Annotated in this window: 44 protein-coding genes and 3 pseudogenes; 22 read left to right on the top strand and 25 right to left on the bottom strand. The window is 70.5% G+C overall.

The features are described 5' to 3' along the window. Positions 1–105: 105 nt before the first annotated feature. From AB0P03_RS37425 to AB0P03_RS37410, 4 genes and pseudogenes are all read left to right on the top strand, one after another. Positions 106–357: pseudogene (locus AB0P03_RS37425) on the top strand (HAD-IA family hydrolase); the annotation flags it as partial. A gap of 217 nt (positions 358–574) precedes the next feature. Further along, a complete protein-coding gene (locus AB0P03_RS37420) occupies positions 575–1,282 on the top strand; it encodes an ABC transporter substrate-binding protein (RefSeq protein WP_363633157.1) in 708 nt (235 codons plus the stop codon). Then, positions 1,279–1,479, top strand: a complete 201-nt coding sequence (locus tag AB0P03_RS37415) for an ABC transporter substrate-binding protein (RefSeq protein WP_363633159.1) — start codon at positions 1,279–1,281, stop codon at positions 1,477–1,479. Before AB0P03_RS37420 ends, AB0P03_RS37415 begins: the two co-directional genes overlap by 4 nt. Positions 1,480–1,693: 214 nt before the next feature. Continuing rightward, positions 1,694–2,347 carry an SGNH/GDSL hydrolase family protein gene (locus tag AB0P03_RS37410; RefSeq protein ID WP_363633156.1) on the top strand — a complete coding sequence of 218 codons (654 nt, stop codon included), beginning with the start codon at positions 1,694–1,696 and terminating at the stop codon, positions 2,345–2,347. A gap of 952 nt (positions 2,348–3,299) precedes the next feature. On the opposite strand, the gene AB0P03_RS37405 is transcribed toward AB0P03_RS37410, so the two are convergent. Further along, positions 3,300–3,548 carry a DUF5302 domain-containing protein gene (locus tag AB0P03_RS37405; RefSeq protein ID WP_363586091.1) on the bottom strand — a complete coding sequence of 83 codons (249 nt, stop codon included), beginning with the start codon at positions 3,546–3,548 and terminating at the stop codon, positions 3,300–3,302. Then, positions 3,545–3,865, bottom strand: a complete 321-nt coding sequence (locus tag AB0P03_RS37400; RefSeq protein WP_363633155.1) for a hypothetical protein — start codon at positions 3,863–3,865, stop codon at positions 3,545–3,547. Before AB0P03_RS37400 ends, AB0P03_RS37405 begins: the two co-directional genes overlap by 4 nt. Before the next feature lie 278 nt (positions 3,866–4,143). Here AB0P03_RS37400 and AB0P03_RS37395 point away from each other — a divergent pair. Beyond that, positions 4,144–4,332: pseudogene (locus AB0P03_RS37395) on the top strand (IS30 family transposase); the annotation flags it as partial. A 105-nt stretch (positions 4,333–4,437) separates the two neighbouring features. On the opposite strand, the gene AB0P03_RS37390 reads toward AB0P03_RS37395, so the two are convergent. From AB0P03_RS37390 to AB0P03_RS37360, 7 genes are all read right to left on the bottom strand, one after another. After that, positions 4,438–8,616 carry an RICIN domain-containing protein gene (locus AB0P03_RS37390; RefSeq protein ID WP_363633153.1) on the bottom strand — a complete coding sequence of 1,393 codons (4,179 nt, stop codon included), beginning with the start codon at positions 8,614–8,616 and terminating at the stop codon, positions 4,438–4,440. Between the two features lie 66 nt (positions 8,617–8,682). Next, positions 8,683–9,381: a hypothetical protein gene (locus tag AB0P03_RS37385; protein WP_363633151.1), complete on the bottom strand. Its 699-nt coding sequence runs from the start codon at positions 9,379–9,381 to the stop codon at positions 8,683–8,685. A gap of 686 nt (positions 9,382–10,067) precedes the next feature. Beyond that, positions 10,068–10,451 (bottom strand): hypothetical protein, encoded by a 384-nt coding sequence (locus AB0P03_RS37380; RefSeq protein WP_363633149.1) that lies wholly within the window; start codon positions 10,449–10,451, stop codon positions 10,068–10,070. 282 nt (positions 10,452–10,733) lie between these two features. Continuing rightward, positions 10,734–11,405 (bottom strand): nucleotidyl transferase AbiEii/AbiGii toxin family protein, encoded by a 672-nt coding sequence (locus AB0P03_RS37375; protein ID WP_363633147.1) that lies wholly within the window; start codon positions 11,403–11,405, stop codon positions 10,734–10,736. Continuing rightward, positions 11,402–11,653: a transcriptional regulator gene (locus tag AB0P03_RS37370; RefSeq protein ID WP_363633145.1), complete on the bottom strand. Its 252-nt coding sequence runs from the start codon at positions 11,651–11,653 to the stop codon at positions 11,402–11,404. Before AB0P03_RS37370 ends, AB0P03_RS37375 begins: the two co-directional genes overlap by 4 nt. A 150-nt stretch (positions 11,654–11,803) precedes the next feature. Beyond that, on the bottom strand, positions 11,804–12,238 hold the full coding sequence (locus AB0P03_RS37365; protein WP_363633143.1) for an SMI1/KNR4 family protein: 435 nt from the start codon (positions 12,236–12,238) through the stop codon (positions 11,804–11,806). Between the two features lie 201 nt (positions 12,239–12,439). Continuing rightward, the gene (locus tag AB0P03_RS37360; RefSeq protein ID WP_363586085.1) at positions 12,440–12,655 is read right to left on the bottom strand and encodes a hypothetical protein; all 216 of its coding nucleotides are present in this window, start codon (positions 12,653–12,655) and stop codon (positions 12,440–12,442) included. 134 nt (positions 12,656–12,789) lie between these two features. On the opposite strand from AB0P03_RS37360, the gene AB0P03_RS37355 reads away from it, so the two are divergent. Beyond that, positions 12,790–13,092 carry a hypothetical protein gene (locus AB0P03_RS37355; protein ID WP_363633141.1) on the top strand — a complete coding sequence of 101 codons (303 nt, stop codon included), beginning with the start codon at positions 12,790–12,792 and terminating at the stop codon, positions 13,090–13,092. Further along, the gene (locus tag AB0P03_RS37350) at positions 13,085–13,348 is read left to right on the top strand and encodes a hypothetical protein (RefSeq protein ID WP_363633140.1); all 264 of its coding nucleotides are present in this window, start codon (positions 13,085–13,087) and stop codon (positions 13,346–13,348) included. The genes AB0P03_RS37355 and AB0P03_RS37350 overlap by 8 nt, the downstream gene beginning before the upstream one ends. A gap of 392 nt (positions 13,349–13,740) precedes the next feature. Here the strand turns inward: AB0P03_RS37350 and AB0P03_RS37345 are convergent, their stop codons facing one another. Further along, positions 13,741–14,580 (bottom strand): IS5 family transposase, encoded by an 840-nt coding sequence (locus tag AB0P03_RS37345; protein WP_363633138.1) that lies wholly within the window; start codon positions 14,578–14,580, stop codon positions 13,741–13,743. Positions 14,581–14,640: 60 nt separating this feature from the next. On the opposite strand from AB0P03_RS37345, the gene AB0P03_RS37340 reads away from it, so the two are divergent. Then, positions 14,641–14,967 carry a hypothetical protein gene (locus tag AB0P03_RS37340; protein ID WP_363633136.1) on the top strand — a complete coding sequence of 109 codons (327 nt, stop codon included), beginning with the start codon at positions 14,641–14,643 and terminating at the stop codon, positions 14,965–14,967. Positions 14,968–16,699: 1,732 nt separating this feature from the next. On the opposite strand, the gene AB0P03_RS37335 is transcribed toward AB0P03_RS37340, so the two are convergent. Then, positions 16,700–17,035, bottom strand: a complete 336-nt coding sequence (locus AB0P03_RS37335) for a hypothetical protein (RefSeq protein ID WP_363586080.1) — start codon at positions 17,033–17,035, stop codon at positions 16,700–16,702. Positions 17,036–17,145: 110 nt separating this feature from the next. On the opposite strand from AB0P03_RS37335, the gene AB0P03_RS37330 reads away from it, so the two are divergent. After that, positions 17,146–17,361, top strand: a complete 216-nt coding sequence (locus AB0P03_RS37330) for a hypothetical protein (protein WP_363633135.1) — start codon at positions 17,146–17,148, stop codon at positions 17,359–17,361. A 242-nt stretch (positions 17,362–17,603) separates the two neighbouring features. Here AB0P03_RS37330 and AB0P03_RS37325 read toward each other — a convergent pair whose 3' ends face one another. Beyond that, on the bottom strand, positions 17,604–17,876 hold the full coding sequence (locus tag AB0P03_RS37325; RefSeq protein WP_363633133.1) for a hypothetical protein: 273 nt from the start codon (positions 17,874–17,876) through the stop codon (positions 17,604–17,606). Positions 17,877–17,885: 9 nt separating this feature from the next. Here AB0P03_RS37325 and AB0P03_RS37320 point away from each other — a divergent pair, with 9 nt between their 5' ends. Then, positions 17,886–18,029 carry a hypothetical protein gene (locus tag AB0P03_RS37320; protein WP_363633131.1) on the top strand — a complete coding sequence of 48 codons (144 nt, stop codon included), beginning with the start codon at positions 17,886–17,888 and terminating at the stop codon, positions 18,027–18,029. A gap of 143 nt (positions 18,030–18,172) precedes the next feature. After that, positions 18,173–18,376, top strand: coding sequence for a cold-shock protein (locus AB0P03_RS37315; protein ID WP_363586077.1), 204 nt, complete (start codon positions 18,173–18,175; stop codon positions 18,374–18,376). Positions 18,377–18,421: 45 nt separating this feature from the next. On the opposite strand, the gene AB0P03_RS37310 is transcribed toward AB0P03_RS37315, so the two are convergent. Continuing rightward, positions 18,422–18,619 carry a hypothetical protein gene (locus AB0P03_RS37310; RefSeq protein WP_363633129.1) on the bottom strand — a complete coding sequence of 66 codons (198 nt, stop codon included), beginning with the start codon at positions 18,617–18,619 and terminating at the stop codon, positions 18,422–18,424. A gap of 593 nt (positions 18,620–19,212) precedes the next feature. On the opposite strand from AB0P03_RS37310, the gene AB0P03_RS37305 reads away from it, so the two are divergent. Continuing rightward, positions 19,213–19,725: a hypothetical protein gene (locus AB0P03_RS37305; RefSeq protein ID WP_363586076.1), complete on the top strand. Its 513-nt coding sequence runs from the start codon at positions 19,213–19,215 to the stop codon at positions 19,723–19,725. A 679-nt stretch (positions 19,726–20,404) separates the two neighbouring features. On the opposite strand, the gene AB0P03_RS37300 is transcribed toward AB0P03_RS37305, so the two are convergent. Continuing rightward, positions 20,405–21,148, bottom strand: a complete 744-nt coding sequence (locus AB0P03_RS37300) for a hypothetical protein (protein ID WP_363633127.1) — start codon at positions 21,146–21,148, stop codon at positions 20,405–20,407. Between the two features lie 210 nt (positions 21,149–21,358). Beyond that, the gene (locus tag AB0P03_RS37295) at positions 21,359–22,621 is read right to left on the bottom strand and encodes a beta-ketoacyl-[acyl-carrier-protein] synthase family protein (RefSeq protein WP_363633125.1); all 1,263 of its coding nucleotides are present in this window, start codon (positions 22,619–22,621) and stop codon (positions 21,359–21,361) included. 66 nt (positions 22,622–22,687) lie between these two features. Here AB0P03_RS37295 and AB0P03_RS37290 point away from each other — a divergent pair, with 66 nt between their 5' ends. Beyond that, the gene (locus AB0P03_RS37290; protein ID WP_363633123.1) at positions 22,688–23,305 is read left to right on the top strand and encodes a TetR/AcrR family transcriptional regulator C-terminal domain-containing protein; all 618 of its coding nucleotides are present in this window, start codon (positions 22,688–22,690) and stop codon (positions 23,303–23,305) included. 184 nt (positions 23,306–23,489) lie between these two features. Here AB0P03_RS37290 and AB0P03_RS37285 read toward each other — a convergent pair whose 3' ends face one another. Together AB0P03_RS37285 and AB0P03_RS37280 are read right to left on the bottom strand one after the other, a co-directional pair. Beyond that, complete coding sequence (locus AB0P03_RS37285) at positions 23,490–23,705, bottom strand: hypothetical protein (protein WP_363586072.1); 216 nt, start codon at positions 23,703–23,705, stop codon at positions 23,490–23,492. A gap of 306 nt (positions 23,706–24,011) precedes the next feature. Beyond that, complete coding sequence (locus AB0P03_RS37280; RefSeq protein WP_363633121.1) at positions 24,012–24,923, bottom strand: aminoglycoside phosphotransferase family protein; 912 nt, start codon at positions 24,921–24,923, stop codon at positions 24,012–24,014. Positions 24,924–25,430: 507 nt separating this feature from the next. On the opposite strand from AB0P03_RS37280, the gene AB0P03_RS37275 reads away from it, so the two are divergent. Next, positions 25,431–25,859: a hypothetical protein gene (locus tag AB0P03_RS37275; RefSeq protein WP_363633119.1), complete on the top strand. Its 429-nt coding sequence runs from the start codon at positions 25,431–25,433 to the stop codon at positions 25,857–25,859. Positions 25,860–26,776: 917 nt separating this feature from the next. Here the strand turns inward: AB0P03_RS37275 and AB0P03_RS37270 are convergent. From AB0P03_RS37270 to AB0P03_RS37250, 5 genes are all read right to left on the bottom strand, one after another. Then, positions 26,777–27,229 (bottom strand): hypothetical protein, encoded by a 453-nt coding sequence (locus tag AB0P03_RS37270; protein ID WP_363586069.1) that lies wholly within the window; start codon positions 27,227–27,229, stop codon positions 26,777–26,779. A 1,245-nt stretch (positions 27,230–28,474) separates the two neighbouring features. Next, entirely contained in the window at positions 28,475–28,690 is a 216-nt protein-coding gene (locus AB0P03_RS37265) for a hypothetical protein (protein ID WP_363633117.1), read from the bottom strand. Between the two features lie 241 nt (positions 28,691–28,931). After that, the gene (locus AB0P03_RS37260; RefSeq protein WP_363633115.1) at positions 28,932–29,090 is read right to left on the bottom strand and encodes a hypothetical protein; all 159 of its coding nucleotides are present in this window, start codon (positions 29,088–29,090) and stop codon (positions 28,932–28,934) included. A gap of 309 nt (positions 29,091–29,399) precedes the next feature. Next, on the bottom strand, positions 29,400–29,645 hold the full coding sequence (locus AB0P03_RS37255) for a hypothetical protein (protein WP_363633113.1): 246 nt from the start codon (positions 29,643–29,645) through the stop codon (positions 29,400–29,402). 145 nt (positions 29,646–29,790) lie between these two features. Further along, entirely contained in the window at positions 29,791–30,279 is a 489-nt protein-coding gene (locus AB0P03_RS37250) for an Imm21 family immunity protein (RefSeq protein WP_363633111.1), read from the bottom strand. Positions 30,280–31,202: 923 nt separating this feature from the next. Here AB0P03_RS37250 and AB0P03_RS37245 point away from each other — a divergent pair. Then, entirely contained in the window at positions 31,203–31,553 is a 351-nt protein-coding gene (locus tag AB0P03_RS37245) for a beta/gamma crystallin domain-containing protein (protein WP_363586064.1), read from the top strand. Here AB0P03_RS37245 and AB0P03_RS37240 read toward each other — a convergent pair. After that, positions 31,520–32,548 (bottom strand): DUF4389 domain-containing protein, encoded by a 1,029-nt coding sequence (locus AB0P03_RS37240; protein ID WP_363633109.1) that lies wholly within the window; start codon positions 32,546–32,548, stop codon positions 31,520–31,522. The two genes, AB0P03_RS37245 and AB0P03_RS37240, sit on opposite strands and share 34 nt — an antisense overlap. On the opposite strand from AB0P03_RS37240, the gene AB0P03_RS37235 reads away from it, so the two are divergent. Continuing rightward, on the top strand, positions 32,511–33,266 hold the full coding sequence (locus AB0P03_RS37235) for an alpha/beta hydrolase (RefSeq protein WP_363586062.1): 756 nt from the start codon (positions 32,511–32,513) through the stop codon (positions 33,264–33,266). The genes AB0P03_RS37240 and AB0P03_RS37235 overlap by 38 nt on opposite strands. Further along, entirely contained in the window at positions 33,259–33,717 is a 459-nt protein-coding gene (locus tag AB0P03_RS37230) for a winged helix DNA-binding protein (protein WP_363633107.1), read from the top strand. The genes AB0P03_RS37235 and AB0P03_RS37230 overlap by 8 nt, the downstream gene beginning before the upstream one ends. A gap of 348 nt (positions 33,718–34,065) precedes the next feature. Here AB0P03_RS37230 and AB0P03_RS37225 read toward each other — a convergent pair whose 3' ends face one another. Next, positions 34,066–34,737 (bottom strand): TetR/AcrR family transcriptional regulator, encoded by a 672-nt coding sequence (locus AB0P03_RS37225; RefSeq protein WP_363633105.1) that lies wholly within the window; start codon positions 34,735–34,737, stop codon positions 34,066–34,068. Between the two features lie 381 nt (positions 34,738–35,118). On the opposite strand from AB0P03_RS37225, the gene AB0P03_RS37220 reads away from it, so the two are divergent. The 4 genes from AB0P03_RS37220 (at position 35,119) to AB0P03_RS37205 (ending at position 38,248) form a co-directional block, all read left to right on the top strand. Next, positions 35,119–36,102, top strand: coding sequence for a hypothetical protein (locus tag AB0P03_RS37220; RefSeq protein WP_363633103.1), 984 nt, complete (start codon positions 35,119–35,121; stop codon positions 36,100–36,102). A 115-nt stretch (positions 36,103–36,217) separates the two neighbouring features. After that, a complete protein-coding gene (locus AB0P03_RS37215; RefSeq protein ID WP_363586058.1) occupies positions 36,218–36,472 on the top strand; it encodes a hypothetical protein in 255 nt (84 codons plus the stop codon). A gap of 16 nt (positions 36,473–36,488) precedes the next feature. Continuing rightward, entirely contained in the window at positions 36,489–37,346 is an 858-nt protein-coding gene (locus tag AB0P03_RS37210; RefSeq protein ID WP_363633101.1) for a thaumatin family protein, read from the top strand. Positions 37,347–37,429: 83 nt separating this feature from the next. After that, positions 37,430–38,248 (top strand): glycoside hydrolase family protein, encoded by an 819-nt coding sequence (locus tag AB0P03_RS37205; RefSeq protein WP_363633099.1) that lies wholly within the window; start codon positions 37,430–37,432, stop codon positions 38,246–38,248. A 183-nt stretch (positions 38,249–38,431) separates the two neighbouring features. Here AB0P03_RS37205 and AB0P03_RS37200 read toward each other — a convergent pair whose 3' ends face one another. Then, complete coding sequence (locus AB0P03_RS37200; RefSeq protein WP_363633098.1) at positions 38,432–38,755, bottom strand: hypothetical protein; 324 nt, start codon at positions 38,753–38,755, stop codon at positions 38,432–38,434. A gap of 290 nt (positions 38,756–39,045) precedes the next feature. On the opposite strand from AB0P03_RS37200, the pseudogene AB0P03_RS37195 reads away from it, so the two are divergent. After that, positions 39,046–40,487, top strand: a pseudogene (locus tag AB0P03_RS37195) (NF041680 family putative transposase). The last annotated feature ends 136 nt before the right edge of the window (positions 40,488–40,623 follow it).

Below are 40,623 nucleotides of genomic sequence, written 5' to 3'. Positions count from 1 at the left end.
GGTTCTCAAGGATCCGCCGCATTCCGCGGCGGACCATCTCCTGGTCGTCTGCGAGCAGTAATCGAATGGTCACAGCCAGGAATTCTGTCATAGCGTCGGACCGGGGTGCTCCGGTCCGCCGGGTGGCAGCACATCGTCGTGTCGAACCACGTCCCCGAGCTGCCCGCCATCCTCCACGCCCTCGGCGTCACCCCAAGGCTGACGGCCACCATCAACTCGGCCGCCACCGGCCACGAGAAGCCCCACCCGGAGACATTCCGCCTCGCCCGGCTGGCGGCCGGCCCCGGCCCGCTGTGGATGGTCGGCGACAACCCCCACGCGGACATCGCCGGAGCCCAAGCCGCCGGCATCAACGCCATCTGGGTCCAGCGCCCCAGCCCCCGCGCCATACCGGACCTGCCCGCCGCGGCTCGCCTCGTCCTCGAACACCATGGCGAAGACCGGGGACTGCGCTGGGAAATCCCGCCCGCCCCAGCCGAACGTCCCCGCGTCACCCGCCCGATCGGCTGGTCTCCCACCGTCTGCAACGCAGACGCCCGGCCAGCGCCCCGGACCAGGCGCGCGAAAGCCGGGCATGCACCAGACCAACCCCGCACCGGCCCAGGCCGAGTGCCTCACCGCGTTCGCCCGCCTGCGCGCCGGATCCCCCCAGGACGCGTTCGAGATCGGCGAAGGCTGCAACTTCTACCCGCCCTCGCCCGATCTCGGACGCCACCTCGGCGTGCTGCTGCACAACCTCGCCGCCCGCAGCAGCCTGTCCCGCTACTCCGATCCCTTCAACGGAGGAGCCAAGGCGGCCTTCGCCGAACTCACCTCGGCCCGGCTCGGAATTCCTCTGACCCGCCAGGACATCACCTTCGTCCAGGGCGGCACCGAAGCCGTCAGCCTGACCATCGGTCACCTCGCGGCCACCGGCCACAGCCTCACCCTGCCGATCCCGAACTACTACGGCTTCGACCAGTCCGCGGCCCGCCGGGGCGCACCCGTCGCGGCCTACTACCGCCACGACGGCGCCGTCCACCTCAACGGCGCCCAGCCCGACCGCCCGTTCGCCAAGCTCGACCCGGCCGACGGCACGCTGACCTCGCTCCCCGTGCTGGTCCTCGCCAACGCGCTGTACGACCCGCTGATGGTCAACGGCGACAACGGCGCCGTCAAGCCGTATCTGGCCAAGGCCTTCACCTCCAACGCGGACGCCACTGCCTGGACCCTGGAGCTGCGCGAAGGCGTGAAGTTCAGCGACGGCAAGCCGCTGGACGCCCCGCCACCATCGGCGGCATGACGGTGAACAGCCCGACCAGTGTCGTCTTCGCCCTCAAGACTCCGAACGCGGCCTTCCCCAACCTGTTCACCCGCTCCCTCGGCTACGTCTCCCAGGCCCCAGCCGGCGACGCACCCGCAGTCGGCTCCGGCCCGTACACCGTGGAGAGCGTCCAGCCGGGCGTCTCGGTGACCGTCACCCGCAACCCCTCCTACTAGGGCGACAAGGGCCACGCCGACAAGATCGTCTACCGGGTGCTGCCCGACGCCGACAGCCGCTACCAGTCGCTGCGCTCCGGCGACACCGACCTGATCTGAGCCGAGACGCCCGCCCAGCTCAAGCAGGCCCCCGCAGACGGACTGCGCGTCGCCACCGGCCCCAGCTCCACCTCCACCATCCTGGCGACTCCTACGCCGCGGGCACCGGTTCGTCGTGGACAGCTATCTCGACGACACCTGCCACCGCAGCGCGGCCGCCTACCCCTCCCTGTTCGCCCAGCAGACGGCACCGGCCTCATTCAGCTTCCAGGCGTGCGGCGGAGCCGTCACCACCGACGTCCCGGCCACCCAGCTCGCCCCGCTCAGCCCGACCACCACCCTGGTCAGCTTGACCGTCGGCGGCAACGACGTCGACTTCAAGGACGTCATGCGGAGCTGCCAGTTCGGCGGCGACAACACCTGCGTCGGCGCCGTCGACACGGCCGAACAGACCGCCCGCACTCAGCTGCCGGCCCGCCTCGACGCCGTGTACAGCGCGGTACGGGAGCGTGCGTCCGGTGCCCGTGTCGTGGTCACCGGCTACCCGCGGTTCTTCAACCCGGCCAGCCCCAGCCTCTGCGCCGGTATGGGCGCCACCAAGCGTGCCGCGCTCAACCGAGGGGCCGACACGCTCAACAGCGTCATCGAGGGCGAGGTCGCCAAGTGCGCCGGATTCGTCTACCAGGACGTGGCCACCCCGTTCGCCGGCCACGAGCTCTGCGACGCGGCTCCGTTCCTCAACGGCCTCATTCTCAATTCCGGCTCGTACCACCCCAACGCCGCCGGCCAGGCAAACGGCTATCTTCCCGCTCTGCGCGCCGACCTCTGAACACCCACACCTGCCGGCGCCACCCGCCCCTCCCTCTGGCCCGCCCCACGAACCCCGCCTGACTAGCAACGACGCTTCCGGCCTCTCGCATGCTCGGAGGGCTGGAAGCGTTCCCAAGCAGCAATACGGCTGGTCAACCACATAGTGTCGCGTTGACCAGCCGTATTGGGTCGGTTGACCGTGATCGGCACCGGAGTAGTCACTTCCATGAACCCCGCCAAGCGAGTCTGCTCTCGTGCGTCCATCCCCGCCGCTGAAGGCCTTCCGCCCGCGGCGGGGAGCGGCCGATGCCTCGCGGAATCGCCTACGGCTTGGTCAACCGCCGGTGCCACCAGGGGCAGCTCGGCGAGTCCCACCAAGGGCTGGTCAACCATCGGGACGCATACGGATCCGGCAAGGTGCGACGCTCGAACTCTGCGTCGAGCCTGGCCACGATCTGGCTCAGTTCACGGCGTGCAGCCGACGGCAGTGCATCGAGCATGGCTTGCACATTGTCCCGGCCCCCAAGCACATCGTGGCACGGGCAATCCGCCAACGGCACGTAGAGCCAGCGGCCGGGCTGGCGCAGGAACCGCTCGTACTGGCCGAGCGCCGAGCAGGAACAGCACGGTCACGCTGTCCAGACGCTCGAGTGCGTCGTGCCCGGGCCCCAGGTGTCGGGCGGCGCGGAGCAGCAGGGCGAGGGCGGCGGGTGCGGTGGCCGGGACCAGGGCGGCGAGGCACAGGGACGTGCCCGTCACCAGGATGGCGGCGCTGTAGAGGAGGGCGGCGGTGCTCGGCGGGACGGCCTCCGGGGCCGGCACCCGGCGCCGCCTTCTCCACGTGCCCTGCCGATCCCCGGCAGGCAAGGCCCCGCACCCGGCGCACTCGAACGAAGACCTTGCCTGTCGCGTACAGCTACGGCCGCCCGGTCAGGACCAGGCCTGGCGGCCACCGGCGTGAACCGGACTCATCAACCACCGCTCTTGCGGCGGAAGTTGCGCTTGCCGCCCACCGCGCCGTGAGCGCCGTGGATCTTCGAGTCGCCACTCGGGCCGCCGGCCGCGCTATCGGACTTGGCGCCGTGCTTGCGCTCCAGAGCGGCGAGGAACCGGGCCTTGACGTCGTCCTGGGTGGCTGGCGCGGGGGCCTCGGCAGCCTCCGTGGCCTCCGGGCTCTCGGTGTTCTCCGGGTTCTCAGATGACTTCACGTCGCTGCTCATGTAGAACCTCTTCCTTGAGGGATGGTGGCGGTTGTTGACTTCACGCACACCATGTCATGCCCAAGCGCCCCATCTGCGGGTGGGTACCGATCCTGTACGGACAGAACCTGCGGTCGAGTGACGGTCGGGATGGCGGGGACCTCACCGGCCAGGGCGTCGAGATCGCCGAGTTGCTCGGGTCGGATGACGGCGCCGTCCAGCAGCTCGGTGGTCAGCCGCTCCTGGCCGCGGGCCATCGCCTCGGTGCAGCCGTCCTCGATCAGTCGCCGTAGCAGGCCGATGACGCCGCCGGTGCGGCGGAACAGGTACTCGGGCATGGCTCCGCAGGTGAGCATCCCCGGCTGGGCGCGAAGGAGGCACAGCTGATCCTCGATCCCGGCCAGGTGGTCGACGAGCGCGCGGATCTTGGCGGGGGTCGTGTACGCGAACGGATCGAGGTCGACGAGGTCGAAGCGGCGCTCGGTCTGGGTGGCGGCCGCAGGGTTGTGGCTTCGGCCGCGCCGGATGTCGGGGACGATCAGCTGACTCGTGGCGGGGTCGATGGGCGACCGGGGCGAACGCGTCGCGGGTGCCGGGCATGGGCTCGGTGTGCGGGGCGAGCTGGCGGTGGACCTCGCGTCACAGGAACGGCCTGCTGCGGCAGTACTTCCCGAAGGGCACCGACCTGTCGGTCCACACCCCCGAACGGCTGGCCGCCGTCGCCGACCAGCTCAACCGGCGCCCACGCAAAACGCTCGGCTGGGAAACCCCAGCCGAGCGTCTGGCTAAACTCATCGCGGCCTAGACAACCGACCACGTGTTGCAACGACCGTTAGGAACCGCCAGGTATGGGGGCGGGCCTTCGATTTCGCCGGACGCCGTCAGCGGCGCGATCGGTCAGGATCCGGCGTCAGGAGCACTTGATCCTGCCGCAGTTGGGAACGGAGATCTTGTGCTGGGTGCCGGCCCTCCACTCCAGGTGCGGGATCAAGCCGATCCAGGTGAGCAGCCCGCCCAGTCCGATCTGGGCCAGGTTCTGGTCGGTCCACCAGATCGAGAGCGTTCCCGACTGGTTGATCTCCAGCCAGGCGTTGGTGTAGCCGGCGGTGCCGGAGGACCAGCAGGCCTGGTTGCCGACGCCGTAGACGACGAAGTTGCCGTCCGTCTGCATGGTCGCCCGGGTGCCGCAGCCGGCGCTGCCCGGAGCGCTCCACTCCTTCACCCGGCGCTCCTGCCCGAGTTCGTTGACCTCCGTGTACCAGAGCGCCAGTTCACCGTTGTCCTCCATCTTCAGGACGGTCCACTGGTCCGGGTTCCCGGTGGCCTCGAAGGTCTGGCCGCGGCAGATGGTGAAGTTCCTCCACATCCAGGAGCCCTGGCGCTCCGCGCCGGGGGACTGGAGGGCGCAGTCGGAGGACGGCTGGCCACCACCACCGGTGTTGCCGCCTCCGCCACCGCCTCCGGTGTTGCCGCCTCCGGAGCCGCCGCCACCACCGGGGGTCGGGCCATTCTGGACGTTGTCCAGGCGCCAGCGCTGCTTGTCGGAGCCGTCGCACCGCCACACCCCGAGCTGCTCACCGGCGTTGTTGGCGGTGAGGCAGCCACCGTCGGTGGCGCTGACGATCCAGTACCAGCCGTTGCCCGCGTCGCGGAAGGACCAGCGCTGGTTGGCGTTCCCCTGCTGGTTCTGCGTCAGGTGGGTGCGGTGGACGCCGGGGTTGTGGTCCATCACCATGCCCTGGCCCGGCGCGGCCTTGCCGTCCGTGAGGAGGGTCTCGACGATCCACTGGCCGTTGCCCGCGTCCCAGAACGCCCACCGCTGGGCGGCGTTGCCGTTGCCGCCCAGTGCCTTGATGGAGGTGCCGGAGGCGGTGTTGGCGCCGTCGAGGTCGGCGACCAGCCCGTTGTTGTTCGACCGGAGCGTGGCGACCTGGCTGCTGCCGATGTTCGGACCGACCACCGGACCGCCGGGCGACCCGCCGGAGGATCCGCCGCCGGGCTGCGGCTGCGGCTGCGGCTGCGGCTGCGGCTGCGGCTGCGGCTGCGGCTGCGGCTGGGGAGCGAACGGCCCCTGGGCCACGTTGTCCAGGCGCCACTTCTGGCGGTCGCTGCCGTCGCAGGGGCTGATGGCGAGGGCTTCGCCGGGGTTGTTGGCGGTGAGGCAGTTGTTGTCGGTGTCGCTGGTGATCCAGAACCAGCCGTTGCTCGCGTCCCGGAACGCCCAGTGCTGGTTGGCGTTGCCGTCCATGGTCCGGATCAGGTGAGTGCGGTGGTTGCCCGGGTCGTGGTCCATGACCATGCCCTGGCCCGCCGCCGTCTTCCCGTCGGTGAGCAGGGTCTCGATGATCCACCGCCCGTTCGCGGTGGCCCAGAACACCCAGCGTTGCGCGTCGTTGCCGTTCGCGCCGAGCGCCTTGATCGACGTACCGGAGTTGGTGGTGCCGCCGTCCAGGTCCGCCACCATCCCGTTGTTCCCGGAGACGAGGGTGGAGACCTGCCCGGCTCCGACGCCGGGGTTGACCACCGGGCCGGTGCCCGGCTTCGGCGCCGGCTGCTGGGGCGCGCGGGGCGGTACGCTGCCCAGGCCCCAGCGCTGCGAGTCGGTCGCGTTGCAGTCCCAGATCTGCAGGGCGGTGCCGTTCGCGGAGTTGCCGTCGGTGACGTCCAGGCACCTGCCCGAGGCGGGGTTGACGAGTGAACTGTTGTCGCCCTGCTGCCAGTTCTGGGCAGGGGTGCCGTTGCAGGTGTACAGGCCGACCCGGGTGCCGCGGTTGGTGAGGCCCCCGGCCACGTCCAGGCACTTGTCGAACGCCTTCAGGGTGAAGACGCCGCTGCTCGCGGACGGCGTCCAGCGCTGGGAGCGGGTGTTGTTGCAGTCGTACAGGTCGATCGGGGTCTTGTCGGCCGTGTTGCCTCCGGTGACGTCCAGGCACTTGCCCGGGAACGCCGAGTAGACGGGCACCGAGCCGGCGTCACCGCCGCCGTCACTGCCGGTGGGGCCGGTCAGGCGGAACTTCTGGCGGTCGGAGCCGTCGCAGGTGCCGACCGTCAGCGGCTGGCCGGACGCGGACAGGGTCAGGCAGCCGCCGCCGTCACCGTTGGTGATCGTCGACCAGCCGTTCCCGGCGTCGGCGAACTTCCAGAGCTGGTTCGTCCGGTCCGCCGCCACCGCCTGGAGCTCGGTGCGGTGGGAGGCGGTGTCCTGCCCGAGGACCAGCCGCTCCTCCGGGCGGTTGCCGCCGTAGGTGAGCCGGGACTCGATCAGCCAGTTGCCGTTGCCCCGGTCCCAGAACGCCCAGCGCTGGGAGTCGGTCGAGTTGGGTTGCCACGCCTGGACGGGCGTGCCCACGGCGGGCACGCCGCCGCGTACGTCCGGCACCAGTTGGGCGTCGGCGGCGGAGACGATGCTGATCCCCTGGGTCGGCTCCGGCCGCGTACCGCCGCCGGGTCCGCTGGGCCAGCTCGGCCCGCCGGGGGTGCCTCCCCAGGAGGGCAGGCTGGGCAGCGGCGGGAAGCCGGGCAGGCCGATGGCGGGGAGGGCGGGCACGGACGGGCCGCCGCCGGGTGTGCCACCGCCACCGGGGTTGGGATCGCCGGGGCCGGGCGGGGCGTCGTCGTCGGCGGCCGGTTGGTTGGTGTCCGCCGGCTCGCACTTGTTCGGCTGTTCCGGGGCCTTGGGCGGATTGGCGGACGCGGCGGGGTCGTTCGGGAAGCCCGAGGTGGTCGGCCACGGCACGTTCGGCAGACCGGGCAGCGACGGCCACGGGATCGTCGGGAAGCCCGGGATCGACGGCCAGCTCCAGGAGGGCTGGTCCGGCAGCTGGGGCCACGGGACGGACGGGAACGACGGCGCGCCCGGCCACGTGACGGTGGGCATGGCGGGGTGGCCGGGGAACGGAACGGTCGGATTGCCGGGGACGGAGGGCCACTTGACCTGCGGGAACCCGGGGACGGTCGGCCAGGCGAGGCCCGGGTGGTCCGGGATCGCCGGGTCGGTGACCGCCGGGAGGCCGGGGACCAGGGCGGTGCCGTCGTCGTTCCCGTTGCCGGGCAGTGGCAGCACCGGCCACGGGACGTCGGCGTGTCCGGGCATCGTGGGCCAGGGGACGGTCGGGAAACCCGGCACGGAAGGCCAGGTGGCCTCGGGGTGGCCGCCGATCGTCGGCCACGGCAGGCTCGGCACGGTCGGGAACCCGGGCCAGCGGATCTCCGGCAGATCGGGGTGGCCGGGCATGGGGATGTTCGGGTAGCCGGGGACGGACGGCCAGGCGATGGCCGGATGCGCGGGCAGGGACGGCCAGGTCAGCTCGGGGTGGTCCGCCACGGTCGGCCACGGAGTGTCCGGGAATCCCGGAACGGCGTGACCGGGCCCGTAGCAGGGCATGGACAGCCGCCACCGCTGCCGGTCGGACCCGTCGCAGTCCTTCGTGGCCAGGCCGGCCCCGTCCGTCGAGGCGGTGAGGCAGGCCCCGGTGGACGCGGCGGTGATCTGGTACCAGCCGTCCACGTCGGCCGGGGCGAACCGCCAGCGCTGGCCCGGACTGCCGTCGGGCTTTCCGGTGGCGTCGTTCTCGATCGGGCGGATCGCCACCTGGTCGCCGTACGTGGGGAGGCCGAGCACGCTGCCCTGCCCTGCGGCGGTGGTGCCGTTGGTCAGTCCGGTCTCGATCACCCAGGTGTCGTCGGACTTCTGCCAGGTCGCCCAGTTCTGCTGCGGGGCACAGGCGGGTGCGGCCGCGCGCACCCCCGTGCCGGCGGCCGGTGAACCGCCCGTCACGTCGGCGACCAGGTTGCCGGAGGCCGAGGTGAGGAGCGAGGTCCTGCCGTGCTGTGGTGCCGACGGGTCGGCGCTCGCGGGTGTCTGCGCGGTGGTGGTGTCGGCCGCGGTGGTGGCGGCGGCCGGTACGGCCGCGACGCGGGGGAGCGGCGGAAGGCCCTGCGGACAGTGGTCCCGCCCGTTCTGACGGTCCTGGGGATTCGGTTCCAGCCGGAACCCGACGGGCAGGTGGTCGGACTGGGTGTCGTTGAAGTATCCCTGGACGAAGCCGGTGTACTCCTGGGCTATGCCCGTCGGGTCACTCGCGACCATGTAGTCCAGTTCGCGTTCCCGTACCGGGCTTGTCGGCCGGGTGTCCTGACGGCTCCTTATCGCGCGCTACCCGGGGTGCGCCGCGAGCGCCCCGGCCAGAGTCGCCGGCTTGCGGTTGAAATCGCCCATGACCGCCCACTTCTGCCCCGGCCTCGCCGCGTCGACCGCCGTGAGCTGGTCGACGGCATCGTCGCCACCGTCCGTGAGCATGTGCGCGCTGTAGAACCAGGTGTCACCGAGCTTGAGCCCCAGCATGGGCTTCGGATACTTGCCGGGAACGTCGAAGTCGTCCCGCCAGCCGATGACGTCGACCTGCCCCTGCCCGTCGCGGACGTCCAGGTTCGCGTGGGTCATGAACGCGATGTTCGTGCCGGTGCTGTTGGTGTTGAGGTAGTAGATGTAGACGGTGTCCGCGTCCGGGGCGGGACGGCCCGTGACCGTCCACTCGTGCTTGTACACGGAGTACGTGTTGTTCTTCGCCCCTCCGGATCGCCTGAAGGTCCCGATGTCGACCGGGTCGTTGGGCACCGGCGAGTAGAGGTCGTAGCCCCTCGGTGCGGTGACGGTGTCCGGCACCTCCTGGAGGGCCACCGCCTCGCGCCCCGGGAGGAGGTAGGTCAGCGCGGTCTGCCAGTTCTTCTTCTTCCGCTGCATGTTCCAGGTCGCCACCGAGTGGTCGGCCACTGCGGCGGACGCCGACGAGGTGAGCACCGGGAGGAACTGCACCAGCGTGGCGAGCAGGGCCAGGATCAGTACGCCCGTCACACCCGATGCCCGAGGCCGAGTGAGGAACGGTGGTTTCACCGGGTTTCGTACCGGCCGTGGTGGGCTGTGGTGCTCGAGCATGCCGTCCTCACATCGCGGGAACTGGACCGGCTCCCGCGGGACGCCGTTCGCCGACCGGCATCGAACCAGGCGGAGATATACGCGGCATAAACGGCCGAACGACGGCGCGCCGGGGCGTGTGAGGGTGCGTCGGAGAATCGAGGGGCTCCGGGGCCTGCGGCGCCGCAACCCACGAAGGCCCGCCCGCAGTTCCAGGACTGATGTCCAGGTGGTGGCCCGTGCCCCGCGAGGGCACGGGCCACTGCGGTCAGGCCCGCTAGCGGCGGTCCTCCTCGACCGAGCCACGTAGACCACTGCCGTCCCGGACATCCGGGATGATCCGTCGGCGGCAGCGGACCTACCTCGGGTAGGGTGCGGGATCGGCTGCAATGCGTAACGGGGACCCTTCGCAGCACTTCGCCCCGCCGAGCAACCGCTCGACGGGGCGAAGTAGTCAGGCCCCCGGATTAACCAACTGCGTCCGATTCGAGCGCGAGGGGCCTCGGCCTGTCGCCAGTCGGTCTGCGCTCCCCCCGTGGTCATCACACTGTCGTACAGCGCGGCACCGGGGCCGTACAGCGGACGGCGCGCGGCCGTGCGGCTGAACGGAGCCGACCGTTCCCGTGTCAGGTTCCCGAGGCCAGCGCGCCGACCCGCAGTTGCGCGAGCAGCGGCAGCACGTTCTCCTGGTCGCCGTCGGCGGTGAGGACGAGGAGTGCGCTGATCAGCACGTGGGCCATGTCGTCGATCGTCTGCAGGTCCGCCGGGCGCTCGGACCACAGGCGCAGTGTCTGGGCGAGGAGTTTGGCCATTCGGGTGCCGGTGTCGGTCCGCATGCGGGTGACGGCGTCGTCCAGTTGGTCGGCGGGCAGGCCGTCGTGGACGCCGTGGGCGGCGGCGAGCAGGGTCTGGAGGGCCATGTCAGCGTAGTCGGCGATGGCGGCCTGTAGGGGTTTTTCTCCGGGGCTGCCGGCGGCCAGGCTCCCTACGGAGCCAACATCCACAGCCACGACCCGGACACCTGGAGCGTCGTGGCCTGGGCCCAAGTCAGCAACGGCGGTTTCTGCGGTGTGTCGGGCCCGGGCGACTGGCACATCTACGCCACCGGAGGCACCTCCGGCACGCCGACGCCCGGCGGCGGCTGATTCGGGTCGGTGCGTCAACGGCCACCCCGGCTGGAGCGACCACCTGACGTAGCGGCCTGGCCTCGAGTGAACACCGGCCCCGACGCGAGGAGGCCCCGGCCCCGGGCACCGTAGCCGTCCGGGGCCGCACCCAGGGAAGCGGCCTTGTCAGCCGTCCTCGTAGTCCCCTTCAGCGGCCAGGCGCCGGTCCAGGTCACCAACCCACTCCTGCGCCCACGTCCGCAGGCCGGCGATCGCGTCGCCGTCGAGGCCGTACGCGGCGAACTCGGCGTCGTCGATCCAGTCCGCGTCGGCCAGGCGGTCACGCAGTTCGGCCAGGTCGAAGGTGTCGCGGGCGTGGCGGCGTCCGAGGTCTTCCAGGTCCCGGTGGCTGAACCAGCGGGCGGCGGCCTGGACGTCGATCAGGTCACGGGCGTAGCCGCGGTCGGCGAGGGCGCGCATCTTGGTGCCGACGACGACGTCGACGCGCAGGACGGGGCCGAACTCCAGTTGGACGGCGGGCTTCCAGAGGTGTTCCTTGAGGACGTCGACCTCGCAGCTCTCGCCGGTCTCGGGGTCGGTGACGACCAGGCGGCCCGACAGGGGGACGACCTCGACCTCGTGGACCTGCCATCCCCGCTCGGTCAGGCCTGCGGTGAGTGCTTCGGCGATCTCTTTCATCGCGGCCGGGTGCTCGGTCGCGACGTCCAGGTCCTGGCTGAGCCGGTCGGCCAGTCCGTGGGCCTGGACGGCGTAGCCGTCGGTCAGCACAAGCTGGTAGGGGGCGCCGACGGCGAGGACGTCGGCCAGTAGGCGCCGGTGGAGCGGGGTCAGTCTCACGCCGCGGCGGGGCGGGCTGCGATCGCGAGCTCGGTGAAGGCGGTCTCCCACACCGTGCGGACGGCGGGGCCGACCAGTGTCCTCAGCACCGGCCACTGTGCCACGAGGAGGCCGGCGTCCAGGAGCTGTGGAAGGTCCTCTCGCATGCCCTCGTTCAGCACGATCCGGTACAGGCCCATTCGCTGCCGCGGCTGTTCCAGGTCGAAGGTGCGAAGGCCCGACCATGCGAGGTGCAGCGGAAGCTCCACCCGGCCGGCCGTCGACCCTTCCAGTTCCCCGAGGGAGCGCGGAAGGCGGGCGGCCGGTTACCCGGAACGGCTGTCGGCGGAAGCAAGCGGCGTCATGCAGACGATTTTCCCCCTCCTTCCCGGCCGGTCTGCGGGCACCCGGGCATGGGACTACTGATACCAGGCGTCTCCACCCTCGGCGAGTGAGCGTCCAAGGTAGTCCCGCAGGTCACGGGCCGCCCAGCGGCGGCTGTCGGTCTCGTGTTCCCAGACGAAGACGTCCGGCCTCCGTGGCGTCCGCACGAAGGCGAACTGGTCGCCGCCACCGTTGTCCCCGAAGAACAGAAGGGCGTCGAACGGCATGTACAGCTGGGCGAAGGAGCCGTCCGACCGGAAGCAGATGTTCTGCTCGACGATCTGCTCGATGCTCCAGACGGTGTCCACGCCGGTCTGCCCGACGATCCCGTTGCTCTCCAGCAACAACTGCTTTAGCCCGGCCGGCAGCTCCTCCCCGAGCTTCCGCTCCGCCTCGGCGAGGACTGCCTCGTCGGTGGGATCCCTGAAATCGGCGTCGGGGAACACGTCACGGGCGACTTGTCTCCACATGACCGGAAGCGTAGCTATCCCGGACGACAAGCTCACGCGGGACGAACCGCGCTCAGCGACAACCCGGTGTGGGACGCCACCCCTGGCTCGTCACCGGAACGACAACCTTGGATAGATTCGCGACCGCTTCGAGGCGGCTCGTCCTTGGTCCGGTTTATGAAACCTGCGCAGGTCAGAGCTGTGTGGAATGGTCGGAGCGGGTCAAATCTGCCGGTCCGGGTCGGAGAAGGTCAGGCCGGCGGCGAGCGGGCGCCGCGCCGGGGCGGGCGCTGGCGCGGTCTCGCCAGGCGGCTGGCGGAAGTCCGCGCCCTGCTCCACTGGCAGCAGCTGGCGCCCGCCGGACTGGGCAGGCGCGGGAGCGTCGGCGGCGGGCTCGGAGAATGCGGGCAGCCCGAGGCTGCGGCGGTTGGCGGTCATGATGACAGTCTCGCAGGACCAGCCAACTCCCGGACGCAGCCGGTGGAGATCGGGAGTGACCATGGCGGGCGCGGCCCTGCGACCGGCCGGCACCCGATACCGTGGTGCCGAGAGGCAGAGGCAGGAGGAACCCAATGAGCCTCCAACCCATGTACCACCACCACCCACCGCAGCCCCGAGTGCCGCGCATCCCCGACGGCATCACCGCCCCCCTGCAGGGCGGGCGCCGGATTGAGTTCTACCGCGAACTCGGCCAGGCCCCCATCGACCAGGCCGAGCAGGTCCTCAACCGCTGGTGGTGCGAGGCCGAAATGGACACCGACCCCGACCAGGACCGCATCATCGCCGCCGCCCGCAACGCCACCCTGCCCACCACCACCATGGCCGACGTCCTACGGCTGCGCCGTGAGCGGGGCGGGGACCTGCCGGGTGAGTGACGAAGAGCCGGACGGCCTGTGGCCGGTCCTGCCGTCCGAAGCCGTCCAGGACGCCCTGTCCGATCCCGGCCTGCCGGTCGACCTGTTCTCCGCGATCGTCGCGATCGCCGAGAACCCATGGCTGCCGGAGAGCAGCGCCCGCGACAGCGCCGGCGACTGGCGTCGACTCCCGATCCCCCACGGCCGCGGCCTGGCCGAGTACGTCATCGACACTCACAGCCACCTCGTACACCTCACCCGCATCATTCCCCTCTGACGGGCCGCCGCCTCGCCGCCCGAACCTGCCTCGCGCCGATCGCTGGCGCGGACGGCCGAGAGGCCGCCGGATTACTGGTCACGGCCGTGAGGCAGGAGCCAGAAGACGCGCGGACGGGGCTGCTGTCCGAGGCGCGCGTTAACCTGCCAAGGCCCCAAGAAGGCACTGGAGGCCGTCACCCCGCGGGGTGACGGCCTCCAGGCCTTCAGTCCAGGGATTGCCCTGGCAGGCGCAGGGACTCGGAGGAGGTTCTGCTCTCCGGTTCCGCCGCCGGATTCAGCGGGCCGACGCGGTGGAGACGGCGGCGCGAACCCGCACGACGGTAGTCTCCGGGCGGCACACCGGATCGGGCCTCAGTGGGCGTTTAGTGTGGGCTAATTGCACCTTATGCCCTAGTAGGTTCCTCGCCAGGTTGGTGTGCTTTCGTCCGCTATGCGCTTGGTGAGGTTGTCGATCGAGGCGACGTGGATCATGGCCTCGGAGCTGGCCGGGAGGGTCTCGCAGTCGCGGGCGAGGCGCCGCCGCAGCATGATCCACCCGAGACTCCGTTCGACCACCAACCGCCTTTTCGCAACATGGAATCCAGGGATGTCGGACTTCCGGTGGACGACTTCGACGTCGATTCCGAGGCCGGCTCCATGCTCGACCATGGCGTTCTTGAAGCCGGTGTCGACCCAACTCTTGGAGATGCTCGGACAGGTCTTCTTGGCCTGATCAAGGAGCTGTATTCCCACGGCGTTCTCGGACAGGCTCGCGGCAGTGACGACCACGGCGAGGATCAGGCCGATCGTGTCAGTGAGGATCCCCCGCTTCCGACCGACGATCTTCTTCGCGGCGTCGGTTCCCTGGCTGGTCACGGGCACATTGGTGGAGGTCTTCACACTCTGGGTGTCGATCACCGAGGCAGTCGGCTCAGGCTTGCGGCCTTCCTTCACCCGGGCCAATCCGGTGAGATCGTAGTTCAGCTGGGCGAAGATTCCCTCGTCGCGCCACGCGGCATAGTAGGCGTAGACGGTGCCGTGGTTGGGGAAGTCGTGTGGAAGGTATTTCCAGGGGATTCCGGTTCGGTTGACGTAGAGGATCGCGTTGAAGACGTCGCGCAGGTCGACTTTCGCCGGCTGTCCGGTGGGCCTGCGGTCGAGCCGGGCCTTTCTCCAGGCCGTCAGAGTCGGCTCGATCAGGGCCCATCGGGCGTCGGACAGGTCGCTGGGGTACGGCTTGCCCTGAGCCATGACACAGCGTCAGCAGCAACAAGCCGGAGGATGCCGTTCCGCTGCTGATCGGGCGATTCCATGACGTCTACAGACCAGACGGACTTCGAGCAGCTGGAAGCCGTCCGCACGGCCAACGCCGCGCTGCGCCCGTGCTGGACGTGCCGGGGCTCGATCGGCGGTAAGGAGGGCTCGAAGCTGGAGCTGCGGGAGAAGGCCGGCCCCGACCGGCTGGAGCGCCCGGGGTGCGTGCAGGCCCGCACCGCAAAGGACCTGGGTCTGTTGGTGCTGCCCGCTCCGAACAAGCGGGAGCTGGTGACCGCGCTGGTGTCCGCTCCGGACGATCCGTGGTGGGAGGTGCGGGTTTTGCACGTCAGGCTCTATCCGGTTCGGGACCGTGGGGTGTGACTGCTGCTGCCCTCACCTGCGCCGTGGGTCCGTGCATGGCGCGTCCCGTCGCCTGGTCGTGCCTGCCCAGTCTCACTGATCATGGCGGTGGCGCTTGTGCTGGGCTGAGGCTCGTGTCGAGCGGCACCAAAGAGTGCAGTACCGCAGGGAACAGTGCAGTAGGTAGTTCAGTGCCGCGCGGAAGAGTGCAGTCGGCTGGACTTTCGCCAACGTCTCCGCTGGTCAACGGACTTTCCGCCTCATCAGCGGACCGCCCGTCCGCCAGCGCGGGTCGAACCTTGCTCATCGGCTTGCGCCCTTCCGCGCGGTCGACGGCACCCGGCCCACCGCACGAAACAGTGCAGTCCGCAGGTCAGCGGGCTGCCGACTGCACTCTTCCGCGCCGCTCAACAGCTCGCCAGGTTTCATGAGACGGATCGGGGATGCCAAGCTCAGGGATCATGGCATTTCTTGACTGGCGCCATCGGTGTCGTCCCCGGGTGAGTTTGACCGCATCCCGTTTGGGGCACGACGTGCTCTCACGCGCGGTTGTCGCGCTCACGTGGGAGGCACGTGTCCGACGGCGGTTCCCACACGAGTCCTTCCGCCTCCAAACTGTCGATGATCCACTTCCGGCCAGTCTCCCCTGCCACTGCCCAGGTGTATTCCATACAGCGGCGCCGCTTCCGGCGGAGCCTCCACAGCCTCGTTCGCCCACGAGGCCCTGCCAGGTTGTGCACGAGGTCGGCAAGCCACCCGATGCAGACGACATAGTCATCGCCCATCCACTGGTAGAAGGGCTGTCGCCGCCGGGCCATAGCGCGAATCTGAATCACAGCGAGGTACGTCAGGGCCGCAGCGGCCTCGTCATCATCTACCGCCTTCATAGCGAGTCCCCTCTCCTCCAAGCCGCCGAGTCCCACCCTGCCAAACTCCAGTGGCAGGAAACTACCGGTCGTCAACGCTCAGTGGCGAACGGTCAGGGTCCAGTGACGCCGGACAGAGTGGTTCGCCACCGGCCAGGCTCGCCGAGACTCCGCCAACGCCCAGTGCGAGCCCGGGACCGCGACCGGCAGGGCCAGACGTCCTTTGAGCGGGCGTGTGCTCACCGGGTGAGACCCACGTCAGGGAGGGCTTGGAGGGGGTAGGCCGGATGGTTCGTGCCGGATGTGGTCCGGTAGGCGCGGTGCTTTCGTGGCTGGCAGCAGGTGGCGCCGGCCGCCCGACACCTCTCACCCGAAGGATGGACGTTCATGCCTGCTGCGCGTAGGGCCACGGTCGCTGCGGTACTTCTCGCCACGGTCGCCTTCACTCTTCCCGCTGCCGCCACCAGCGCGGACGCCGCGGAACCGGGGGTGACATGCGATGACGGCGTCGATACCGGCACGTTCTTTCCCGGGCTGGATGACGTTCCGAAGGACGAGGTCGTCACCCACGCCGAGGTGGGCGGAAACTGTTCGGGGTCCACCGCCGAGGGTCTGACCTCGTTCACCGGCAGCTTCACCGGCATCTCCTGTGGCGGCCCTCACGGGTCGGACTCCCTCGGGTCGGGCACCGAGATTCTGACCTGGAACGACGGTTCGACCTTGACCTGGCAGTTTGACGGACCCTACCTGGACCATTCCCCCAGCGGGATGTACATCGATTACGGCGGCCGGGTCACCGCCAGCCGCTACCAGGGCCTGAGTCTCAACTCTCGTCTGAGTTGGCAGAGCTCAACCCGAGCAATAGTCAATACCTGTGGATGGCTTGGTCATGGCCGCGGGTTGGTTCCCCGGATGGCCTGCCAGCCGGAGTGCGGGGCAGCCGAGGTCAGGAGTTGTACTCCTGTGCCCCGGAGAGTCGCCAGCCCGGTGTGGACGGGGTCGAGTTCGTCGACGGATCGTCCGAAGTAGGCGAGGATCTGCGTCAGCTCCAGGTCGATGGCTTCTGCCGAGTCGCGGATGTGGTCGAAGCGGGCGCCGCGACGGACCGGGCCGAGGATGCAGCGCACCGTGGCCATGGCCTCAGCCGAGTTCACGATGGTGACCTGGTCGATCTGCAGTTCCACCTCGGCTGTGTGGCTGCCAGGGCTGAGGAGCTCGGTCACGCCGCCACCTCGGTGCGCTCGACCAGGGCGCTGTTCTCGAACCTGCCGCCGGCGCGGACCACGGCGACCAGGTGGGCGCCGGTGATCGCGCGCCAGCGGTCCAATCCAAGGTGGCACCCACCCACAACTGGTTCACCCTCCTCGACGTCGGAGACTTCGGCTGGCGCTTGGTCCACGGATATCTCGACGGCGCTCAAGGGGAGAATTATTCCATTTTCAAGCCGTACGACTGCATCGGCATGGACACCAGCGGTTACTTGCCCGCACAGGTATGGGGTTCCCAAAAGATGGCCCCGAATGTTCTCTTCCTCGGCAAGGCCCCCTGACCGAAGTAGGACGTGAACTTGGGCCCTGCCTCCGGAAGCGTGAATATGGACGGATGGTGATGTCGTCAGCGAGTGTGCAGGATGCGGTGCCGCAGGAGGTGCTGGACGGCGGCGTAACGCTCGCGGGTCCGTCGCACGATGAGGCGATGCGGATAGCTCCTGGGTTCGGCCGGCTCGGCTCGTGACCTCTCCTCGTCCGAAAGGCGCCCACCGCGTTCGGCCTCCCTGGACCCAGGTGTTCGCTACCGGGGCGGGCGCCGTTTGAACGGCACGACGTTGGGGCCATCGGTCGTGAGTTCGTCGCGCAGGCTCTGGTTCTCCATAGTGAGCTGGTTGACCACGCGGACCATGGCGGGAACGTCGACCCGGAGCTGGCTGAGCTCCTTGTTCTTCGCGGCGACGGTCTTCTTCAGCTTGGCGATCGTGGCCCGCAAGCGGGCTTCGGTGTCCAGGACGGCACCGCGCTGCTGGACGTGCTCGTAGAACTCGTTGCGCAGGTCCGGGTGGCCTTGCACGCCGAAGGCATGAGCCCCAGCCGTCCCAGCCCGTCGGCGCCGGGTTCACCACTGTTCCAGGAACGCACGCAGCTCGTCGCGCTGACGGGCTTCGTCCGCGAGGACGGCAGCCAGAACACGTCCCTGCGCCGGCCCGGGGGAGCAGCTGCATGATCTCTGCTGTCGTGGGTACCGTCTGAGTTAGCAGTCGTGGATCCGAAGTACCGCAGCACCGGCAGTCGGAGGACCAGGGCGATCACCTCAACCCCAGGGGTACGCACCAGCGCGTATCTCGTCCCCGACCAGGGAGCAGCAGCATGGCCACCGGCACCGTGAAGTGGTTCAACGCCGAGAAGGGCTTCGGTTTCATCGAGCAGGACGGCGGCGGCCCGGACGTCTTCGCCCACTACTCCAACATCGACTCGCAGGGCTTCCGTGAGCTCCAGGAGGGCCAGAAGGTGACCTTCGACGTCACCCAGGGCCAGAAGGGCCCCCAGGCCGAGCACATCCGCCCCGCCTGACGTTCGCAGCACGACGCCCCGTACCGGTCTGGTGCGGGGCGTTCGTCATGCTCGGACCTGGTCGTGCCGGTCAGCCGGCACGCGGCGCAGCAACTGGGCGGCGAGCTCGGTGTCCAGGCGCTCGGCGTCGCCGGGGAAGCCGTGGCTGGCTCGCAGCGCGGCGCGCAGTTCCTGCAGCGTGTCCATCGGCGGCAGACCGAGACGGCCGCCGCCGGGCCCGTGTTCGGCGGGCTGGGCGCTCATCCCCAGTCCCCCTTCTCTCTGTCGGCTGTGCCCGGCGCCACGCCGGGCCCGGGTCGGCGGGGCGTCCTGGCGCTACAGGTGCGGACCGACCATCAACACGGTGACCGTGCCATCCCTCTCGGCGTCGCCCTGGTGACCGTCGGCGTCGAGGTGGTCGTAGGTCCAGAACAGGCGCCAGGCGCTGGCACCCAGGTCGACGTACGACGTCCACGCCCGGCACCCGCCGTGGCAGGCCGGGGTGGCGGGGGTCGGCGGCCCGCACCTGTAGGGCGCGGCAGCTGACCGGTGCGCTGCGCGAGTCGGTGGAGCAGGTGCGCACCGCCGTCCTGGTGCTGGCCGAGCGGATGCGCAGCGCTGCACGCTGCTTTTCTGTCCTCGACCTGGCCGGTCGAGGACATGCGGACCCGCCTGGCGCGGCGGGCGGTGCGGGCCGAGTTGTCGGCCGTGGACGACAACCGGGTTCCCCAAGGACGGCAAGGCCTCGCCCGGGGTCGCCCGGCAGTACTCCGGCTCCCCCGGCACCGCGCCGCTGCCTGGCGATGGGCACCGCTAGGATCCGGGAGACGTCAGGGGACGGCGGACGGAGTCAGGGCATGGGCAGCGCGGACGAGGCAGCGGTCAAACGGAAGTTGGGGATCGAGACCTGGCGGAGCATGTCCAAGAACAAGGTGCTCAAGTTCGCGGCCGCGATGCCTGAGATGGCCACCGGGGTGCGGCTCAAGCTCATCGAGCAGTTCCCCGCCTTCAAGGACCTGGGCAAGGCCGACATCGATGCGGTCAAGGAGGCCCACAAGTCCACGCTCGCGGCCAACGAGAACAGCCAGGAGCACTTCTACCGGGCTTCGCAGGACCAGCGGGACGCCCTGCGGGCCGACCTCGGTCGGGACGACCTCAGCTGGGAGCAGCGGGAGGCCCTCCACGACCGTCTCGACCGGAACGTGCGGCAAGTGTCTGAGAAGGACAGCGAGAGCAAGCAGTTCCTGGGGACAGGGATGAAGGTGGTGGCAGCCGCCGGTGCGGCCGCTCTCGCACTGAGCGTGGTCTTCGTCGGCGGCAAGGTCGGTGGTGCGAGCGAGGGTGGTTCCGAGGGGGCCCAGCAGGACTAGCTAGCGCTGGGCGGCTGAACCACCCGGTCTCTCCAGCGCACGCCTGCCACCTGGCGGCCCCCGGGTCGCGGCGAGGCGCAGCACGGCCGCGCCCGGGAACCTCGGGGGTGCGTTCCGTGCGGGCCCGGCCGGTGGGAGGCCAGCAGCGCCGGGGTCACGGCGCTGCTGCTCTGCTCGGCGCCCTGGTGGTGCTGTGGCGGGACCACCGTGGCGGGAATGCTAGACCTGTCTCCCGCCCGGGAATAGGGCTGCGACCTGCGGGGGCGGAGCACTCCGCGGCCCACCCGGGCGATGCGGCAGGCCGCGACGGCGGCCCGGTAGCCAACCGTACCCGGTGGAGCGGGAGGGCAGCAGGCGCGCCCGGCCGGGGGTGGGGAAGACCGAAGGGGAGGGGACGGAGACCAGGCTCGCGGGCTGGCGGGGCATCGTGGCGCTACAGGTGCGCCGTACGTGAACTCCTCGAGGCAGGAGCCCACGCTGAGGTGCGGCAGCAGTAGCGCCCACAGACCGCTTTCACGGAGGCGCGGGCAGAGCCGATTCCAGGAGGCGCCAACAACGCCTTCGACGTCGCCGCTGGTCGCGACTCCACGCTACGAGGGGAATGGCGTAATAAGCTCCGAGAGCGGGAGGACTGCGGCGACTACCACCGCCCGCGCGGTGCCCTCGGCGGCCAGGCGCCCTATGAACGGCTCGAGCAGAAGATCCCGACGGCGTAGACGCGGACCGGGTCTTTCCCGCTGATCAGGTGGAACCGGGCGGGGTCCGTGTTGACCGCCTTGGCGATCTCGCCGTCCCGCCAGTTGGACGGATCGAGCGCGAGGTACTGCGCACCGCTGCGTCGCAGGTCGGTGTAGAGGGCGTTGAGGTCGTCGGTGGCCGTGACCTGGACAAGCTTGCGTTCCATCTTGAGGCCGATGAGCGGCAGCCGGATGTCCGGTCCCTGGTCCGTGATCGCGATGACCGATCCGTGGGGCAGGCTCCGCACATGGCCGAACGTGTTCCACGGCCAGACCTGGTCCTGCTGCTTGCGGCGGTGGCGCATCAGGTCGATCGTCTCGTTCACGGTGTAGTAGTGCGGCGCGATCTCCGTCGCCGACACGTGGACGGGTTCGGTTGTCTTCCACACCGAGTCGGCGCTGGTCCCTGCCAGGCCGAACCCGACGGCCACCGCGACCGCCCACCGGACGTATCCCGCCGCACCCACCGGCCGCTGCCTGGTCCCGGTGATCCGGGTCAGGAACACCGCGAGGAAGACACCGCCGAGGATCGTCAGGTGGATCGTGTAGCGCGCCCACCACGGGCCCGGGCTGCGCGGCGCTTGCTCTTGCCTTTGCGGCGCGAGGTCACAATCTCGTCGCTCGTGGGCGTTGCGAGGGGCCGGCCGCTTGTGGGCGTGCCGCATCTCCTCAATGTGTGTGACCACGTCGGCCGGTGTCGTGTTCGGCTGATGGTGTGGCGTCGAGCTTCGGTCAGTCAACCCGTGTTCGACGTGTCGCGGGTGCCGGTTCACCCGTTTCGGCGCCGTTGCTCAGGAAGTCCCCGTCCCTGCGGGTGATATGTGTGATCGGACGGGTCTTGCAATGTTCGATCACGCGGTAGCGGCCCTGTGGGGGCAGTGGTGGGTTCGCGTGGGTCATGGTGTCGTCGAGGCGGTGCGGGATGTGTGGTGTTGTGCGCGGGTGACGATGAGTGAGACGTTCTGTCCGCCGAAGCCGAATGAGTTGCTGAGTACGGCCTCCTGGGGGATGTCTCGTCGTGCTGTGGCGACATCGAGGTCGATGTCGGGTCCGATGCCGGCTGCGGTGAGGTTGCGGGTCGGCGGGATGACGCCGTGTTCCACGCTGAGGACGGCGATGAGCGCCTCTATCGCACCGGCCGCGCCGAAGAGGTGGCCGAGTGCCGCCTTGGGGGCTGTGACGGTGGCGCGGCCGAAGACCTTTCTGATCGCGTGTGCCTCGGCGGTGTCGCCGGCCGGGGTTCCGGTGGCGTGGGCGTTGATGTGGCTGATCTGCTCGGGAGTCAAACCGGCTTGGACGAGGGCCTTGCGCATGGCGGAGACCTGGCCGGAGCCGTCGGGAGCGGGTGCCGTGATGTGGTGGGCGTCGGCGGCGATGCCGGCTCCCGCGAGCACGGCGTGGACGTGTGCGCGTCGGCGGCTGGCATGCTCGGCGCTTTCGAGTACCACGACGGCGGCGCCTTCGCTGAGGACGAATCCGCTGCGGTCCGCGGCGAACGGCCGGGACGCCGAGGCGGGTTCGGCGGTGTACCGCGACAGTGCTTGCGCCTGGGCGAAGCCGGCGACGGTGATCGGGGTGATCGCGGCCTCGGTCCCGCCCGCGATGACCACGTCCGCCTCGCCGGCACGGATGAGTCTGGCCCCCAGGGCGATCGCCTCGGCGCCGGAGGAGCATGCCGAGACAGGTGTGTAGGCCCCGGCCCGTGCGCCGTATTCGATGCTGATCAGCGCCGCTGCCGCGTTGGGCATGAGCATCGGTACCGTGCGTGGTGAGACGCGCCGTGTCCCGGCCGTCTCCAGTACGTCGTCTTCCTTCAGTAGCGTTCGGACGCCCCCGATGCCCGTGCCGATCGCTGATGCGAGCCGGTCCGGGTCGACCTGCGGGGCGCCGGCGTCGGCCCAGGCTTCGGCTGCTGCGGTGAAGGCTGCCTGCTGTGAGCGGTCGAGCCGCCTGGCCTGCGCCGGCGGCAGCGACTGGGCGGGGTCGATCGCCATCGTCCCTGCGGCGGTGTCGGGAAGGCCGGCGTCCTTGTGGCCGCGCAGGGCGCCGCCGCGGATGCCCGACCGGCCGGCGAGCAGGGCTTTCCAGGTGGACTCCACGTCTGCGCCGAGTGGTGTGATCGCGCCGAGTCCGGTGACGACGACTTCAGTCCTGTGCATGCCCTTCAACCTTTCTTGTATGCGATACAAGCGAACGGGCCTAGTTGTATCACATACAATTCGGGTGTGGAGAAGAAGCGAACCGAAGCCCGACCAACGCCGGCCCGGTCGCGTGACCGCGGTCGCGCGACCAGACGCCAGCTGATCGAGGCAACCGCACGGCTCTGCAAGGAGCGGCCCGGCGCCGAGGTGAGCGTCGCGGAGATCGCGAACGCGGCAGGCGCCTTCCCCAACCAGGTCACCTACCACTTCGGCTCCAAGGACTCGCTGCTCGTGCACGCCGCCTTTCTCGGCTTGCTGCACGACGCCCGACGGATCGAGCGCATCGGTCGCCAAGCCCCCGATGCGGCGACGTTTCGGCGCAACATCGCCCGCGCCGTACTGGCCATGCCCTCGCTCCCATCGGTCGCGCGAGCACTCGCCGCCGGGATCTCCAAGCCCGAACTCGCCCCTGTGGTCGACCGGCACCTCCAGTTGCTGTTCCGGCAATCCCAGCGCTTCGTGAGCCAGCTCGTCGACGGTCGCGGCTGGAGGGTCCGTCGACCGCTCGACGTGGAGGCCAGGACGTTCTGGAGCACCGCGCTCGGCGCAGTGCTGCTCGTCCGCGCCGGGGCACACGGCACTGTCGCCGACCTCGACCTTGCCGGAGCACTGACCATCCACGACGAAACCGAACACTGCTAGCCCGGTCGAACGGGCCTGTGGCGACGACGAACGCGGTTCCCGTCCGAAGGCGGCCCTGTCGTGCGAACGCGGCCCTGTCGCGGCCGGCACGTTCGCGGCCGGCATGTTCGCCGTCGCCGACGAACCCCGTTGCGGCTAGGGCAAGGCGTCAAGAACCTGCTCGCCGGCAACAGCCCGGCCTGTTTCAGAAGTGGATCAACGGCTGTCGTCCCTCCTGACGTAGCGAAGCGAGCCAGCCCCCGTGCTGGAACTCGGCAGGAACCTCCTCCTCCCACGGATCGACCCCGCGACGCTCCAGTTCGCCGGACCGGCGATCCCGCTGCGACTCGGGAAGGCCCTGTCCGCGCCAAGGGCAGAAGCCGACCGCGATGCCCGATGCGCCACCGTCATGGATGATCAACCCGCGTTCCTGGAGTCCGGCACTGAACCGAATCAGTGCGTCCGGGCAGCCGAAGGGGCCGCCGTGCCGGTCACCAGGCCAGTTCACCCGGCTCGCCACTGCCTCACAGCAGTTGGGGCGGTGGCGAACCGGGGCGCGGGCGGGGCGGGGCACGGGCGGCCCCCCGCCGGCCCTCTTCTCACCCCGATCCGCCTACGCAAACCACCGCACCCGGACTCCCCCGGGCCCGTCCGGCAGGCTTGCCGGTTCACGGCGCCCGGTCTCGACTGACGCTGACCGTTACCGTCCTGCGCGACGGGGCGGGGGTCAGGTGAGTGCTTCCACGATCCGGGCGCAGCGCACCGGGTCCTCGGTGAAGCCGGCGCGCAGGCCCCATATCCAGTACTCGACGGCTCGCAGTAGTGCCCATTTGCGGGCGCGGTCGGGGTCGAGGTCCGCGGCGTCGGTCAGGGCGTCGATGCACCACTGGACGCGCGAGGGGCCGAGTTCGTCGAACCGGCTCCACAGCAGGGGTGCGACCTGGTATTCGAGGACGCCGCGCACGATCAGCGGGTCGACGACCGACCAGTGTCCGTCGGGGGTGCGCAGGACCTGGTCGTAGTGGAGGTCGTTGTTGACCAGGACGGTGTAGTCGTCGTGGGACAGTTCCTCGGCCAGGTCCAGTGCGTGGTCGAGTGTGTGTCGGGGTATCGGGCGGCCGAGTTCCTCCCACTGGGTGGGGAGTTCTCGTCGGTGGCCCGCAGCGATGTCTGCCGTCGTGCGCAGGCCGTCGGGTGGCTCGATGGCCAGCCGCCGTAGCAGTGTCCCGATCACGGGGACGGCCTGTGTCAGTGGCGCGTCGCGCAGTGGACGGGTGTGGTCGAGGCGTTGCAGCAGCATGACGCCCGCCGTGGTGTCGGTGTCGAGCAGGCGGACCGCGCCGTGGCCGTTCCACAGGCGCAGGGCGAGTACCTGTTCCTGCATCTGCTGGTCGGGCCACGTGACTTTCAGTGCCAGTGGCTCGCCGCCCCGGCGGACCGGCACGACGAGGCTGTTGTAGCCGTGCATGGGTGGCCCGTCGACCTTCAGGTTCCAGCGGTCGCACCATTGGGCGACGGTGTCCGGCAGGGCCGCCAGCCACCGGCGGCCCGCTTCGCCCTCGTGCTGCCAGCGGCCGAAGGCCCGAAGGGATTCGGGTACCTGCGTCAGGCGGTGTTGCTGCGGGCTTCCGGAAGTCACGGCGTCTCCATCCGGCGTCTCCGTTACGGTCTGGTCCAGGCCTTGTCGTCGGGCCCGTTCCTCGCTGATCGATGTGGTGCGGTTGCGGTGCACTGCGGGTGCGGCGCGCCTATCGGCGAGGTGCGGTGCGGTGCGTCCGCAGGGGCGGTCGGGTCGACAGGTGATCCTACGCACCGGATGCCCTTGCCTGTCAGGCCAGTTCACGCCGAGGGCCGGAGAACTCCCGTACGGATCCAGGACGGGTGTACCTGTGCGGAGGTGCTTGTGCCGCCCGTCGGCCGTATCCCCGGCCCACGGGAGGGACCACCTCGTCCTGGCCCTTGTGCGGCCCGGGCGGGCGGCCGCCGGAAGCACTCCTGGCCCGTCTCCCGCCCCCTCTGCACCCGGGAACAGTTCCCCGACCGTCTCCCGGCCCTGGGCGGTACCGGGTGGGGTTGTGCAACAGGTCGTCAACAGGTTCCGGTGAAACGGCCACGCAACCGTGGCCCGTGGGCGGATCATGTTCGGGTGCCGATCATTGCGAACCCGCCCCCGTCCCCGCCCGCCAGGCCGCCGTCCTGGGAAGACCGGCTGGAGGCCTGGGTCGGGATATGCGCGGCCCGACTGGCCTTGTGGGGCCACGACTTCACCGACGGCGCGTGGCCCGACACCGAGGACCTCGCCGTCCTGCTCGCCCGAACCGCGGACGAAGTCGCCGAGATCCCCTCGATGCGGCCGGCCCACCAGGCCCTCACCGCCGCCCTCGCCCGCGTCCACGCCGCCGAACGATGGCTCCGCCCCTACAGCGCGGTCTCTCCCTCCATGGCCTGCCACCATCTGCGCCAAGCCGCTGAACACCTCCACGCCGCCCACCGCCACCTCACCGACACCGCGCCCCGAGGCCGTCCCAGCCTTCCACCCCGGCGGGGCCCGGAACACACTCCCCCGAGCCCCTGACCGCACCAACAATCCGACCACCCGCCGACGGGCCGTCAACCCGGCCCGCGAGGGCACGAGGCGGGGAGGAGGCGACCGCGACGACAGTCGGCGATGCGGGGCGGCAGGGCAGCGGGGCGGCAGGGCGGGCAGGCGGGCAGGCGGGGACACCGGGCTCGCCACCATCCTGGCCATGACGGGCACGACGACCACGCGGGCACAGCAGGCCCGAACAGCTCGGCCCCGGGCAGCCCCCCCCTTTTTGCCTCATCCGGCCGGGGGACGACAGTGCGGCAGCCAGGCCGGGAGCGGGCCCGAGCGGGGCAGACCGGGGCAGGCGGTCACCGACGACAGACCGGGGCGGCGAACAGGCTCTCACCACCCCCGAGGCGGGGCGGTGACGACGACCGACAAGAGAACCCCGACAACAGGCTGCGGGCGGCGGCGCCGAAGAGAGCAGCGATCGGGACGACGTCATCCCCGGGGCGCAGCAGGATGGGACGGCCGACGCCTGCCACAACGACGGGGGCACGGCCGGGGACGGCGGGAGGACTGCGGGAACAAGGCCCGGTCGGTCGGGGCGCAGCCGGGCAGGCCACGCGGCACCGGGCGGCCCCGATGGCGCGACGCGCGAAACGGGAAATCCTCCTGTCGTGGATGGCTTCAAGGGGTCATCCGGGCGGGAGCACGCCGAAGAATTTCCGGTCCAGCAGCGCTGACGGGGCTGATGGCCGCTGGTATCGGCGACCCGGGGATGGGCAGTCATGAGGCGATCCACCCGCGCACGACTGTCCTGCGTCCCTACCGGGCCGGCCCACGGCAGCCAGGGCGGTCACCGATGGCAGACCAGACCAGCGAACAAGCGCCCCCGCCCCAGGGGACAAAGCGAGCCGGGACAGGCCACGCAGCCGCCGCGGAACAGCCAGGACGGGGTTGGTTCAGGGGCTCGGGCGGTTGCGTCTGGTGGCCGTGTGGAGGAAGCGCAGGGAGATGGCGAGGCCGGCAACGGCGGCGGTGGCCACGAGGATCATCGTGGGCTGGAGGGCGTCGTCGGGGTAATGGCTGCCGGTGACGCGTGAGGCCTCGGGGTCGTCGGCTGCGACCTCCAGCGGGACCGTCGCACCGATGCCCGGTGACCTGACGCCGTGCGGCGTGAGGGAGTCGGTGCTGTAGTCGCGGTCGGCAACCCGGTAGGTGAGCGTGTACCTCGTTCCGCCCTTCATGGCCACAGCAGCGGTGATGGTCGCGTCCACCCGTAACGGTGCGGCGTCGATGCGGCTCGCCGTCCGCCACTGCGACAGTGCCGCGACCGTGCTGAGAACCAGCGCCAGCAGTGCGGCCAGGGCGCCGGTCAACGGGAGGAACCACGCGCGGCGGATCAACGATCTCATGGTCTGTCACGCTACGCGCCGTCACAACGGTGAGTCGAGGAGTACCCAGCCCCCGTCCACCGGACAGACTTCCTTCCGCGGCTGCGCGGTGACGGATTACCGGCCAGCCGAGGCCGACCGGACGGTGTCCGGCCTTTCCCGCCGGCACGCGCCCGCGCCGCGACCTGGCGGCGTGGTACGGATACGACGATACGGACCTGCGAAGCGGATACTACCACGTCAGGACCCTGCTGGAACGGGCCGTTCGGGCCCTGCGGACCCGGGCCCGCCGAGAACTGCGCAGAGAACTCGGGCCTCTCGACGAACGCATCCTCGCCCGGACAGTCAACGACCCGTTCGCACCGGGTGACCTTCCCTGGTGGAAACGACGGATCGAGATATGACGAGGGGAGAACGCGGACGGGTACCGGGCCGCCGGTCACCCTGGCTGGTCCCGCCGAAAATCCGCAGGTCACATCCTCTGGTCCCTCACGGACCGCCTGCTTCATGAGCTACTGCCGCTGGTCGGACGAGGAAGCGACGCTCCGAGGAACCGGTGGAGTAGGAGGAGGGCTGGGCGACGCTGTGGGAGAAGCGGTCGCCGCCCCGCACGCGACGCGGGCGCGGTCGGGCAGGTCTCGCCGCACAGGAACCCCTTGCGGTGGCGGCATCGACGCGCGGAACGGGAAATCTTCCTGTCATGGATGGCTCTGGAGGGTTAACAGTACGGGATCGTGCCGAAGAATTTCCGGCCCGGTGGCGCCGGCGGGACCTGGTGCCCGCTGGTACCGGCGTCCCGGGGACGGGTGATCATGAAGCGATCCACCCGCGCACAACCGTCCTGCGTCCGCACCGGGCCGGCCCTGCGGCCTTGGAACCCGGACGGTAACCGCCGGCCGCGAGATCGCCACACCCCGGACCCGACCGGCCAGGCAGGCAGGTGGTCCCGGGTTCCGTCACCGCGAAATGGTGACTGGGCATCACGAACAGACCCGCCGTGCGCGTCGGTCCCCGATACAGTCGGCGACTTCCCGGCCGGCCCAAGGAGGTGGCGTCGAGGATCATCCGGGCGACCTGACGGGCGGCCGGTTCCCGGGACGTCAGCTTCGCGGTGCCCTCGACTTCGGGGACACGAGCCTCAATTCGGCCGTACGGGCGTTGACTTCAGCGGCATGCCGGCGCGTGGGCGGCGTGGGCGAGAGCGTCGGCCTGATCGGCCGCGATGGCCGGCGAGCGGGCCGCACCGTGTCGGCGTCTGCTGGCCGCTCAGTCTCCCCGGATGAAGCCGATCTGGATCTCCGCGAGGAACGACCGAACCCCGATGCACGGCCAGCCGGCTGCCTCCACTGCTCTGACGCTCAAGTCGATCTCTTTGCGGATCTTCTTCATCGTCACGCCGGGGCCGTCGATATCAAAAACAGCGGCGAAGTCGGTATCGCCCCGGTCAAAGGCCATCCTGGCGTCCGAAACAAGCTTTTGCATACGCCATGCATGGATCAAATCCCATGGCCATCCCCCTGAGCAGGTGCTGTGTACCTCGGTCCGCCGAGAAACTCGCTCATCAGGAAAGCCTTTACCCGGGCCCCAGTCTCCTAAAGCCCGATCTGGAGGTGCCGTGCCCCGACCCACGGTGGGTCCCTGGGGGCGGAAACCGCCGCCCGATGACCTGCGGTTGGTAGGTTTCCCCCAGGAAAAGCCAGCGGGGCGCCGGTGATGGTCGGTTTCAGGCGAGGCGGCCCGCGCGGGCGGGAGCAGCGGTACCGCTGCCGCGGCGGATCTCGTCGAGGACCGGCGTGCCGCGTTCGTCGCCGCGCAGGGCCAGGGCTGCGGCGGCTTCGAGGCGGGCGTCGAAGTGGGGGTCGGTGAGGTGGGCCGCCAGCACGGCGCGCAGGGCAGGGATGTCCAGCAGGACGCGGGTGCCGAGGGGGAAGTGAGTGAAGCTGTGAAGCGGACCGGGTGACGGAAGCAGGGTCGTCGACCAGGCGCAGAAAAGGACGGCGAGCGTGTCGGGCCGGTCGCCCAGGAGGGCGGGGAACGCCAGAGCGACGCAGTGGCGAACACCCGGGTCCGGGTGGTCGGCGTGGGCCAGGACGGCCGCGAGCTCCTCGCGGGAGCAGTAGCCGGTGAAGGCCGCGATGACGGTGTGCAGGGCGTACGGGTCCTGCTCGGTGTCCAGCCGGGGCCGGAGGAACTATGCGGCCTCCCGGGTGAACGGCGACTCGTCGTCGTTGTCGGCATCGAAGCCGAAGCCGAAGCCGAAGAAGTTGATCACGTCGAACGCGAAGCGCCGGCGATCGAGCTCGCCGCCGTCCTCGGCCTCCTCCGCGACCGCGCGGGCCCAGTCGAACCTGTCCTGGCTCTGCGGCTCGGCGACCCGGAACAACGACGCGAACCAGTCGTCGTGTTCGGGGCCGGCAAGGGCCAGGGCGCGGGCCATCAGCTCGTCCGGCGTGCGGTGGAGCGAGTTTCGCCTCCAGGCCGGTGACGACCGCCCGGTGGGCCGGGAGCGGCACCGCCCCAGTGCCCGCACCGGCCCCGGACTTCAGGGCCGCCCGTCTCCGCACAGGGCCCCGGACGTCCGCTCACCGTGGCAGCAGGCGCTCCAGATGGAACTGCGCCCGCCTGTCGGGCTCGGCCTTCAGCGACTGGACCAGGTAGCGCCCGGGCGGGAACTCGACGGTCAGGTACTCGCCGCGCTCGAGGACGGCCTCACCGTCGTAGAAGGCGTCCGTGAGCAGGTACCGCCCGGCGGTCAGGTCGAGGAACGGCCCGTCCTCCCACACCCCCGACCGCAGCGCCTCGCGCACCAGCGGCCGGACGTCGTCCGCGCAGTCGAAGTGGAGCGGCCTGACGAACACCCGCTCCTCGGCCGGCCACCCGACCAGCAGCGGCTCCCCGCCCAACACCAGCACGTCCCCGTGCCCGGGCACCGGGTAGGCGGCCGCGTAGTCCGCAGCGGCCTCCAACAAGGCCTCGTCGCAGCCCGTCCACCCCTCGGCGACCGTCTCGGGACACAGCACGAACAGCCCCGAGTCGGTCCCGTCCAGCCAGCCCTGCTCCACGGTCAACATACGGGGGATCCCCGCACGTCAGAGGGGACTGACGGTGCGCGGGCAGGTGGGCCACACGACTCGCGTGTACCAGGCGATCGCTCACGATCCACGCGCCCGGGCGCAGCACGGTGAGCAGGTCCGTATACGCAACGGCCCGCCGCCGCCTTCCTGGAGGAGCAGGTCGTGCAGGCGCTCCCGCCCGCACAGCCGCACCAGCGCCGCCCCGGTCAGCGCCCGAAACTTCCGACAGCAGAGCAAAACCAGCGGCCGAAAGCGGCACGGCCCCGCAGGCCACCCCCATCCACCTAGCTGATCACATCGACGCGGGACACCTACCCGGCCGGCCCGAACGAAGACGCCCGGTCTGGGCGGCGGCCTTGTCGAGTGCGACGGTCAATGGGCCGTCTGTTCCTCGGCCGGGCCCTTCTCGCCCGTGTTCTCCGCCAGGACGAGGCCAGCACTGACGGCGACGTCGAGCACGTGCTCGCAGTACGCCGCCGGTGTCCTCCGGTGGTCCGGGCGCAGCGCGGCGGGTTCGGTCCGGGCCGGAAGCGTGGCGGCGGCGCGGCGTCCGGCGACGGTGGGACACCGCAGGGTGCGAGAGTCCGACCGGGTGGTCGTGCGGGCGGGTCCTCCCCTTCATCCGGTGTCGGCAGGATCAGCTCCGGTGGCCAGACAAAGGACCAGGCCCCCGACACGCGACCCGCACCCCGCGCCGAGGGATCGGCGCGGCCCGGACGGCCATGCGGGTCCGCGTGACAGGTGACAGGTGTGACAGGTGCGACAGGTGCGGAATTCAGCTCAGCAAAGTCCGGCAAAAGTCCCGGGAAATGGAATGATGTCCGAAAATCGTTACACCAGGTTGTGACCTGAACACCTCTTGTTAGTGTCCCTTCAGTTCGACTCGCATGCCCCACCTCACACACCAGGGAGTTTGCGTCATGCTGAAGCGACGAATCGCCGTGGCCGCCGGGGTCGCCATGATGGCTCTGGCCGTCGGCACCGTGCCCGCCCACGCGACCAACGAAGTCAACTTCGCCGAATGCCTGTTCGCCAGCGACTACTTCACCATCGGCATCACCAACGACAACGGCACCGGTTTCAGGAGGTGCTTCGCGAACGCCGGCGACATCTGGATCGACCAGAGGTCGGTCACGAGTTTCAGCAGCGGCAACAACGCCGGGTACTTCGAGTACGAGCCCGGCGACGGCTCCCTCTACCGCCACACCTTCGGCAAGAACCAGGCCATCACCAAGAACTACGGCACCATCACGACGCTCCACATCAACTGAACCACCGGCCGGTCACAGGAGGCCGTGCCCCTGTGACCGGCCCCCCACGGGGGGCCGCCCCTCGGCGGAGCCGTCGCGGGCGGGCCCCGTGGCACGCGGTCGGCGGGGCCCGGGACGAGGGGCGCGAGGACGCGCTGGGTGGGGTTGACGAACTCGTCGTTGCCGTCGTCGTCCGAGTTCACCGAGGCGGCGACCGACCCCGTCGCCCAGGAGGCCAGGCCGAGCAGGAGGAAGAGGACGAGCAGGCCGCGCCCGGCACCGACCAGGACCAGCGGACGGGTGCCCGACGCCGGGCCCTCCGGTTCGCTGCCCGGCTCCTCGCCGAACAGGCGCTCGGGGTAGGCCGACGAAAGCATCGTCAGGTAGATGGTGTGGCGCATCCGGTAGCGCAGGACCGCGGCCGTCGCCTCGTACAGCGGCTGTGACATCCGGCCGAGGGCCAGGACCACGAGCCAGACCACGAACGACGCCGTCCGCCAGCCCCCGTACGCCAGGCCCTGCGCGATCGAGGCCTCCGACAGCGTTCCCGGACACCCCCTGTCCCTCGGTGGTGCTCCCTGCAGAACTGACCGACATGCAACTCCAGTGGCTCCATCGGAAGAAGACCGCCGTCCCGCCGCCGTCCGCGCCGCGACCGTGTCCCGGCACCCCCGGTGGCCGACCGGACGATGCGGCCGGCGGGTCGGGCGCGATGGTCCCGGTGTCGGACCCCCCGAGAGACCAGGGAGCGGGTGGTGCCGCGCGGGCAGCCGACCGGGGCCGTGGCGATGATCGCGGCGACGGCGCCGAAGGACGCTGGATCGATGCCTTCGAGGCGCCCCGCGGTCTGGTGACCGCCTTCCGCGTGCCAGGGAGGCTCGCACCGCTCCCGAGGCCGGGCGAGTCCAGGGAAAACAGACCAGGAAGATGACCTGGACCACATATGCCACGACACATGTGTCGTGTAATGTGTCTGATATGAGCACTTCAGAGAAGAATCCGACCCTCGTCTTCATCCCCTGCTTCTCCGGCGCCCCGTGGAGCGCCGAGCAACTGGCCCCCTACGGCGAGGCACCCAAACGGACGCTGCGCCTGCCCGAGGGCGTCGACGACATCGAGCGCTACGCCGACCACGTCGAGAGCGCGATCGCGGACCTGGACGACTACGTGCTGGTCGGCGACTCCTTCGGCGCGAACATCGCCCTCGCACTGGCGACCCGCCGCCCGCGGGGCCTGCGCGCCCTGGTCGCGTCCGGCGGCTTCGCGGCCAACCCGGTCGACTCGAAGCCGTGGAAGGCCCTGATGCAGGCGATCGGCAGGGCCCGCGGGCCGCTCTACCGGCAGCTGACACTGCGCGCCCACGCCCACCGCCTCACCTCCCCGTTCGACGGCGAGGGCCAGGTGCCCTGGAGCCAGGCGCGCAGCCGCGAACTGTTCCTCGCCAACACCCCCGCCGTCTCCTTCGGCGCCCGCCTGCGGGCCGTCCTCACCGCCGACTACGTCGACGCGCTGGGCCGGGTCCAGGTCCCGGCCCTGATCCTGACCCCCTCCCACGACGTACTGATCGGCGAGAACGCCTCCAAGGTCATGCTCGCGGGCATCCCCGACGCCCGGGAGGTCGTGCTGCCGCGCACCGGCCACATGTTCCGCTTCTCCCACCCGGCCACCTATGCCGCCGCGGTCAACGACTTCCTCGCCACCGTGCCGACCACCCGGCGAGACGCCGATGCGTAAGGCCGAACACCTGCGGTTCGCGATCCTGGCGGCCCAGCGCGAAGGCAACCGGCTGCTGATCCAGGCCCTCAAACCGCACGGCATCACCCCGTCACAGGCCGAGGTGCTGCGCCTGCTCCAGCAGCACGGCACCTTGAGCCTCAACGGGCTCGGGCAACTCCTGGTGTGCGAGAGCGGCACCAACCCCAGCCGGCTGGTCGAACGCGTCGTCGCGGCCGGGCTGGTCGAGCGCCGCACCGACGCCGCGGACCGCCGCTACCTCCAGCTCAGCCTCACCCCCGAGGGCGAACGCCTGGCCACCGCCGTCGCCGGGATCGAGGAGTCCCTCTACGCCGCGATGGACACCGTCTGTCAGGGCCTGGACATCGACGCGATGCTCACGTTCCTGCACAACTTCATCGACCCCCTGCCCTCGGGCGAGGCCCTCAACAAACGCCTCGCCCTCGACTGACACCCCGCCCCCGACCGACGCCACGGCCCGCACGGGACCGCACGGCCGCACAGGACCGGCCGACCGCGCGCCGGGGAAGGAACGACCATGCGGTTCGAGAACACCCCGACCGTCGACGCGCCCGTCAGCGAGGTCTTCGCCCACCCCGCACGCCCACCTCGCACGGCCACCTCGCACGGCCACCTCGCACGGCCACCTCGCACGCCCACCTCGCACGGCCCGAAAACCTCCGACGCTGGGACTACGCACTCGACACCACCGAGCAGGCCTCCCCGGGACCGATCGGGGCCGACACGACCTACCGCCGGACCCGCACGCTCCCGCGCCCGGCCGAGGAGCACTTCCGCATCACCGCGTACGCCCCCCGAACCTTCTGACCGCGGACGGCGACTTCGGCCCGTTCACCGGCACCACCACCAACCGGCTCACCCCGCTCGACCAGCACGCCACCCGACCGGTCAACACCGTCCACCTCACCGCCCCCGAAGTCCTCAACGCCGTCACCACGGTCACCGCTGCGGCGGACCGCAGTTCCTCCTTCTCCGCGGTGGTCAGCCGGTCGTCGCGCGGGCCGGGGCGGGGTCTTCGGCCTTGGCCAGGGTGGGCTGTGACGCAGTCGAGCACCATGGCGCGCATCCGGTCGACCGTGTCGGCGACGATGGCGCGGATGGCCGGGTTGGTGGTCGCCTCGCCCCAGGTCTGCACGCCGACCCGGGCCTCGGCGGGGTCGATCGTGGCGATCAGGCGGGCGAGCAGTTCGTCGGGGTCGGGCGGGCTGTCGCTCGCGGCGCACTGGCCGAGGGCTTCAGCGCGTTTGGCGAGCAGCGCGTGGGCGGAGGCCCGGACCAGGTCGTCCTTGCTGCGGTAGTGGGCGTAGATCGAGCCGGTCGAGAGGCCGGACTCGGCCGTGATGTCGGCGATCGAGGTCCGCTCCAGGCCGTCGCGGCTGAAGCAGCCTACGGCGGCCTCGGTGATCTGGGTGCGCCGGAGTTCCTTGCGTGCGTCGGTGAGCCGTGGCACCGCGCCCTCCGTCAAGAAGAATTGACGTTCTGCTTGCAGAGGGGACTCTGCAGAATCCCTGCTCTGTTTGGTGCGGGGGCGGGCCACGGGTGGACAAGCCCGGGCCGGAAGGAGGCCGGGAGGCTGTGCTGCCCGTTCCCGTGAACGGGACCGGGCGCCTGGGCCTCGTGGCACGGGGACACCGCGATGCGCGGCCGCAGGCCCGTGGGGCACTGGCGGTCTGTCGGGCTGCGGGCACGGCGACTAACGTACGGGTGCAGGCTCGGTGACGCTTCGTCACCAAGCGCCGCCATGGGTCCGCCATGGCCTGCGCAGTACGGACGGGACTCCATGCCCGGACGCACACCTGCCGAAGACGTCCATCGTGCGACTGGAGACCTCATGAATCCCCTCTCCGTTTCCCGTCGGCAGCGCCTGCGCGCTTCCGGCGCCGCGTGCGCCGCGATGGCGTGTGCCGTCGTCCTCGGTGCCGCGACACCGGCGCACGCCTTCAGCGGGGGGAACCACGAGAAGATCACCCGGGCCGCCCTGGGGCCGGGGGGCTGGCACCAGAACTCGCTGACGGCGATGGCGGACGGGAACTCGGGCGCGATCGTCGCCAACGACCACGGCGAGTACTTCGGCATCGGCAAGCTCCACTGCGACAACGCCGACTACCTCGACCCCAGGTACGACAGCCGCTACCCCCGCACCCGCGAGCAGGCCAACGCCGAGATCATCGACTGCGTCGAGGGCTCCATCGACCACGTCAGGAGGGCCGTCGCCGCCGCGGACCGGCTGGTCGACGCGAACGGGCGCGTCATCGCCACCCAGACCTCCATCTCCCCGGCTTGCTCGTGGAACGACCGACCGGGACGGGCGAAGTGCGAGGTGCTGGAGGACCTGGGCCGCGGCTGGCATCAGATCGAGGACTTCTACGCCCACAGCAACTGGGTCGACCAGGCCGGCCCGGGAGCCATCGGCGTCAAGAACCCCCCCGGCCTGGGGCGCACCGACCTGCCCGTGTTCTTCTCCATCGGTCGTTACAGCTCCATGAGCAGGGCGGACTGGGTCAAGGACGCCACTGGCCACATCCCTCACGACCTGGCGACGGGCTGCTATCCGGACCTCGACCACAGCGGGACGGTTTCCAACTGCACGGGTCGCGTCACTCATGACGGGGTCCTGAACAAGGACACGAAGGACAGTCCGCGCTCGGTCGTCGCCCACAACTTCGACCACGCCTACGACCTCGCCGTCAAGGACATCGCACGCCAGTGGAAGGACTTCGAGGACGAGCTTCAGCTCAGGTATCCGAACAACGGCCGGGCAAAGGCGATGATCTGCGCCATCACCCATGACCACCCGGACAAGACCTGCTCCTGACACACCACCGCGGCGCCGGCCAGGCCGGCCCGAACGGCCCGACCACACCCGCCGGTGGCACCAGGAGACCGGCGGACCCGATGTCCCGCATTCCGCAACGGGAGGAAGGCCCCGCGTGTCCCTTCGACGCACGGCCTTGAGGATCGCCGCCGCGGCGGCGGCCGTATCGGCGATCGCCCTGCCCGCCTCCGCCCACGCCACCGGCCTGTCGACGGCCGGACCGGCACACGCGACGGCGGCGGACCGGGCCGGCTTCGTCATGGGCAAGGCCCAGTTCGACCGGATGTTCCCGAACAGGGACCGGTTCTACACCTACGACGCACTGGTCGGCGCGATGAGCGCCTACCCCGGCACCAACCTGACCTGCTGAGCGGAACGGAGAAGTCATGCGCGGATTCCTGACCAGGCTGTTCGTCGCGGCGGCCGCCGCCGCCGCACTGACCGTGGTACTGCCGAACGCGGGCGCGGCGATGGGCGCGACCGTCACGGGTGCGACCGTCACGGGTGCGGGCGCGGCGACGGGCGCGACCGTCACGGGTGCGGCGGCGCCGACCCGCACCGCGCCGGTTGCGGCCGCCGCGGTCAACCACACGGTGACGTTCGTGAACCACTCGTCGCAGAAGCTGTGGATCGGAAGCGGCGTCAACGCCGACGGGTCGAAGCAGTTCACCCGGCTGCCGGTCCTGGCCCCCGGCCAGTCGGCGACGGTGACGATCCCCGAGACGGCCGCCCCGCTCCACTGGCGTGGGAAGTTCTTCGCACGCCAGGGATGCGGCGGGGCCCTTGGCAGCGCCTTCCACTGCCGGGTGGCCGACTGCGGCCCGGCCGCCGACCACTGCACGACGGGCGAACAACCCGCCAGCCTCGCGGAGTTCAACTTCGACGCCAAGGACGGCGCCGCCCCCTGGTACGACGTGAGCTACGTGAACGCGTTCTCGCTGCCGATCACGATCACTCCGGTGAACGCCACGATCCCGGCCGGCGGGGGCTGCGACACGCGGGGCTGCGCGGCGAACCTGCTGCCCTACTGCCCGCCCGCCGACCTGACGCGCGGGCCGGACGGCAAGCCGATGCTGTGCACCAACCCCAGCCGGGACACCCCCAGCAGCTACAGCCGCGCGCTCAGCGCGAAGTGTCCCAAGGCCTACACGTGGTCCAAGCAGGACCAGGTGCCGGGCAACAAGGTGATGCAGCAGTGCAGCCGCTGCAGCGGCTTCACCGTCACCTTCGGCCCCACCGCGTGAGCCACCCGCCCCGGACCCCGGCCCCCGGACTCCAGGGCCGCCGCGGCCCCCGTCACGACCGCGTGACCGAAGAGAGGAATGCCTTGCCACGTCGAATGCGCCTGTTCACCGCCCTGCTCGCGGTGCTCACCTGCCTCACCGTCGGCAGTGCGGCCGACGCGACCGCCGCCCCGGCGAAGAAGAAGGGCGTGAGCGCCTGGAACTTCACCGACGTCACCAAGGCGCTGGCCGACTCCAGGGCCGGCTGGTTCTACACCTGGGCCTCGGACCGCCAGCAGATCAAGCCGCCGGCCGGCGTCGAGTTCGTCCCCATGATCTGGGGCGCGGGCTCGGTGACCGACGCACAACTGCGAACGGCCAGGCAGGAGGGCACGACCCTGCTCGGCTTCAACGAACCCGACCTGCCGGCGCAGGCCAACATGAGCGTGACCAGGGCCCTCGACCTGTGGCCCCGGCTCCAGTCGACCGGGATGCGTCTGGGGGCACCCGCGGTGGCGGGCGGCGGCGACGTCGCGGGCGGCTGGCTCGACCAGTTCATGAAGGGCGCCGCCGCCCGTCACGACAAGGTCGACTTCATCCCCCTGCACTGGTACGGCTCGGACTTCCGCGCCGACGCCGCGACCGGTCAACTGCGCAACTACCTCCAGGCCGTGTACAACCGCTACAAGAAGCCGATCTGGCTCACCGAGTACGCCCTGATCGACTTCTCCAGCGGCACCCCGAAGTATCCGACACCGGAACAGCAGGCCGCGTTCGTGACGAAGTCGACCGCCATGCTCCAGGGACTTCCCTTCGTCGAGCGCTACGCGTGGTTCACCCTCTCCGCGGACCGTGGCGGCACCGGTCTCTACAACCGGGCGACCCCCAACCGGGTGGGTACGGCCTACCGCGCGGCCGGCTGAGCACACACCCCGCCCCCGTCCACGCACGGCCCCGATCGACCACGACGCCCGGACCGGCGCAGAACCGGGGGTCGGCGAGCCCGGCGGGTGGACCGACGTGTCCACCCGCCGGGCGACGGCTCGTGGCCGATCGGCTCGGCTCGTCGGCCGCCCCCGCGCCGGTCCAAGGGATTCCTCAGGTGGTCACCGCCCGCGAGCGCGCTGCTCGTCACGGCCGGTACGGGGCACCGCCAGGACCGCCCCGTCGGCGCCGGGCGGCAGCGGCGGCAGCGGCCGCAGCGACCGCAGCGGCCAGGACGGATCCGGTGCCCAGGCCGGCTGGCCGCCGGCAAACGGACCGGTGCGGTCCTCCAGCATGCCGATCGCCCGGCCTCGGGCCCGCCCGACCTGACGGCCCGCGCAGTCGTCGACCACACCGAGGCGGCGCGGCTGGGCGTACTCCCCGGTGTCCTTCCAGCGGTGCCCCGACAGGTCGGAGGCGGTGGCCAGGCGGCCGGACGGCGGCAACGGTGGCGGCGTCCAGCCCCCGGGCCTCGTTCCCCGACTCCGTCACGCGGCTGCGCCGGCGGTCAGCCCCCGGCGCAGCCGCCGTTGCGGCAGTCGCGCCAGGGGCCCCAGGCACCGCCCGGGGCCTGCTCGGAGATCTCGGCGGACAATGAGCTTGTTCTTTTTCTTCCACCCTCGAACGGCGTCTCGAACGGGGTCGCTCGCTTGGGGATTCGCCGGACATGAAGGCGGCCTTCGTCTGATCCTGTGCTCCGACCAAGGTGCACGTGACCACGACGAAGGCCGCGAGGGTGAGTCTGCTGCCTGATGCTGTGCGGCGGGAAGCGTTCGCGGAAGCGTCACGTTTCCGGGGAGCGTTCTACGAGTGTCTGACCGCCCGGCGTGACGAGTTGTTCGAACTCGCCGACGCGGTGCTGTGTGCGGACGGTGCGGTGAAGTCCCGGTGGACCTGACACTGCTGCCCGAGCACCGGCGTGGGCACGGAGCGATGTACGGCGGCCTGAACCAAGGCCGGATCGACGTCGTCCGGCTGCGGACGGTGCTGGCCAGGCTGTCGCTGCCGCGCTTCGACGGCGGGCGCCTGGTCCTGGCGGTCGATGTGTCGCCGTGGCTTCGTTCGGACGCGCCGTGCTCGGCGGAGCGGCTGTTCTGCCACGTCTACGGCCGGGCGAAGACGGCTTCGCAGTTCATTCCGGGCTGGCCCTACTCCTTCGTGGCCGCGCTGGAGCCGGGGGCCACGTCCTGGACCGCGATTCTGGACGCGGTTCGGCTCGGTCCGGCGGACGACGCGACCGCGGTCACCGCCGCCCAGTTGCGGGGTGTCGTGGAGCGACTCATCACCGCGGGCCAGTGGCAGGCCGGAGACCCGCACATCGTGATCGTCAGCGACGCCCGCTACGACGTCACCCGCCTGGCCTGGGTCCTGCGTGATCTGCCGGTCGAGTCGGTGGGCCGGGTCCGCTCCGACCGCGTGATGCGCCTGCCGAAACCACCGAGGATGCACGGCGTCAACGGCCGACCGCCCAAGCACGGCCCGGAATTCCGCTTCGCCAAACCGGAGACCTGGCCCGAGCCCGCGATCACCACAGTCACCGACACCATCAACTACGGCAAGGCCGAGACCCAGGTGTGGGACCGGGTCCGCCCCCGGCTCACCCACCGCTCCTCCTGGCTCGACCACGACGGTGAACTACCTCTGGTAGAGGGAGCGTTGATCCGGGTAAAGGTCGAACACCTGTCGAAGGAACGAGAGGCCCCGCCGGTGTGGCTGTGGTCCTCCGAGACCGGCGCCACACCGGATGACGTGGACCGCTTCTGGCAGGCATTTCTCCGCCGCTTTGACCTGGAGCACACCTTCTGCTTCGCGAAGCAGACCCTCGGCTGGACCACCCCGAAACTCCGTACTCCCGAGGCCGCGGACCGCTGGACCTGGATCCTGATCGTCACTCACACCCAGCTCCGCCTCGCCCGCCCCCTCGCCGCGGACCTGCGCCGACCCTGGGAGAAGCCGGCCGCCTCCGAACGGCTCACCCCGGCCCGGGTCCGCCGGGGATTCAGGAACATCCGCCCCCACCTCATCTGCCCGACCCGTATTCCCAAACCCAGAGGCACGCGTCCCGGACGGTCACCAGGCGCCAAGAACAAACACCGCGCACCCCGCTACGACGTTGGCAAGACCGTCAAACGCCCGGAGACCCTCAAGGCCATCGGCAAACCCGGACGATCTTGGTAGATACTGACTTCGGCTCGTCAGGGTGAACTGTCATGGTTTGCCTGACGGGCTCGTTGTGGTGGCTGTATCCGATGGTGTGTGAGATATGCGGATGGGGGCGGGCTGACCGCCACGGGACGGCTGCGCCGGGAGTCGG

This window comes from Kitasatospora sp. NPDC088779 (assembly GCF_040685395.1).
GTDB lineage: Bacteria > Actinomycetota > Actinomycetes > Streptomycetales > Streptomycetaceae > Kitasatospora.
This window is presented reverse-complemented; position numbering and strand designations above follow the sequence as displayed.

Coding starts and splice junctions, on each gene's coding strand:
- AB0P03_RS37230 (WP_363633107.1), top strand. CDS start 33,259: ATGCGTAAGGCCGAACACCTGCGGTTCGCGATCCTGGCGGCCCAGCGC.
- AB0P03_RS37210 (WP_363633101.1), top strand. CDS start 36,489: ATGCGCGGATTCCTGACCAGGCTGTTCGTCGCGGCGGCCGCCGCCGCC.
- AB0P03_RS37360 (WP_363586085.1), bottom strand. CDS start 12,655: ATGACCGCCAACCGCCGCAGCCTCGGGCTGCCCGCATTCTCCGAGCCC.
- AB0P03_RS37250 (WP_363633111.1), bottom strand. CDS start 30,279: ATGTTGACCGTGGAGCAGGGCTGGCTGGACGGGACCGACTCGGGGCTG.
- AB0P03_RS37240 (WP_363633109.1), bottom strand. CDS start 32,548: ATGAAGACGAGGGTCGGATTCTTCTCTGAAGTGCTCATATCAGACACA.
- AB0P03_RS37405 (WP_363586091.1), bottom strand. CDS start 3,548: ATGAGCAGCGACGTGAAGTCATCTGAGAACCCGGAGAACACCGAGAGC.
- AB0P03_RS37265 (WP_363633117.1), bottom strand. CDS start 28,690: ATGCAAAAGCTTGTTTCGGACGCCAGGATGGCCTTTGACCGGGGCGAT.
- AB0P03_RS37420 (WP_363633157.1), top strand. CDS start 575: ATGCACCAGACCAACCCCGCACCGGCCCAGGCCGAGTGCCTCACCGCG.
- AB0P03_RS37255 (WP_363633113.1), bottom strand. CDS start 29,645: ATGGCCCGCGCCCTGGCCCTTGCCGGCCCCGAACACGACGACTGGTTC.
- AB0P03_RS37270 (WP_363586069.1), bottom strand. CDS start 27,229: ATGAGATCGTTGATCCGCCGCGCGTGGTTCCTCCCGTTGACCGGCGCC.
- AB0P03_RS37340 (WP_363633136.1), top strand. CDS start 14,641: ATGACGTCTACAGACCAGACGGACTTCGAGCAGCTGGAAGCCGTCCGC.
- AB0P03_RS37245 (WP_363586064.1), top strand. CDS start 31,203: ATGCTGAAGCGACGAATCGCCGTGGCCGCCGGGGTCGCCATGATGGCT.
- AB0P03_RS37390 (WP_363633153.1), bottom strand. CDS start 8,616: ATGGTCGCGAGTGACCCGACGGGCATAGCCCAGGAGTACACCGGCTTC.
- AB0P03_RS37235 (WP_363586062.1), top strand. CDS start 32,511: ATGAGCACTTCAGAGAAGAATCCGACCCTCGTCTTCATCCCCTGCTTC.
- AB0P03_RS37415 (WP_363633159.1), top strand. CDS start 1,279: ATGACGGTGAACAGCCCGACCAGTGTCGTCTTCGCCCTCAAGACTCCG.
- AB0P03_RS37305 (WP_363586076.1), top strand. CDS start 19,213: ATGGGCAGCGCGGACGAGGCAGCGGTCAAACGGAAGTTGGGGATCGAG.
- AB0P03_RS37400 (WP_363633155.1), bottom strand. CDS start 3,865: ATGCCCGAGTACCTGTTCCGCCGCACCGGCGGCGTCATCGGCCTGCTA.
- AB0P03_RS37320 (WP_363633131.1), top strand. CDS start 17,886: ATGAGCCCCAGCCGTCCCAGCCCGTCGGCGCCGGGTTCACCACTGTTC.
- AB0P03_RS37220 (WP_363633103.1), top strand. CDS start 35,119: ATGAATCCCCTCTCCGTTTCCCGTCGGCAGCGCCTGCGCGCTTCCGGC.
- AB0P03_RS37345 (WP_363633138.1), bottom strand. CDS start 14,580: ATGGCTCAGGGCAAGCCGTACCCCAGCGACCTGTCCGACGCCCGATGG.
- AB0P03_RS37355 (WP_363633141.1), top strand. CDS start 12,790: ATGAGCCTCCAACCCATGTACCACCACCACCCACCGCAGCCCCGAGTG.
- AB0P03_RS37295 (WP_363633125.1), bottom strand. CDS start 22,621: ATGCACAGGACTGAAGTCGTCGTCACCGGACTCGGCGCGATCACACCA.
- AB0P03_RS37315 (WP_363586077.1), top strand. CDS start 18,173: ATGGCCACCGGCACCGTGAAGTGGTTCAACGCCGAGAAGGGCTTCGGT.
- AB0P03_RS37365 (WP_363633143.1), bottom strand. CDS start 12,238: ATGTGGAGACAAGTCGCCCGTGACGTGTTCCCCGACGCCGATTTCAGG.
- AB0P03_RS37310 (WP_363633129.1), bottom strand. CDS start 18,619: ATGAGCGCCCAGCCCGCCGAACACGGGCCCGGCGGCGGCCGTCTCGGT.